This is a genomic window from Dactylosporangium sp. NPDC000521, from assembly GCF_042898305.1.
Classification (GTDB): Bacteria; Actinomycetota; Actinomycetes; order Mycobacteriales; family Micromonosporaceae; genus Dactylosporangium.
On the sequence record NZ_JBIAYW010000006.1, the window covers coordinates 1 to 43,435 of the forward strand.

Sequence of the window (43,435 nt, forward strand, 5' to 3'; positions counted from 1 at the left end):
CTTGTTGGGGGGGGGGGGGGCCGCGCCGCCCCCCCGTTTTTGTACCCTTGTTTCTCCGCCCCCCCGGAGTGTTAAAAAAGGGGGGGGGGGGGTGGGGGCCCGCCCCCCCCCCCCCCACGGCCGGTTCCTGTGTGAGGGAAAGCTACGCGGTGCCGTTGGCGCCGCACTTGACTTTCAGGCGGATGCAGTACGCGACCCGGCGCTCCATCTCGGCCTGCGGCCAGGCGTTGAAGAAGTCGCCGTGCATGGTGAACCCGGCACCCGAGCTGAGCCGGATCCTCGACGGGTCACCGTTCACCGGGTACCGCAGGACCTGCCGCAGCTTGGGCACCGGCACCGGGTGGGTGGACGGGCAGGCGCCGTTGACCGGGTAGGCCATGTGGCTCTTGTGGTCGGCCGAGTCGAGGTCGCGGCCGTTCCAGCACTGCGGGAAGTCGAGGTACGACTCCAGCATCGAGTCGGCCGGGCAGTTGATGAAGTCCTTCCCCGCGCCGGCCTCGTTGTGGTGCAGGCAGGACCAGCGGGAGATGGTGGTCGCGTCGGGTGCCGTCGCTTTGGCGTTGCCGGCGACGATCCGCAGCCCGAAGGGCAGCGGCTGGGTCTGCTCCCGCACGGCGTCGCTGACGCCTTCACCGAGGTAGTAGAACGTGGTGATCACCGGCTCCTTCGCGACCCCGTCCTGGTACAGGGTGGGCACCCAGTACGAGGACTTGTCGACGGCCGGGTTGCAGTTGCTCGGGCCGTTGACCAGGTCGTTCACCGTCGTGTTGCCGTTGGTGACGGTGCTGCCGAAGAAGCTGTGCATGTGCGACGCGCCGGGCAGGCCGGGGAAGACGATCGGGTCGTCCGGCAGCCGGTGGCTGAACGGGCAGTCGGCGAGGAACTCCGCCACCCGGACCGCGCCCGGCGGGATGGTGGTCGGGTTGCCGGTGGGCGTGCTCCCACCGGTCCCGAACACCTGGAACTCCCACAGCGACACGCCGTACTGCGTGGCCCGGCGGGTGGTGTTCAGCTTCACGTACCGGCCGGAGCCGGACACGTTCAGCGTCTGCACGCCGCCGGTGCCGTTGACGGTGGTGTTGATCGTCGTCCATGAGGCGCCGTTGGCCGACGTCTGGACGGTGAAGTCGCGGGCGTACGCGGCCTCCCAGTTCAGCACCACCTTGGTGATCGTGGCGGGTGCGCCCAGGTCGACCTGCAGCCACTGCGGGTCGCTGAACGCGCTCGCCCACCGGGTGCCCCCGTTGCCGTCCACCGCGTTCGCGGCAGCGGCTCCCCCGTTCTCCACGGACGACGCCGTGACCGGCTTCCCCTGCGAGATGGGGATCTCAGCGGCATCTGCGGAGAAGGTGCGGACCGCGGCGTACGTGCCGATCAGTGCGGTGAGCGCCAGCCCGATCGTCAGACGACGGACCGAGCTCCTCCCCAGGACCCGGGCGCTCATGCCATCGCCTCCGCTACGCTCCGGCGCCGGCCTGAGCCGATACTGCGCCCATGGTGAGCGGCTCCTCCGCTCCGCTCCGGCCCGCTCACTTGTAGACCCGCACGTAGTCGACGTACATCCGGGACGGGAACGGCGTGGTGGCGTCGATCGGGCCCGGGAAGTCACCGCCGACCGCGAGGTTGAGGATCAGGTAGAACTGGTGGTCGTACACCCACGGGCCGCGGGTCGTCTCGACCGTGTCCTTGTCGGCGACCAGGATGACCTGGTTGTCGACGCGGAAGGTCATGTGCTTGCTGTCCCACTCCGTCGAGTAGACGTGGTAGTCCAGCGACAGGTCGACCGTGGAGATCTTCTGGCCGTAGCCGCCACCGCCGTTGTAGGCCGGCGCGTGCAGCGTCGAGTAGATCTCGTTGGTGTTCTTGCCGAGGATCTCCATGATGTCGATCTCGCCGTTGTACGGCCAGGGGCGGCCGGTCAGGAAGTCGGTGCCCATCATCCAGAACGCGGGCCAGAGGCCGTTGCCCTTCGGGACCTTGATGCGGGCCTCGACCCGGCCGTACTGGGTGGAGAACTTGTTGCTGGTGTTGATCCGGCCCGAGGTGTAGTCGCGGCCGCCGAGGGTCTGCTTGCGGGCCTCGATGACCAGCGAGCCGCCCTGGATGCTGGTGTTCTCCAGGTTCGTGTAGTACTGGATCTCACCGTTCTGGCCGGTGCCGGGGTCGATCGTCCACTTGGAGGTGTCGACGTTGGTGCCGGTGTTGAACTCGTCGGACCACACCAGGTTCGTCGCCGGGAAGATCGGGTCGGCGGGGTTCGCCGGCGGCTGGACCGGCTGGCCGCCGGTGCCGTACACCTTGAACTCCCACAGCGAGTAGCCGTAGCCGTTGGAGCGCTGCGTGCCGTACATGCGGACGTAGCGGCCGGTGCCGGTGACGTTCAGGGTCTCCTTGAAGCCCTTGCCCGTCGTGGTGGTGTAGATCGGCGTCCAGTTGGCCGCGTCGCTGGAGGTCTGGATCTGGTACGACACGGCGTACGCCGGGTCCCACTGCAGCACGACCTGCTTGATCTGCGCGGTCGCGCCGAGGTCGACGTAGATCCAGCCCGGGTCGACCCAGCCGTTCGTCGGGCTCGTCGCCCAGCGGCTCGCCGGGTCGTTGTCGAACGCCTTGTCCGGCGTGCACGGGTTGCAGTTGGTGTCGTTCTGCGAGGTCGACGCGAAGGCCGGCTTCTTGTAGGACAGCAGCACGCTGGTGCCGGGCTGGCTCGGGCTCTGGCTCGGCTGGCTCGGGCTGCTGCTCGGGGTGTCGTTCGTGGTGGGCGGCGCGCCGGTCACGCGGACCTGGACCTCCCACAGCGAGTAGCCCCACTGGGTGGCGCGGGCGGTGCCGTTGATCCGCACGTACCGGCCGGAGCCGGTGACGGTCAGTTCCTGTACGCCGCCGGTGCCGGTGGTCGTGCCGTAGATCTGCGTCCAGGTGGTGCCGTTGGTGGACGTCTGGATCTGGAAGGCGGACGCGTACGCCGTCTCCCAGTTCAGGGTCACGCCGCAGATGGACTGGGTGCTGCCGAGGTCGACCTGCAGCCACTGGGGGTCGGACGCGGCGCTGGACCAGCGGGTGCCGTTGTTGCCGTCGAACGCGGACGAGGCGGGCGTGCCGGCGTTCTCGGTCGAGGAGGCGGTGGCCGTCTTGCCCTGCGCCACGTTGGTGGTGCCGCAGCCGGTGGGCGCGCTGCCGCCGTACACCTGGAACTCCCACAGCGAGACGCCGTACTGCGTCGCCCGGGCGGTCGTGTTGACCCGCACGTAGCGGCCGGAGCCCGTGACGGTCAGGCTCTGGTTGCCGCCGGTGGAGGTCGTCGTGGCGTAGATCTGCGTCCAGGTGGTGCCGTTGGTGGAGGTCTGGATCTGGTACGCCGTGGCGTACGCGGCCTCCCAGTTCAGGGCGACCCGGGTGATGGTCTGCGTGGATCCGAGGTCGACCTGGATCCACTGGGGGTCGCTGAACGCGCTGGACCAGCGGGTCCCGGTGTTGCCGTCGGTGGCGTTGGAGGCGGGGGAGCCGGCGTTCTCCGTCGACGAGGCGGTGGTGGGCTTGCCCTGCGACAGCAGGGTCTCCGCGGCGTCGGCGCGGGTCACGACCAGGACGATGTAGGTGCACAGCATCGCGGCCACCGCGGTGGCGATGGCACCGGTGCGCATGGCGCGCCGGCCGGTCGTAAATCGTGAGAGACGTCGATGGCCGGGGGCGGGTGCCGACCAGGGCATAGGGAGCTCCATTCGTGTCGCTCGGGTGACCAGTGTGTTACGGGGTGATGAGAGAGCGCTCTCTCATCCGGTCACTGTGAACCCTTGGTCGAGTCGTGTCAATGCTTAGGCAAGAATGGGAGAGCGCTCTCCAAACATCGACTACCAGCAGCTCACAGGCGCTCGACGCTGCGTCGAGCAGTGACAGACCCTGATGCGCCGGGCGCGGGGAGCGCTCTCCCCAGGTCAGCCAGCCGGGCGGCGCATGATCCAGACCGGCAGCCGCCCGTCGACGGTCAGGTGCTCGACGACGTCGAAGCCGGACCGCCGGTACACCTCGACGTTGACGGGATTGGAGGTCTCCAGCAGCGCGGGCAGCCCGTCCTCCGCGGCCTTCCGCAGGGCGGGCGCCATGGCGGCCCGGGCGAGGCGCCGGCCGCGGTGCTCCGGATGGCAGGCGAGGACCCCCAGGTACCAGCGCCGGTGCTTCGGCATCACGGCGGCCACGGCCCGCTCGTACACGGCGAACCGCCCGGCCGGCACGTGACCTGACGGCGGCGCGTCCGGCCCGTCCCACATCGCGACGGCCGCTCCCCCGTCGGCGACCCAGACGGTGCCGTGGCCGACCCGCGAGTCGAAGAGCCCGCCCGCGAGCGCCTCCGCCTCGCTGGGGTAGGTGGCGTCGTCGGGGCAGAAGAAGCGGAACGCGGGGTCGGCGGCGAACGCGGCGACGACGGTGGCGACCACCGCGTCGCGATGGGCCGGGGTCGCTACTTCGACAGCAGGGGTCACGACCAGGTCATACCACGCACCAGCGGCTGGGCGGTCCCTGCGGTCAACGACGCCGTCCCGGCGAAAGGTTGCCCTCCACCTTCTTGAGGTACGCGGCGATCGCGTCGCGGTTGCGCGCCAGGCACGCGATCCGCGCGTCCATCCTGTCGCGTTCGGCCGTCAGCAGCGCGATCAGCTCGTCGCTGGCGTCCGAGACCGTGATCGTGCACGGGTTGTCGGTGCACGGCAGCACCTCCCGGATGACCCGGGTCGGCAGGCCGGCGTCGAGCAGCCCACGGATCTGCTGCACCCGGTCGACGAGGTGTTCGGCGTAGTCGCGGTACCCGTTGTCCTTCCGCTCCGGCGTCAGCAGGCCCTGCTCCTCGTAGTAGCGCAGCAGGCGGGCCGGGATACCCGTCCGGCGGGACAACTCACCTATGCGCATGCTCACTCGCCCTCCGGATCGCTTGACCTTCACATCAGTGTGAACCTCCGATGATCCGGGCATGCCGCTGCTCCTGCTGTCGCTCGCCCAGTTCCTCCTGGCGCTGGACTACTCGATCGTCTACGTGGCGCTGCCCGCGATCGCCGCGGACCTCGACCTGTCGCTGACGGCCGCGCAGTGGGTGGTGAGCGCGTACGCGGTGCCGTTCGCCGGCTTCCTCCTCTTCGGCGGCCGCCTCGCCGACCGGGTCGGCGCTGGCCGGCTCTTCGTCGCGGCGACGGTCGTGTTCGGCGCCGCCTCGATCGCCGGCGGTCTCGCCGGCGACGGCGAGGTGCTGCTGGCCGCCCGCTTCGCCCAGGGTGTCGCCGCCGCGCTGCTGCAGCCGGCGATCCTGGGCCTGCTCGGCACCCTGTTCACCGCTCGGGCCCGGGCCCTGTCCGTCTGGGGTGCCGTCGGTGCCTCGGGTCTCGCCGCGGGTGTCGTACTGGGCGGCGCCCTCACCCGCGTGTCCTGGCGCTGGACCTTCTTCGTCAACGTCCCGGTCACCCTGCTGTGCGCCCTCGGCGGCCTCGTGTGGCTGCTGCGCCCCTCCTCGCGCGGCGGCATGCGGATCCCGCTGCCGGGCGCGCTGCTCGGCACCGGCGCGGCCCTCGCCGCGGTCCTGGCGCTCACCTCCTCGCTGGTGTCCTTCGCCGCCCTGGCGGTGCTGCTCGGCGCCGGCTTCGCCGCGCACGAGCGCCTGTCCCGCACGCCCCTCGTCCCGCGCCCGCTGCGCCGGATCCGCAGCCTGCGGGTGGGCGTGGCGGCGACCGCGCTGTACATGGCGAGCGTCGGATCGGAGTTCTACGTCGTGACCCTGCTCCTGCAGACGTCCCGCGGCTACGCTCCCCTGCGCGCCGGCCTGGCGTTCCTGCCCCTGGCCGCCCTGGTCACGGTGGGCAGCGCCGTGACCGGCCGCGCGGTGCGCCGCTTCGGCTCCCCCGCCGTGCTCTCCGCCGGTTTCGCCCTTGCCGCCCTCGGCCTGGCCTGGCTGGCGCTCTTCGCCGGCGGCCCGTATGCCGGTGGTCTCCTCCCCGGCCTGCTGGTCACCGGCTTCGCCCACGGCGTCGTCTACACCGCGATGTTCGTCCTCGGCGCCCGCGACGTCCCAGCGGCACACCAGTCCTCGGCGGGCGCCGTCCTGACCACGTCGCAGTACCTGGCCGGTGCGGTGACGATCGCCGTGCTCACCCTGGTCCTCACCGGCGGCTCGTTCGCCTGGGCCTTCGCCCTGACCGCCGCGGCCGCGGCGGCGGGAGCCCTGATCGCCGCCGCCGGCGCACCGCGCACCCTCGGCGACGCCGTGCCTGGATGACGCCGCCGTGGTGCCTCCGCGGGCCGCGCTGAGCGACACTGATGTGGTGATCGACCTCGATGCGCCCGGACCGGTGCGGCCGGCGACGGCCCGCCGCCCCCGGTGGTTGCCGGGGTTGCTCCTCGTGCTGCTGCTGTTCCTGCCCGGCAACGGGCCGATGACGGCGGGCTCCTCGGGCGGGCCGCCTCCCCCGACGGTCGTGCTGGAGGGCGACGGGATCGGCGACCTGCGCGCCGACGGCGACACCCTCGTCCTGCTGATGCGCACGGCCGTCGCGGCGTACCGGATGCCGGGCGGTGCCCGCCGCTGGAGCGTCCCGGTCGAGCCCGGCACGCGTCTGCTGGCTGCGTCGCACGGCCGCGTGGTGCTGTCCGTCGAGGCACCGTCGGCCGCCCTCGTCGGCCTCGACGCCGCCACGGGCGCCGAGGTCTGGCGGCGCGACGGGTCCGTGGCGTCGCCGCCGTCCGGTGAGGGCCCGCCGGGGCTGCTCCTCGCCCGCGCCGACGGTGTGATCGACGGGCGCCTGCTCGCCCTCGACATCGGCACCGGCGCGGTCCGCTGGCAGCTCGGCACGCCCTCGTTCCGCCGCGTGCTGGCACCGTCCGGTGGCCGGCGGGAGATCGCCGACCTCGACCCCGGCGGCACCCTGCTCATCCGCGACGCCGGCTCGGCCGCGGTGGTGCGGACGGTCGAGCTGCCCGGCCTCGGCCCGGTCGACGGCTTCGACATCGCCGGCGACCGCCTGCTCGTCTACCGCTTCGAACGCAGCACGTTGCTGGACAGCGCCGTGTACGACCTGGCGACGGGCCGCCGCCTGTGGCAGCACACCGGTATGACGGCGGCCGGTGGCCTGTGGTGGTGCGGCGCCCTGCTGTGCACCGGCAGCGTCGGCCGGACCACGGTGGTGGACCCCGACACCGGCGACCCACGGTGGAGCATCACGGGCTGGACCGACCTCGGCCCGTTCGGCGACGGCCTCATGTGGGCGACCGAACCCACCCCGGACACCGCCGACCCGTCCCTCGGCGCCGTAGTGCTGGACGCCACCACCGGCCGGGTCGTGCGCCGCTTCGGCCCGTGGGACGTCGTCGCCGCGCTGCCGGGCCACGCCGCCCTGGTGACCGGCCGCAACCCCGGCGGCTCGCTCGTCGCCCGCCTCGACCTCACCACCGGCACGGTGACGGTCCTGGGCCGCACGGAGCACTGGCCCGCCCCGCCGAAGTGCCTCGCCACCGCCACGCTGCTGGCCTGCCACCGCGAGCGGGTGTCGGTCTGGCAGCTGTGACGCCGCCCCCGCCGGCCACCAGCGCCGCAGACCGCTCCCGTAGATGGAACTTCTCCGGTTCACCAGCAAGATGCGCGCGGCCGATCAGCGGCTCTCTTCGTGGCTGCGGATGTACGCCTCGATCTCTTCGTCGGTCAGTGGCCGGAAGTAGTCGTACGGCGCGACGGAGACGCCCTCGCAGACCAGGCGGGGATCGTCTTCCGTGGCCGCAGGGTCCAGGTCCCGCGCGCTCATCGACGCCATCGAGAAGATCGCGAAGCCCGGCTCGAAGCGAAAGCCGATGTCGATCGGCTCGTAACGGTGACCCTTGGCCGCCAGGTGGGACACCGCGGCGTCGAGGAAGCGGAAGGTCAGCTGCACCCCGTCGAAGAAGGCCTCCTCACCGCCGCTGTCGGAGTACACGATCTCGACCACCTCGACGAGACATGGGCTCCTTGCGTACACCTCGCTGCCGGAACGACCGAGGGTGAACGGGACTACCGATGCGGCGCTCCACATCCACGCGGCGCTCGCCGATCTTCGCCAGCGCCACACCCTCGCCGGGCGAGATCTCCATCCCGGCAAATTGTGTCAGCCGTTCCGCACGCCCATCGGCTCCGGCGGACGGCGGACCGCCACGCCGGTGGGGCAAGGCGTGGCGGTCCGGAAAGAGCGGTCAGGCGGTGTATTCCTTCTTGTCGCCGGCCCACTGGGTGTGGAAGGAGCCGTCGCGGTCGGTGCGGCGGTACGTGTGGGCGCCGAAGTTGTCGCGCAGGCCCTGGATCAGGGCGGCGGGCAGGCGCTCGGCGCGCAGGCCGTCGAAGTAGGCCAGCGAGGACGAGAACGCGGGGGTGGGGATGCCGGCCTGGGCGGCGGCGACCACGACGCGGCGCCAGGAGGGGACGCCGGAGTTCACGGCGTCGGCGAAGTACGGGGCGACCATGAGGCTCTTCAGCGACGGGTTCTCGTCGTAGGCCTCGCGGATGCGGTTGAGGAACCGGGCGCGGATGATGCAGCCGCCGCGCCAGATGGTGGACACGGCGCCGCGGTCGATGTCCCAGCCGAACTCGGCGCTGCCGGCCTCGATGTGGTCGAAGCCCTGCGCGTACGCCACGATCTTCGAGGCGTAGAGGGCGAGCCGCACGTCCTCGATGAACTGGTCGCGGTCCTCCACCACCAGGCCACCGGTGGAGGAGGGGAAGGCCGCCCGGGCCGCGGCGCGCTGGTCGGCGTGGCCGGACAGGGAGCGGGCGAAGGTGGCCTCGGCGATGCCGGTGATCGGCACGCCCAGGTCGAGGGCGCTCTGCACGGTCCAGCGGCCGGTGCCCTTCTGCTCGGCCTGGTCCAGGACGATGTCCACGAAGGCCTGGCCGGTCTCGGCGTCGACGTGGCCGAGGACGTCCGCGGTGATCTCGATGAGGAAGGACTCGAGGTCGCCGGTGTTCCAGGTGCGGAAGATGTCGGCGATCTCGGCCGGGGTGGCGCCGATGCCGGCGCGGAGCAGGTCGTAGGCCTCCGCGATGAGCTGCATGTCGGCGTACTCGATGCCGTTGTGGACCATCTTCACGAAGTGGCCGGCGCCGTCGGGGCCGATGTGCACGCAGCAGGGGGTGCCGTCGACGACCGCGGCGATCTTCTCGAACATGGGGCCGAGGGTCTGGTACGACTCGGGCGAGCCACCCGGCATGATCGACGGGCCGAGCAGGGCGCCCTCCTCGCCGCCGGAGACGCCGGTGCCGACGAAGTGCAGGTTGTGCTCGCGCAGCGCCTGCTCGCGGCGGCGGGTGTCGGCGAAGTGGGCGTTGCCCGCGTCGACGATCATGTCGCCGGGCTCCAGGAGCGGGATCAGCTCGTCGATGACGGCGTCGGTCGGGCCGCCGGCCTTGACCATGATGATGACGGCCCGCGGGCGGGCCAGGGACGCGACGAAGTCGGCCATCGACTCGCTCGGCACGAACGTGCCCTCGTGCCCGAACTCGTCCACGAGGCGGCGGGTCCGCTCGTAGGAGCGGTTGTGCACGGCGACGGTGTAACCGTTGCGGGCCAGGTTGCGGGCCAGGTTACGTCCCATCACCGCGAGACCGGTCACGCCGATTTGAGCAAGGTCGGACATCGGAACCTCTCCAGTCAAAGACGATCTCGCCCCGACCGGCGATCACTACCCCGTGATCACGGTTCGAAGCGCGCGTCGGACCAGGCTACCCGCCTGCTGTTGCGCCTCAGCACGGCACGGGCGGTGGTTTCCAGAATCCAGGGGCCGCGGACGGTGTCGCGCTCGTACCCCAGCAGCCGCCCCCAGACGCCGCGGACGACGATCAGGGCGACCACCTCGGTGCCCTCCACCTCGAGGTCAGCGACTTTTCCGGACTGGCCGTCCGGCAGCTGGACCCGGCGGCCGATGAGGTCACTCGCCCGCATCGGAGGCTCCCGGGATGCGTCCCACCACGTGGTCACGGAGCCACTGCTCCAGCAGCGGCTCGGACAGCAGCTCGCGCCGGACGGTGAGCTTCACGGCGCCGTCATGGGAGGCGACCAGATCCCACGGGATGCGCAGCGGGTCCGGGTTCTCGGCGGGGTGGACGCGACCGGCGACACCGCTGATCCAGTCGCCGAGCCTGCCGCCCATCCGGCGGCCGAGCGCCTGCGGCCCCGACAGCAGGGCGGCGACGTGCGGTACACCGTCCACCACCGTCAACTCGACGTCGTCGACCTTCCCGACGGCCTCTCCGGCCAGGTCCACGATCTGGCGGTCGAGGAGCTCGAACCCCACGAGGAGCATCGTCAGCCTCCCATTCCGGTCATGACCGTCAGCGGGATCGCGGCGACGGCGACCACGAGGATGATGATCAGATAGAGCACCCCGAGGAGGTTGCCGAACCTGCCGTTGGTGTGTTCGCCCATGTACTGACGGTCGTTGGCGACGACGAGGATCGGCAGGTAGGTCAGGGGCAGGACGACCGCGCTGAACACCAGGGTCGTCTCGGTGAGCAGGACGGGGTCGATCGTGGTGGCGAGCGCGGCCACGCCGAGCAGCACGCTGACGAGGACCACCACGTGGAAGCGGGCCGCCTCGCGGGGCTTGAGCCGCTTGCCCCACGACCAGCCGAAGTACTGCGCGACGGTGTAGCCGGCGGACAGCCCGGTCTCCATCGCGGCGCCGAACGTGGCGGCGAAAAAGCCGAGGATCGCCACGGCGAGGCCGAGCTTGCCCAGCGCGAGCGCGACCGGCAGCGCCGTCTGCCCGAGGTCCTCGATGCGCACGCCGACCGGGTGGAAGACCACGGTGGCGGTCGCCATCAACGCCAGCGACAGCAGGCCGCCGAGCGGGAACCCGATGAACACGTTCGCCCTGGTGACGGCCAGGTCCTTGGCGGTCCAGCGCTCCTCGACGCCGCCGGAGGAGAAGAAGAACACCTCGTACGGCGTCAGCCCGGCGGCGAACAGCGCGACGCCCGCGAACGCGTACGTCCCCCAGTTCTCCTGGCCGGACGGCGCCGGGGTCCGGGCCTGGTGCCAGAGCTCCGCCCAGTCGGTCGGCAGCTTCAGCAGCGCGATCACGAACACGACGAGGGTGAGTCCGAGCAGGCCGAAGACCCGCTCGATCGTCTCGAACCTCACCCGCCACAGCACGACCCAGGCCACGAACGCGGCGATCGGCACGATGAGCAGGTAGTGCACGCTGGTGGCGAGCTCGACGGCGAGCGCGACGCCGCCGATCTCGGCGCCGAGGGTGAGGACGGTGACCAGGTACGACCCGGCGAGGTTGAGCAGCCCGACGCGCGGCCCGAGCCGCTCGCGGACGAGGTCGAACACGGGCCGGCCGCTGACCGCGGCGACCCGGCCGGCCATCTCCGCGTACACGCAGATGCCGAGGACGCTGACGAACACGACCCAGGCGAGGGACATGCCGAAGCGGGAGCCGGCCTCGGAGTTGGCGACCAGGTCGCCGATGTCGACGAACCCGCCGATCGCGGTGAGGATGCCGAGGGTGATCGCGAAGAACTTCTTCACGCGTGCCGGTCCAGGAACGCTGTGAGGCGCTCGGTGAGCGCGGGCAGCGCCCCGACCTCGGTGGGTTCGGTGGCGGTGTCGCCGAGGCGCCGCATGCTCTCGGTGAGCATCGGGTCGAGCTCGTCGCGCAGCGCGCGCATGTCGTCGTCCGGCGGCGGCAGCTGGTCGAACTTGCTGATCAGCGTGGCGGTGCGCTTGGTGCCGCCGTCGAGCAGGACGGTCACGTAGAGCGTCGTCACCCGGCCCTCCCGCAGCGCGGTGCCGGCGAGATACGCGGTCTCGAGGGCGTCGTGCGCCGACTGGGCGGCCTCGACCGCCGTCGCCCGGAACTCGTGCCGGTCCGGCGGCTGGGTCGAGGCGTACGCACCCCAGCCGAGGACCAGGGTGAGGACCACGGCGACGATGACCAGCCCGCGTCGCATGAGGCGGTGGTACCCCTCACCCGCGGCGGGTCAAACACCCCGGCAAAACGGTCCAACCAGGTCGTAACCCGCGATGGCGGCGCAACGTTGGACGAAGGTGCACACCGACGAGCCGCCGACCACCCGCGTGCTGTACCTCGCCGGGTGGGGCCGCAGCGGCAGCACCCTCGCGGAGGGGATGCTGGACCAGGTCCCCGGCCTCGTCGGCGTCGGCGAGATCAAGTTCCTCTGGGAGCGCGGCCTGCTGCAGAACCGGCGGTGCAGCTGCGGCACGCCGCTGCGCTCGTGCGAGTTCTGGGTCGAGGTCCTGCGCGAGGCGTTCGGCCGCATCCCGGACGACAACGAGCTGCGCGAGCTCGACGGGGCGTCCCGCCGTTTCCGGACCCGGCACCTGCCGGGGCTGGTGCTGCGCCCGACGCGGCCGCCCGGCGCGGACGACCTGCGCTGGTACTACCAGGCCCTCGCGGACCTGTACCGGGCCGTGGCGAAAGTCAGCGGCGCCGACGTCGTCGTCGACTCCTCGAAGTTCCCGTCCTACCTGACGGCGCTGCTGCAGGCGCCCGGCCTGGACGTGCGGGTGGCGCACATCGTCCGCGACCCGCGGGCCGTCGCCTACTCGTGGCAGCGGCACAAGAAGGACCCGGACGCGCCGAACGGCGAGCTGATGCCCCGCATGCACCCGGCGTCCACGGCGCTGTACTGGTCGGCGTGGAACCTCGCGACGGAGCGGATCGCCCGCCGGGCGGGCCTGCCGTACCTGCGGTTCCGGTACGAGGATCTGGTCGCCGCGCCGGACGCGACGCTGCGGGCCGTCACCCGGCTCAGCGGCGTCCCGGCCGCGACGGTGCCGGTCGGCGACCGCGGCGAGCTGTTCGTGCGCCCCACCCACCAGGTCTCCGGCAACCCCGTCCGGTTCCGGTCCGGGCCGGTCCGCCTGCGGCTCGACGACGAGTGGACGACGGGGATGGCGACGCGGCACCGGCGGCTGACCGGGGCCTTCACCGTGCCGTTGCGGCGCCGGTACGGGTACCGCGACTCCTAACATCCGCGCCCTGCCCGCCGATGCTTCCGTTGTGTGGCGCGGGTTGATCGTCACCGCCGTCACGCTGGTCTCGCTGGTCGGCGGGGGCACCGTGGCGTGGCGGCACTACGAGGGCACCGTCGACCAGGTCGACCTGCTCGGCGAGGCGGCGCGGGACCGCCCGCCCCCTCGGCGGATCACCATCGAGACGGCGCCCCGGTTGACCGCGCCGCCGGCGTCGGAGCAGCCGGGCCGCAACATCCTGCTCGTCGGGATCGACGCCCGGCCCGGTGAGGACCAGGCCGGTGCCCGCGCCGACTCGATCATCGTGGTGCACGTGTCGGCGCGCGGCGACCGGGCCTGGCTGGTGTCGCTGCCGCGGGACACGCGCGTCGAGATCCCCGGGCACGGCACCGACAAGCTCAACGCCGCGTTCGCCGCCGGGTCGCAGGGCGGCGGCGGGCGGGCCGGCGGGTTCGAGCTGCTCGCCACCACCGTGCGGCGCCTCACCGGCCTCGCCTTCGACGCCGGCGCGATCATCGACTTCGCCGGGCTGCGGCGGGTCGTGGACGCGGTCGGCGGTGTCGACCTGTGCGTCGACGTGAGGACCGTGTCCGTGCACATCGGGTGGGACGCGCAGGGCCGGCAGACCGCGCCGTTCCGCCTGATCCCGCCGACGTTCCGCCCCGAGCGGATTCCCGGCGTCAGGCCGCAGGTGTACGAGGTGGGCTGCCGCCACTTCGCCGGCTGGGAGGCCCTCGACTACGTGCGGCAGCGGGAGCTGCTGCCGGACGGCGACTACGGCCGGCAGCGCCACCAGCAGCAGCTGCTCACCGCGCTCGCGCACCGGGTCACCTCCGCCGGCGTGCTGGGCAACCCCCTGGCGATCGACCGGACGCTGACGGCGGTCGGCGAGTCGCTGACCTTCGACGGCAACGGGCGGTCGGTCACCGACTGGGTGCTCCAGCTGCGCGGGCTGCGCCCCGCAGCGGTGACGATGCTGCGGACCAACGGCGGGAAGTTCAACGCCGCGACCCGCAACGGCACGGCGTTCGAGCAGCTCGACCCCGTGACGCTCGACCTGTTCGCCGCGGCCTGCTCGGACACTCTGGATGCCTTCGCGCTCCAGCACCCGGACTGGGTGATCCCCTCCTGACTGCAACTTTCCTGCAAACGCAGAGCATTGACGCCGCTCCGCGGCGGGTGGCACGTTGACGTGAGGAATGCGCTTTCCTCGCCTCTTTTGGAGTCCGTATGCGCAAGACCACCGTCGTCGTCGCCGCTGTCGCCGGCGCGGCACTGCTCGCGGGAGCGGCCGTCACCGCGTCCGCGGCGGCCGGCACACCCTCCGCCGCCCTCGCCCTGGCCCGCCAGGCCCTGCCCGCCGGCGACGGCTGGGCCTCGGACACCACCGGCACCACCGGGGGCTCCGCCGCCGACGCCGAGCACGTCTTCACCGTCCGCACCCGCGACGAGCTGGCCGCCGCCGTCGCCGGCGACACCCCGAAGATCGTCTTCGTGTCCGGCGGGATCGACGCCAACGCCGGCCACACCTGCGCCGACTACGCCGACCCGGCGTACACCCTGGACGCGTTCCTCGCCGCGTACGACCCGGCCGTCTGGGGCCGCACCACGAAGCCCACCGGCCCGCTCGAGGACGCCCGGGCACGGTCGGCGAAGAACCAGGGCGCGCGGGTCAACATCAAGGTCGGCGGCAACACCACCATCATCGGCCTCGGCGGGTCGAAGATCACCGGTGCCAACCTCCTCGTCGAGAAGGTCGACAACGTCATCCTGCGCAACCTGCGCCTCGAGGACGCCCACGACTGCTTCCCCTCGTGGGACCCGACCGACGGCGCCCTGGGCAACTGGAACTCCCTGTACGACACGGTGACCGTCACCGGCTCCACCCACGTCTGGGCCGACCACAACAACTTCAGCGACGGCAACAACACCGACGAGACGCAGCCGCTGTACTTCGGCCGCCCGTACCAGGTCCACGACGGCGCCCTCGACGTGATCCGCGCCTCCGACCTCGTCACCATCTCGTGGAACAACTTCTTCGACCACGACAAGACGATGCTCATCGGCTCCTCGAACACCGTCGGCGCCGACGTCGGCAAGCTCCGCGTCACCATCCACCACAACCGCTTCGCCAACGTCGGCCAGCGCGTGCCGCGGGTCCGCTTCGGCCAGGTCGACGTCTACTCCAACTACTTCTACGCCACCGACGAGGACAGCTACAGCTACTCCTGGGGCGTCGGCGTCTACGCCTCGCTCTACGCGGAGAACAACTTCCTGCTCCGCAGCGCCGACATCCCGCTGTCGTCCGTCGTGTACGACTGGCGCGGCACCGCCCCCGGCACCGTCACCGAGGTCGGCTCCGCCACCCGGGTCGGCACGGGCCCGGTCTCGGCGGTCAGCTTCGTCGGGGAGTACAACGCCACCCACGACCCCGACCTGACGGCCGGCACCTGGGTGCCGACCCTGCGCGCCGCGGCGCCGGACCCCGCGACGGCGGTCCCGGCACTGGTCACCGCGAAGGCGGGCGCCGGCAAGCTCGGCGTGTAGTTTTCACGTCCGGCCGCCTCCATGAGCAGGGCTTCCTGCCCGTGGAGGCGGCTGCGGGCGGCGTACGGGGGCGGCGGCGGCCTAGCGTCGGGGCACCCCCGCCGCCGAGGAGGACCACCCGGATGCGCCGCTCCGCCATCACCTTCGCCGCCACCTGCGTGCTGGTCGCCGCGACCCTGACGGTCGCCCGCCCGGCGCTGGCCGCCGTGCCCTACGAGGATCCGTCGCTGCCGGTCGCCACCCGGGTCGAGGACCTGCTGTCCCGCATGACGCTCGACGAGAAGATCGGGCAGATGACCCAGACCGAGCGCGGGTCGATCACGCCGGCCGAGGTCACCCAGTACAGGATCGGCTCGATCCTCTCCGGCGGTGGCTCGGCGCCCTCGCCGAACACGGCCATCGGCTGGGCCGACATGGTCGACCGCTTCCAGAACGGCGCCCTGGCCACCCCGCTGCGCATCCCGATGATCTACGGCTCCGACGCGGTGCACGGGCACAACAACCTCGCCGGCGCCACGATCTTCCCGCACAACATCGGCCTGGGCGCGACCCGCGACCCGGCGCTGGTGCGGCAGGTCGGCGCGGCCACCGCCGAGGAGGTGCAGGGCAGCGGCGTGGACTGGACGTTTTCGCCGTGCCTGTGCGTGGCCCGCAACGACCGGTGGGGCCGCACCTACGAGTCGTTCGGGGAGAAGCCCGACCTGCCGGTGCAGCTGGCCACGATCATCGACGGCTACCAGGGCAAGGGCGTCATGGCCACCGCCAAGCACTACGTCGGCGACGGCGGCACGACCGGCGGCGTCGACCAGGGCGACACCCAGCTGTCCGAGGCGGAGCTGCGCGCGGTGCACCTGCCGCCGTTCACCGAGGCCGTCCGGCGCGACGTCGCGTCGGTGATGGTGTCGTACTCCTCCTGGAACGGCCAGAAGCTGCACGGCAACGACTACCTCATCAACGGCGTCCTCAAGGGCGAGCTGGGCTTCAAGGGCTTCGTCGTCTCCGACTGGAACGGCATCGACCAGATCGAGGGCGGCACCGGGTTCACCGCCTCGGAGGTCCGCCGCGCCGTCAACGCCGGCATCGACATGGTCATGGTGCCGACCGAGTGGAAGTCGTTCATCGCCACGCTGCGCGCCGAGGTGCAGGCCGGCCGGGTGACGACGGCCCGCATCGACGACGCCAACCGGCGCATCCTGACGAAGAAGTTCGAGTACGGGCTGTTCGAGAAGCCCCTCGCCGACCGGACGTTCACCCCGACGGTCGGCAGCGCCGCGCACCGGGCCGTGGCCCGCCAGGCCGTGCGCGAGTCGCAGGTGCTGCTGAAGAACACCGGCAACGTCCTGCCCCTCGCGAAGAGCGGCGGCCGCTACTTCGTGGCCGGCAAGAGCGCCGACAACATCGGCAACCAGAGCGGCGGCTGGACGATCAGCTGGCAGGGCGCGAGCGGCCAGACCACCACGGGCACCACGATCCTGCAGGGCATCCGCGCCGCCGCGCCCGGCTCGACGGTGCAGTACAACGCGACCGGCGCCGGCATCGACGGCTCCTACACGGCGGCGATCGCGGTCGTCGGCGAGACCCCGTACGCCGAGGGCCAGGGCGACCGGCCCGGCTCCCTCGGCCTGGACGCGACCGACTTGCAGACGCTCAGCACGCTCAAGGCGTCGGGCGTGCCCGTGGTGGTCGTCCTCGTCTCCGGCCGCCCGCTCGACATCGCCGCGCAGCTGCCCGACTGGCGCGCCCTGCTCGCCGCGTGGCTGCCCGGCACCGAGGGCGCCGGCGTCGCCGACGTGCTCTTCGGCGACCACAACCCGACCGGCAAGCTGCCGGTGACCTGGATGCAGAGCGCGTCCCAGGAGCCGATCAACGACGGCGACGGCAAGACACCGCTCTTCCCGTTCGGCTTCGGCCTCACCTACACCGGCACCACCGAGTCGCCCGGCCAGCCCGGCACGCCGGTCGCGTCGGCGGTCACCTCGACCTCGGCGACGCTGACCTGGACCGCGCCGGCCACCGGCAGCACCCCGACCGGTTACCGCGTGTACCGCGACAGCACCCTGCTCGGCACGGTCACCGGCCTGTCCTACCAGCTGACCGGTCTCACGCCCGGCACCACCACCCGGTACACGGTCGTCGCCGTCGACGCCGCCGGCCGCACCGGCCCCGCCTCGGCCGCCGCGACGGTCACCACCCCTGGCGGCACCGACCCGACCACGACCTGCGCGGTCACGTACTCGGCGAGCGAGTGGGGCGGCGGCGGCTTCGGCGGCGCGGTGACGATCCGCAACACCGGCGCCACCCCGCTCTCCGCGTGGACCCTGGCCTTCACGTTCCCCGGCAACCAGCGCGTCACCCAGGGCTGGTCGGCCGTCTGGTCCCAGACCGGCGCCGCCGTCACCGCCCGCAACGAGTCCTGGAACGGCGCCCTCCCCGCCGGCGGCACCGTGTCGATCGGCTTCAACGGCTCGTACACCGGCTCGAACCCCCGCCCGACGGCCTTCACCCTGAACGGATCCCCCTGCACGGTCAGCTGAGCGAAGCCGCACCCGCCGCGACACCCAGCGGGCCGGAGACAAGAAGGAACACACCACCCGACGTGCCTCTGCCTGTCGGCCGCCACGCTGCGCACCCGGCCCAGCGTGGCGGCCCTCGACGGCAGCGCTGGTGTCCTGATGCCACGGCACACCGGCGCTGGTCGTGAAGAGCGGGCGGCTGACCGAACCGGACGGGATTCCCGCCCGGTTCGGTCCGTTGATGCGCGTCGCCGCCCGCTCGCGGCGCCGCGTCAGGTGCTCGGGATGTCGGTGGTGCTGAGGACCTCGGACAGTTCGTAGACGCGGTCCGCGGGCCGCGGGAGGGCCGGCCAGGCCACGTGGATCACGTCGCCGGACCAGGCCAGGCCGAGGATGCCGGCCCCGACGATCATGCTTCCGACCGCGGTGACCTGCGAGATGTCGGCGGTGCGCACGGTGCCGTGGGCCAGGTCGACGATCGCGAGCCTCGTCACGGCCCGGTCCCGGTCGGGGTAGGACACGATCGGGAACGCGAGCCGGCGGCCGTCGGGTGAGACGGCGGCCTCGTCCGCGTAGGCACACCGGTCGCCGGTCGCGGGCTGGCCGGGGCGCGTCCAGAGTGCCCGGCCCCGCAGGTCCCATGCCCGGAGCTGGCAGGTCCCGCTCGATGCGGAGAGCAGGACACCGTGCTGTACCGAATAGGTGTTCGCGGGGTCGGCGACGGCCGCGTCCAGGGCGGTCAGACGGGTCTCGGCGCCGGTGGCGAGGTTGTGCGCGACCATGCCGCCGTGGGTGCGGGCGAGGTACGCGACGGCAGCCCCGCCGATCTCGCCGACCCCGGCGAGGGCGACGTCCTTGCCCTGAATGCGCACGTTGCGCGACATGGTCACGTGGCCGTCGGCGGCCAGCGTGACGAGGCGGACCTCCAGGTCGGTGACGTTCACGCCATCGGTGCGCTGCGTGCCGGGGGCGAGGTCCTTACTGCCGAGCAGGATGTATCCGCCGCCGGGGAGCGGCAGCCACTGGCGCACGCCGTCGACCGCGGACGGCTTGTCGACGGCGCTGATCCGGGTGCCGCTCAGCGTGACGAGGCCGTGGGGCAGCCGGAAACCGAGCTCCTTGCCGGCCTCATCGGTGAAGACCGAGTCGCCGTGGCGGTGGATCTGGACGGGGGGCGCGGCGGCGTCCGTCGACGTCGGCGACGGCGCCCCGGAAGGCGCCGAGGCGGCGGGCGCCGGCGCGGTGGAGGGGGTCAGCCGTGCGGCCACCGCGCTCGCGCCGGCCAGCAGCGCCAGCACGGCGGCGCCGGTGGCCACCGCGTGCCGCGACCGGCGGCGGCGATGCCGGCGCTGGACGGAGCCGAGATCCGGCGCGCTCGCGGGGACCGCGCCGGCGGCCCGGCGCACCGTCGCGATCAGGTCATCGTCGTTCATCGCTACTCCTCACTGAGCTCGCGGCGCAGCTCGGCGAGGCCGCGCGCCAGCCGACTCTTGACGGTGCCCTCGGCGATGCCGAGCGCGGCAGCCGTCTCCACGGTGGACAGGTCCAGCAGGATGCGGCAGACGATGACCGCGCGCTGGGGCAGGGCGAGGCGGTGCAGGGCGGCGAGCGCGTGCCGGCCCGCGGGATCGTCGAGCGGGGCGGGGTCGTCCTCTGCCGACAAGGGCAGCGGGCGCTCCCGGCGGATCTTGCGCCACCACGAGGTGGCCCAGTTCAGTCCGACCCGGAACGCCCATCCGCCCGGATTTTCCCGCTCGCGCACCCGGTCCCAGTGGGCGTAGGCGCGCGCCATCGCCTCGTCCGCGGCCTCGCGGGCGAGCTGCGGGTCGCCGAGGGTCACCGCGAGCGCCCGGTAGAGCCGGTCGGCCTCCGCGCGGTAGAAACCCTCGAAATCTTTGACGAGCACGGTCACTGCCACGATTGGTACACGCGCGAGGCACCCCGCCCGTTCCCTGTCGGTCTACAGCTTCTACAGAAACGCTTCCAGCGTCGCCGCCGGGCATGGCGGTGATTGCGGGCACGAGGAGCTGTCTCGTCGGTTCGGTAGATCGTCTCGCCGCCGGTCCGGCGACCGTACGGTACTGCGCCTGCTCGCCGGGCGTGGGGCAGCTGTCATCGTGCTACCCGAGGCGATATTCGCCGTCGGCGAAGTCCGGATGGTTGACCAGCTCCAGCCTCCGACACGGGCGGCGGTCGACCTCGGCCTGGCGGGGTGCAGACGCTGCTCGCTCCGGCGTGGGACTTCGTCCGTGACGGTTGGTTGCCCAGCCGTATGGCGACACTGCGAGGTGTGGAGTCGGGCGTCGCGGTGGCGCGGGTCGCCCGCAGTGGCCGGGCCACGGTCAGCGACGCGTTCGGCCGGATGGTCATCGAGGCCGACACCACGGAGGGCGTCGCAGTCGACGCCAGAGTTTCACTGGCCGCGGCCACGACCGTCTACAGTCGACTCGGAGACTGGTTCGACCGGTGCCGCGTGGCACTCACCGCCCTGATCGCGGCGGCGTCGATCTGGAGGAGCGGGACTGACGACCCGGCCGTGGGTCCACCATGCCACTGGTCGGGCCCGCCGGGGAACCTCCGCGCGGGAGTGGATCACGCGACTCACGACACATGTGTTCTGCCACGTTCGACGTAGAACTCGGGCGCGGAGCGGGCGGATGATGGCGGCTCCATCAATGTCGATGCGGCGGGACGGTCCCATCCTCCAAGACCGAACCGTCCCGCTGCTCCCCGTGAGGAGCCCCTCCATCATGTCCTATGACACGCTGAGCCGGTCCGTCGTTTTCGTCGTGACGCTCGTGGTCCTGCTCGTCGGGCACTCGCTCGGTGATCATGTGGCGCAGACCGATCGGCAGGCGACCCGCAAGGCGACCCGCGGCGCGGCCGGCTGGCGGGCCCTCGCCGCGCATCTGCTGACGTACCACGTGACGATCACCGCGGCGCTGCTGCTGACCTGCGCGGCGCTGCACCTGCCGCTGTCACCGGCCGGTGTCACCGCCGGCGTGGCGTTCTCCGCCCTGACCCACGGCCTGCTGGACCGGCGCTGGCCGGTGCGGGCGGTGCTGCGGGCGACGGGCTCGCCGCAGTTCGCCGACACGACCAGTCCGGTCTGCGGCATGTACGTCGCCGACCAGGCCCTGCACCAGGCGTCGCTGCTGGTCTCGGCGCTGCTCGTCGCCGGCCTGTAGAACGGTGCAACACCCGGGCGGGGTCGAGCGTGTTACCGGCATGCCAGCCCCACCCGATGATTTCGCGGAGCTGTACCGCAGCCAGTTCGCCAAGGTCGCGGTGCAGCTCTACGCGTACCTCGGCGACCACGCGGAGGCGCAGGACCTGACCCAGGAGGCGTTCTGCCGTGCCCTGGAGCGCTGGCCGGCGGTGTCCGGCTACGCCGACCCGGCCGCGTGGGTGCGGCACGTCGCGTGGAACCTGGCGACGAGCCGGCTCCGGCGGCTGCAGCACGCGGTGCGCTTCCTGCAGCGCCAGCGCGTCCCCGACCCGGTGCAGGGTCCGTCGCCGGACCGGGTCGTCCTGCTGGCGGCGTTGGCGACGTTGCCGCCTGTACAGCGGCGCGCCCTGGTCCTGCGGCATCTGGGCCAGCTGACCACGGCGGAGATCGCCGAACAGGAGGGCGTCGCCGACGGCACGGTGCGGTCCTGGCTGAGCCGCGGCCACGCGGCCCTCGCAGCACGACTGGACGACCGGGAGGCATGGCATGCGTGACACGGTGCAGGACGAGTTCGCCCGGTTCGCGGAGGAGGCCGCCGGGACCTTCCGGCCGCTGCCGCTCGACGCCCTGCCGCGGCGGCGCCGGCATCGCCGGCTGCGGGTGTGGCTGGCCGCGATCGTCGTGGGGGCGCTCACGGCCGGCGGCGGGGTGGCGCTGCGCACCGCCTGGAGCGACCGGCCCCCACCGCCGACCGGGTTCCGCCTGGTCGAGCGCCCGGTGGTGCTGGCCGGCGGCGCCGGGCCGCACCAGGTGGTCTTCCGGGACCGGCGGCACGGCTGGGTGCTCTTCCGCAACTGCGACAGTGCCGGGAAGTGCGACCCGAGGCTGGGCAGCACCGACGACGGCGGCCTCACCTGGCGGCCCCGGACGCTGCCGGACGATGCCGGCCGGGTGATGGCCATCGCCCGGACGCGCGAGGGCGGCATCGTGGCCGACGGCGGGCGGATCTACTGGGTGTCCGGCGACGGCGGCGACACCTGGACCATGGGGCCACGGTTCCCGCCGATGGGTTCCCTGGACTCGCCGGACCCGATCAGGGCCTGTGTGGAATCGACGCGCGAAGACTGTGTCACCGGCCGGTTGCTGATGGAGGGTGTCGGAGACATCGGCGCGGTGCCCGTCCGGGCCGGCTGGAGGCTGGACATGGTCGTGCGCGCCGCCGGCGGCGCCCTCTGGGCCACGATGATCCAGCAGTTCGGGGGTCCGACGCTGCTGGTCCACTCGGCCGACGGCACGACGTGGAAGGACGTGCGGGAGTCGGCGGAGCCCGCGCGGCTGCTGGCCGCTCCGGACCGCACCGAGGTCTGGTACGCGGGCGCCCGGACCGGCGCCCTGGCGCTGCTGGCGGACGGCGTGGCGGTCGAGCAGCCGCCCGTGCCGCCGCTGGACGACACCAGCGTGGTCGCGATCGGCGGGGGTCGCCTGCTGCTGCTGTCCGGCCGGGACGGTCTGCGGCTCTGGACCGCCGCGAACGCCCCGGAGGTGATCCCTGTGCCGATCAGGTCGGTGGGCGACGAGCCGCTGCAGGTGCTCGACGACGGTGCTGTGGCCGTCGTGGAGGGCGACCGGACGACGGTGGGCACGATCGGCGGCACCTGGATCCGCTACACATGAGACCGGACCCACAATTGAACGCGTTCAAGAACAGGGCTACCGTGAGTTGAACACGTTCAAGAAGGGGCCCGGTCATGGATCTCAAGCTCGGCACGTACTTCGTCTACCTGGCGGTGAGCGTCGTCCTCACCGTCTGGGTGGCGCGGACGCTGCTCAAGAACGGTCAGGTGTTCCTCGACGACGCGCTCACCGACGAGCGGCTCGCCAAGTCGGTCAACCATCTGCTGGTCGTCGGCTTCTACCTGCTCAACCTCGGCTACGTGGCGGTGGCGCTGAAGATCGGGCAGCAGCTGCCGGACGGCAGCTCGGCGATGGAGGCCCTGGCGTCGAAGCTGGGCCTGGTGCTGCTCGTCCTGGGCGGGCTGCACTTCTTCAACCTGTTCGTGCTGAGCCGGTTCCGCCGCCGGCGGATGCTGGACCAGCTGCCGCCGCCCGTCCCGCCGGCCAGGATGATGCCCGCTCCGTATCCGCCGCCGACCCCGTACGGGATGTCGCCGCGTCCGGCCGCCCCGCACGGCTATCCGAAGCCCACCGTGCAGCCCGTGCCGCAGCAGGCCGTACCGCGGCAGGAAACGCAGCACGACGAGCCGCTGCCGCCGCAATGATCACGAAGCTCACCGTGCTCTACGACGCGGGTTGCGGACTGTGCCGGACGGCACGGGCGTGGCTCGCGTCGCGGGCGCAGCTGGTGCCGCTGGAGTTCGTGCCGGCGGGTTCGGAAGAGGCGCGCCGCCGGTATCCGGCGCTCGATCCGGCCGAGACCCTGGCCGACATCACGGTGGTCGCCGACGACGGCGGCGTCTACACCGGTGACGGGGCCTGGATCATCTGCCTGTGGGCGCTGGACGGCTATCGGGGGCTGGCGGCGCGCCTCGCCCGGCCAGACCTGCGCCCGGCGGCGCGGCGGATGGTGGCCGCGGCGGCCGCCGTACGCCGGGGAACGACGCCACAAGGATATGGTGCGGACTGTGGTGGAACCTGCGACGTCTGACAGCGAGCCGACCGCGAAGGGCGAGCAGACCCGGCGGCTGATCGTGGACACCGCGGTCCGGCTCTTCGGCGAGCAGGGCTACGACAAGACCACGATGCGCGCGATCGCGACGGCCGCGGGTGTCTCGGTCGGCAACGCGTACTACTACTTCCCGTCCAAGGATCACCTGGTCCAGGCGTTCTACACGACGGTCCAGGACGCCCACGCCGAGGCGTGCGAGCAGATCCTGGCCGCGCCGGGGACGTTCGTCGACCGGCTGCGCGCCGCGATGCTCACCGGCGTGGAGACGATGGCGCCCTATCACGGGTTCGCCGGCACGTTCTTCAAGACGGCCGCCGAGCCGGGCTCGCCGCTGAGCCCGTTCAGCGCCGAGTCCGCGCCGGCACGGGAGCGGTCGGTGCGGATGTTCCGGTCCGTCGTGGAGGGCGCCACCACGAAGATCGACCCCGAGCTGCGGGCCGAGCTGCCGGAGCTGCTGTGGCTCGCGCAGATGGGTGTCACGCTGTACTGGGTGCACGACACCTCCCCCGGGCAGGAGAAGACCCGGCTGCTGGTCGAGCGGTCCGCGCCGCTGATCGACCGGCTGGTCGGGATGTCCCGGTTCCGGATGTTCAAGCCCGTCCTGCGGGAGATGCTCAGCCTGTACCGGCTGCTGCGCTGAGGTGTCGGCGTTCACTCGGGCGGGTACATCTACGGTCCATGACCAGCAGGCCTTCGCCCAGTTCGAACGCGTGTACGTAATGGATCGGTAACCACTTGTTCAACATGAACATTCGCCGACGGCCGGATCCTCGGGTAGCGTCGGCTCGCATGGCGACCTTGCGCATCGACCGCACGGCCGCCGACTCCGATGCGGTGATCTGTGCCATTGAGCAGGCCGAGGGCTACATTGCATCGATCTGCTTCAAGACGGGACCACCGGAGACGGTCGGCGTCGAGCTCGAGTACACCGTCCATGCCAGCGCCGATCCGACGGCATATGTCGATCCCGATCGGATGCGTCAGGCGCTCGGCGACCACGCACCCCCCGCCCTGCGCGCCGGCACGGCACACCTGCCGCTGCGGCGCGGGTCGGCCGTCACCCTCGAGCCGGGTGGCCAGGTGGAGCTCTCCACCGTCCCGCAACGCTCCCTGACGGACCTCCATGAGGCCGTCGGCGCCGATCTCGCGGAGCTCACCGAGCGGCTCGCCCGCGCCGGGCTGGAGCTCGGCGGCACCGGCATCGACCCGCACCGCCCACCGCGGCGGATGCTCTCCACTCCCCGGTACGACGCGATGGCGTCGGCATTCGCGCGCCGCAACGGCGCCGGGCGGACCATGATGTGCAGCACCGCGGGCCTGCAGGTCTGCCTCGACGCGGGCCCGCCGTCGCGCTGGGCCGCGGTGCACGACCTCGGGCCGCCGCTCATCGCCCTGTTCGCCAACTCGCGGCGCCACGCCGGGCACGACACCGGCTGGGCGTCGGCGCGGATGCGCACGTGGCTGGCGATCGACCCGTCCAGGACCCGTCCGGTCCCCCTCGGCTCCGACGCGGCGCTCGACTGGGCCCGCTACGCGCTGGACGCGCAGCTGCTCTGCGTCCGGCGCGCCGAAGGGCCGTGGACCGCGCCGGCGGGGGTCACGTTCGCGGACTGGATCGACGGTGCCCTCGGCCCGCCGCCGACCTGGGCGGACCTCGACTACCACCTGAGCACGCTCTTCCCGCCGGTACGGCCGCGCGGCTACCTCGAGGTGCGCTACCTCGACACGCTGCGGGGCCCCGACTGGTTCGCGCCGGCCGCGATCCTCACCGCGCTGCTCGCCGACGAGCCGACCATCGACCGGGTGCGGGAGCTGTGCGAGCCCGTCGCCGGCGAGTGGGCCCTCGCGGCCCGCCTGGGCATGGCCGATCCGGCCCTGGCCCGGGCCGCGACCGCGGTCCGCGACCTGGCCCTGGCACGGCTCGACCTGCCCGGCGACCTGCTGCTGGACGTCATCGAAGGGAGCACCCGCCATGAGCGGTTCGAAGCGTAACGCCCGGCCCGGCCAGCGCCGGAGCCCGGCGGAGACCGGCCGTCGCCCGGGCGGGGTGGAGGCCGGCCGTCGCCCGGACGGGACGGAGGCCGGCCGTCGCCGGGGCGCGGCGGAGGTGACGGCATGAGCCTGCGCGAGCGTGTGGCCGCCGAGCTGGAACGCACCCGCCGGCGGTCCGAGATCCTCACCGACGCCGTCGACGACTCCGACCTCGTCCGGCAGCACTCGCCGCTGATGTCGCCGCTCGTGTGGGACCTGGCGCACATCGGCAACCAGGAGGAGCTGTGGCTCGTCCGCGACGTCGGCGGCCGCGAGCCCGTCCGGCAGGACATCGACCACCTCTACGACGCGTTCAAGCACGCCCGGCGGGACCGGCCGCAGCTGCCGCTGCTCGGCCCGGCGGAGGCCCGCGCGTACGTCTCGACCGTCCGCGACAAGGTGCTCGACGTCGTCGACCGCCTGCCCTCCGACCCGGCGCGGCCGCTGCTGCGGGACGGGTTCGCGTTCGGGATGATCGTGCAGCACGAGCAGCAGCACGACGAGACGATGCTCGCCACCCACCAGCTGCGGGTGGGTTCGCCGGTGCTGTCCGCCGACCCGCCGCCGTCGCCGGTGGTCGCCGTCGGCGGCGAGGTCCTCGTGCCGGCGGGCGCGTTCGACATGGGCACCTCGACCGAGCCGTGGGCCCTGGACAACGAACGCCCCGCGCACCGCGTCGACCTGCCCGCGTTCTGGATCGACGCCGCCCCCGTCACGAACGCCCAGTACGCGGCGTTCATCGACGCCGGCGGCTACGACGACGCGCGCTTCTGGACCACGGTGGGCTGGCAGCACCGCGTCTCGGCCGATCTGCGGGCTCCGCTGCACTGGAGGCGGGACGGCGGCGACTGGTACGCCACCACCTTCGGCCGGACAGCTCCGATCGTGCCGGACGCGCCGGTGGTCCACGTCTGCTTCCACGAGGCCGCGGCGTACGCCGCCTGGGCGGGCCGGCGCCTGCCCACCGAGGCGGAGTGGGAGAAGGCGGCCAGGTTCGACCCCGCGACGGGCCGTTCCCGCCGGTACCCCTGGGGCGACGACGACCCGTCGCCGCGCCACGCCAACCTGGGGCAGCGGCACCTGCAGCCGGCACCCGTCGGCGCATACCCGGACGGCGCGTCGCCGCTCGGCGTCCACCAGCTCATCGGCGACGTGTGGGAGTGGGTCGACAGCGGCTTCCACCCCTACCCGGGCTTCAGCGCCTTCCCGTACCGCGAGTACTCCGAGGTGTTCTTCGGCGGCGACTACAAGATGCTGCGCGGCGGGTCGTTCGGCACCGACCGGGCCGCCTGCCGGGGCACGTTCCGCAACTGGGACCACCCGATCCGCCGCCAGATCTTCAGCGGCTTCCGCACGGCCCGGTCCTCTTCGTCGTCGTCTTCGTCGTCTTCTTCGCCGTCGGGGTCCGCCTAGTGTGCCGTCACCTGGCGTACGTGGGGCCGCCGATCGCGCTGTCGCGCCTGCTCTTCGACGCGCCGCACGGCCTGTCGCACCAGTCGTGGGCGCCCCGCGACATGCGTGGCGGCGGCACCATCAACGCCGACGGCTTCGGGCTGGGCTGGTTTCCCGGACCGGTGGTGTACCGGTCCGCCCGTCCGCTGTGGACCGACCCGTCGCTGCCCGCGCTGACTGCGGCGACGTCGTCGGGCGCGGTGCTGGCCGCGGTGCGCTCCGCCACGGTCGGCATGCCGGTCACCGAGTCCGCGGCGGCGCCGTTCTCCTCCGGCTCGTGGCTGTTCAGCCACAACGGGCGCGTCGCCGGATGGCCCGACAGCGTCGTCACGCTCGCGTCCGAGCTGCCGGTCCGCGACCTGATCACCCTGGACGCTCCGACCGACAGCGCGCTGCTGTGGGCCCTCGTACGGGCGCGCCTGCGGGCCGGCTCCCCGCTCGGTGACGCGGTGTCCTCGGTCGTCACCTCGGTGGCGGCCGCGGCACCCGGCTCCCGGCTCAACCTGCTGCTCACCGACGGCCGCTCCATCGCCGCGTCCGCGTACGGCCATGCGCTGTCGGTCCGCGCCGACCCCTCCGGCGGGGTGCTGGTCGCGTCCGAACCCCTGGACGACGACCCCGGCTGGCGCTCCGTCCCCGACTTCTCCCTGCTCGTCGCGGACTCGTCCGCGGTACACATATCGGAAGGTGCGTTCTCGTGACACTGCCGGATCCCGACCTCGACGTGTACCTGCTCGACACCGACCTCACCGCCGCCCTGCGCGCCGACGCCCGGGCCGGCCTCACCGCAACCCCGAAGACCCTCCCGCCGAAGTACTTCTACGACGCCCGCGGCAGCGAGCTGTTCGAGCAGATCACCCGCCTGCCCGAGTACTACCCGACCCGCGCCGAACGCTCGATCCTCGCCGACCGGGCCTCGTCGATCGCCCGCATCACCGGCGCGAAGACCCTCGTCGAGCTCGGCTCGGGCTCCTCGGAGAAGACCCGCCTGCTGCTCGACGCGCTGCGCGACGCCGGGACACTGGGCTCCTTCGCCCCGCTCGACGTGTCGGCCGCCGCCCTCCGCGACGCCGTGGGCGTGCTCCGGACCGCATACCCCGACCTGCACATCCACGGCATCGTCGCCGACTTCGTCCACCACCTGGAGACCCTGCCTGACACCGGCGACCGCCTGGTCGCCTTCCTCGGCGGCACGATCGGCAACTTCACCCCCGCCGAACGCGCCCCCTTCCTCGCCGCGCTCCGCGCCCGCCTCAACCCCGGCGAGTGGTTCCTGCTCGGCGCCGACCTCGTGAAGTCCCCCTCCATCCTCGTCCCCGCCTACGACGACGCTGCCGGCGTCACCGCCGAGTTCAACCGCAACGTCCTGCACGTCCTCAACCGCACCCTCGACGCTGATTTCGATGTCGCCGCCTTCGAGCACGTCGCCCTCTGGGACCCCGTCAACGAGTGGATCGAGATGCGCCTGCGCTCCACCACCGCGCAGCAGGTCCACGTCGCCGCCCTCGACCTGACGGTCACCTTCACCGCCGGCGAGGAACTCCGCACCGAGGTCTCCGCCAAGTTCCGCCAGGCCGGCCTGACCGCCGAACTCGCCGAGGCCGGCTTCACCGTCCGCCACTGGTGGACCGACCGCGCGGAACGGTTCGCCCTGACCCTGGCCACCGCCACGTAGCCCTCCTCCCCCACGGCCGCCTCGGCGCAACTCTCCTACCCCACGGCCACGGCGGCGTTGGTCCTTCTGCCCCCGCGGCCGCGCCGGCATGGCTCTCCTACCCACGGCCGCGGCGGCATCGGCCTTCTGGCCGCGCGGCCGCGGCGGCGTAGCTCTCCTACCCCGCGGCCGCGGCGGCGCTGGTCTTCTACCCGCGGCCGCTTCGGCGTTTGTCTCCTGCCCCACGACCGCGGCGCAGCCCTCCTGCCCGCGGCCACTTCGGCGTTGTCTCCTGTCCCACGGCCGCGGCGCAGCCCTCCCGTGTCGCGGTCGCCGCCCTGGCCACCGCAGCCACGCCCCCACTCCCCCGAACCGCCCCGCCACTACTCCTCCCCCATGACCCCAAGACCACTTCCAACCAGCCGCCAACCGCCGAACCCAGCGGCCCCGACACCACTACGACCAGCCGCCAGCCATCCAACCCAGCGGTCCCGCCACCACGCTCGGCGCGGCGTTGTCTCGCCGATGTGCCGAGGCTGCTCTGCCCGTCGTCATCCCGCCCGCGTCGCCCGCCTGTCCATCCTCAGGTGCGCTGCTCAGCTCCGGCTGCTCAGCTCCGGCTGCTCAGGCCCGGGCGCTCGGGTCCGGCTGCTCGGGTCCGGCTGCTCGGGTCCGGCTGCTCGGGTCCGGCTGCTCGGGTCCGGCTGCTCGGGTCCGGCTGCTCAGCGCGACTTCAGCGCCGTTTCAGCGGGCCGCCCCATGCTTCCGGGCATGACCGCATCGCCCCCCACACGGACCGTCTTCGTCGGCACGCCGGCGTTGCTCGGCCCGATCGACGGTGTGACCCGCTGCGCCTTCTGGACCGGCGAACCCGTCGAGCACGGCGTCGACTCCGCCCGCCTGATCGGCGTAGACCTGGCTCGTGCCCCATACTCGGCCGCCAAGGAGTTCGCCCGGGCTGACGTCGAGGTCGACGACTGCTTCAGCGCTCCCGACCGCGACACCGACGGGTCGGCCCTCGGCCCCGCGTGGCCCGAACTCCGCCGCACCGGCACCGCCTACCTGGCAACCGCCTTCATCGACCGCATCCCTCCTTCACTGCGCCCCACCCCGGTCTCCACCGGCTTCACGGGTGCCGCATACGAGTGCCAATCCGTCGTGTCCTGGCCCGGCACCCCGACCCGCAGGCCGGCAACCGCGACGCCGGCCATGCGCCGAGCTCCTCGAACAACGAGGCGCCCCCGCCCAACTCGCCGTCTTCCCGCCGGTCCGCTCCACCGACCCGGCGACGTCCCCGGTCACGACGTGGCTCGACCTCGCTTCCCCGGCACACTGCGACGCCAGACAAGCGAGCCTCACCACCATCGGTGGCCCCGTAACCCGGGCGCCTGGTTCCTGATCGCCGGCCGTGTCCCTTCCCCTGCAACTGCCAACGGGAGCACCGCATGATGAACCATCACCTGCCGCACACCACCGTCCTCACGAGCGCGATCGCCCCGAGGTTCCCACCGTGGGCAGGCCCCAGCCGCCTCGCACCGTCGGCCTGATCGGCCGGCCCGCGCCTGACCTCGACCATCAGCCGTTCACCGACCCCGGCGGCCGAAGCCACGCGCGTTGCCTCACCTTCTGGCAGCCCGGCGACGGCAACACTCCGCCGCAGGTCGGTGGCGATCTCGGCGCGGACCGGACCACCGCAGGCCATCCATTGGCGGTCCGGCCCCTCGGCTGCCAGACCGCGGTGACCGAACCGGCCCGCCGCACACTGCGACTGCTGTCACGGGTGCTGGGCCTTCCCACGTACGGCACGCTCGTCCCCTCCTCAACAGCCACTCCGACGCGTCGGAGCGGTCGCCCCGGTTCGCGCACGTACTCGCCGCCGGCTGCCCCCGCCACCATCGACAGGAGCACCACATGCGCCAGCTTCACTCAACGCATTCGCCGTCGTGCCACCCTCAGCGGCGCGGCACACACCGCCGGACCTGGTGCCGCCGCGAGCGGCTTCGCCGCACCTGGCACCCACGGACCTGGCAACGCAGGCAGTGACCCGCCGCCCGCAGCCGCCGAGGGCAATGACCCAGCAGACACCCCGCCCGCGGCCTCGGCCGCGGCCTTACAGGCACCCCACCCGCGGCCGAGGCCCTGCAGACAACCCAGGCGAGGCGCAGCCCACAGACGCCACCAGGCGCAGCCGACAGACCTCGGCCGGGCGCAGCCCCCAGAAACCCCCTGCCTGGCGCAACCCGCAGACACTCCCTGCCTGGCGGAACCCGCAGACACGTGGCCAGGCGCACCTCGGCAGGGCGCAGCCCACAGACCACCCGGGACAGGCGCAGCCCACAAGGTGCCGGCAGGCACCGTCCGCAGACACTCGGCCGGTGCGACCCACAGACGCTCGGCGCGCACCACCGGACGGGCGTCGACCAGCACCGGCCCGCGACTGCAGTCCGCGCGACGTCAGTCCGCAGGCGGCCTGCGGTCAAGCAGCGTCACCGCGCCGGTGGGCCGTCGGTCTCACCGGCCGAAGGCGGTAAGCTGGACGCCTCGCCCGCCACTGGCGCTGAATACACGATCCTGATCTCGGTGGTGCGATACCCGGCCCGGACGAACGCGGCCGCCATCGGCGTGTTGGCCGCGTCGGTGGTCGCGGTGATGACCTGCGCGCCGTCGGCGGCATGGAGGCGCGTGATCTCGCCGAGGATGTCATCGACATAGCCGCGGCCTCGCATCTCGGGCACAACGCCGAGATACCCCACATTGCGGTGATACGGCGTCGCCGACGGCACCGCCAGCCCCACCAGCACCCCGTCGGCGGTCGTGGCGATCCGCCACCACGAACGGTCCCCAGGGCACCCGAGACAGAAGTTCATCTCGGCGCGTGCGGCGGCATCGACGCCATCGGCGGCGACGGTGCGCCGCGTCTGCGCGTCGAGGCTGCCTGACGCGACCCGGCGGAACGCGTGCAGGAACTCCTCGTCGCTCGCCTCCTTGAACACCAGACGGTCACCCTTCCCGACGGTCACCGTCCCGACGTCACCCCCCTCCGAGGCGGAGGGACCGACCGGCCCGGGTGTCCACTCGAACCGCAGCCGCTCCACCTCGTCGGTCAGCCCGGCGGCGACTGCCGCGTCCCGCCGCCAGCCGACGGCCGCCGTCGTCGCGGGGTCGTCCCGCCAGCCCGCGGCCACCGACACGGTGAACTGCGGCGCCACCGGCGCGCCCAGCGCCGACATCCCCGCGCCGAGCAGCTCCGCCGCAAGCGCTGCGCGGTCTGGCACCGACGGATCGACGCTGAGACAGTCGAGCGCGACCGGATGGGTGTCATTGGCCAGTCCCCACCACAATGCCCTGGCGATGATCTGGCCGTCGCGCTCGGCGATCCAGGTCCACTCCGGCCGGTACATGTGCGCGGCGAGATCGGCCCGGAAGCGCTCGGCGCTGATCCAGCCGACCGGCTCGTCGACGACGACAGCGGCGACCCGGTCGATGTCGCCGGGTGTCGCGGCTCGGATCATGGCGTCACCCGCTCGTACGTCATGAACGCGACACCGGTGTCGAACGTGCGCGTGCCGGCCAGCCGGAACGGCATGGGCTTGAACGGCGCGGCGAACAGCGGCACGCCGGAGCCGATCGCGACCGGATTGACCTTGAGGATCAGCTCGTCGATCTCGCCGACCAGCTGCGAGGCCAGCGCGCCGCCGCCGCACAGCCAGATGTCGAGCCCTTCGCGCCGCTTCAGGTCACGGACGAACTCGGCGGGATCGGTGTCTCCGCCCAGGAACGTGACCGTCGGGTCGACGTCGGTGAGCGTCCTGGAGAAGACGAACTGCTCCAGATGTCGATAGGGGCTGGTGATGCCGATCGCGAGGCCGGGCTCATAGGTGCCACGGCCCATCACGACCGTGCCGAACCGCTTGTTGGGCACGCCTTCCAAGCCGAGCGGCACCCGGGCGTGCGTGGGCATGGTCTCGGGCCACGCGGCGAGGATCGCCGCCGCCGAGTCGTCCTCGAACCCGAAGAAGTCGAACTGTCCGTCGGGGCCTGCGATGAAGCCGTCGAGCGTGACGGCAACCAGGTAGGTCAGCTTTCGCATGTCCACCACTCACTTCGTTTGATGTACTGTGGATGAAGTGGTTTGAATGTAGTACTGTACTTGCAGTGGTGTCAACCAGACCGCATGGAAGGACTCAGCGATGCGTCAGAACCCCGCCAGACGGACCGCCCTGCTCGACGCCGCGATCGAGGTCCTTGCCGACGAGGGGTCGCGCGGGCTGACGCTGCGCGCGGTGGACCAGCGGGCAGAGGTGCCGACCGGCACGACGTCCAACTACTTCAGCAACCGCGCCGACCTGCTGGAGCAGCTCATGGTCCGGGTGCGTGAGCGACTCACGCCCGACCCGGTGGAGCTTGCCGAGACGATGCGCGCGACACCGTCCCGCGATCTCGTGAAGAAGCTCATGCACCAGCTGCTCGACAGGACCCGCCGGGAGCGCAGCAGCCACCTCGCCCTGCTGGAGTTACGGCTGGAGGCGACCCGCCGGCCCGAGCTCGACACGATGCTGACCAGGTTCTTCACGGCGGATCTGGAGGCGAATGTCGCGTTCCACGTCGACGCGGGCCTGCCCGGTGACAGCGGTTCGGTGCTGCTGCTCTATCTGGGCATGCTCGGCCTGATCGTCGACGACCTCACCGTGCCCGAGGTGCTGCGGCCGCACGGAGTGGAGGCGCTCGTCGACAGCCTGGTCGACCGCATGTTCCCGCCGCCTGCCGAGGCGGAGGTGGTCGACCAGGGTTGAGGCAGCAGCCGGGGCGCGCGGAGCAGTGCGGCGGCCGTCAGGTGCGGCAACGGCCAGGCGAAAGGTCGTGACGCCAACGTCGCGCCGGTCGATGAGCAGCGACTACCAGTCGTTGCCCTCGTCGGAGGTCGGGCGGGGTCGGGCGGACGTTCCGGCCGCGCGGTGACGCGCACGGGTCGAGGAGGGCCGCGGCAGCGACGGATCGGTCACGGGGGCGAGCGCCATCCGCACCGGGGGCTCGGCCGTGGGCGCGGATGTCGTCGTGTCCAGGTTTTGCGACTGTACGACACCCCGCAGCCGCCGGGGCGAATGCCGTGACGGCGACGAGTCGGTCCAGGCATGCGCAACGGGCTGATCGACCGTCCAGGAGTGCGCGACGGGCCGGTCGCCCGTCCGGTCATGCGCGACGGGCTGGTCGCTCGCCCAGGAGTGCGCGACGGGCCGGTCGCTCGTCCGGTCATGCGCGACAGTCCGGTCACCCGCCCAGGAGTGCGCGACAGGCTGGTCGCCCGTCCAGGAGTGCGCGACGGGCTGGTCGCCCGTCCGGTCATGCGCAAAGAGCCGGTCGCCCGTCGAGGAGTGTGCGACGGGCCGGTCGCCCGTCCGATCGTTCGCGATGGGCTGATCGCCTGTCCAGGCGTGGGCGCGGGCCCATTCCGGCGTGCTTGACGGCTGCTGCGAAGCGAAAGGCTCCGCCCGGGACGGTGAGGGCGCGGGAACCGAGTGAGAGGAGTGTGACGGCGACGGTTGGAGGTGGTTCGCGGAGGTCCGGGAGCGGGCGGTGATGCGGTCGTCCAGGGCGGGACGCGGGGCGGGGACGTTGTGCAGCGGCTGCGGCGCGAACCGGGGCGGTGTCGGGAACGCGGGCGGTGGAGCGATCGCGTTCCCGTGGAATCGCGGCTGGGCGGTGGGCGTCGAGCGACGGCGCCGGCGCGCCGAGGCGGGCACGGACGGAGCGCCGTGTGCGCCGGGTGAGGACAGGTCAGGGTCGGCCGGGAAAAGGTGAGTGGAAGGCCAAGGTGCGTGAACGGGGACAGGGGCCATGGTCGGGAACGGGGAATTGAGCTCGGTGTACGTCCTGGCGGCTGCCGGGTGCGGCCCGGAGAGGCGGGTCGGGGTGCGGCGACGGCTGTACGCGCGGCACGCGCCGATGATCGCGGTCACCGTCAGCGACAGCGGGGCGAGCAGGACGGCCAGGCCGATGAGCATCGGGCCGCCGGTGAAGAGGACCTTGGCCGACCAACCGGCGAGCGCGAGGCCGAAAGTGACGCACACGAGGCGGAGCCGGGACGCGTTGCCGGGCAGGAAACCGGCTGCGGCGGTGATGAGACCGGCGATCACGTAGCAGACGAGGAACAGGGTCCCCGCCGTGCTGCCGAGGTGCGAAACGTTCTGGTGCACAAATCCCTCCGAGCCGTACAAACCGTTCCGTCAATAACGGTAGGTGATCGGTTGCGGGCCGGTTGTCAGCAGTTCGGGCGGGGTTGGGCGCGACGGGGGCGACGGGTTGCCGCGGCGACGGCGGCGGGTTGCACGCGGGTGAGAGTGGTGATCCTCGCGACGGTCCGGGTGCCGCGCGGTGTGCCGATTGCGTGCTTGGGTGAGCGATCGGGTACACCTTTGTGCATGACCGCCGCGCCCTCCCTCGTCGCCGACCGATATCGCCTTTTTGAACCACTTGGGGCGGGCGGAATGGGCAGGGTGTGGCGGGCCCGGGATGAGACGCTCGGGCGGGACGTCGCCGTGAAGCAGATCATCCTGCCGCCGGAGCTGCTCGACAACGCGCGGGACGTCGCGATGGAGCGGACGTTGCGCGAGGCGCGGGCGGCCGCGAGGCTCACCCATCCGAATGTGGTCCGCGTGTACGACGTGCTCGCGTTCGACGGGCAGCCGTGGCTCGTCATGGAGTACGTGCCGTCGCGGTCGCTCGACCAGACGCTGCGTGCCGACGGGCCGCTCCCCCCGCGGCGGGTCGCCGAGATCGGCCTCGCCGTGCTCGCCGCGCTGCAGGCGGCGCACCGCGTCGGCGTACACCACCGGGACATCAAGCCGGGCAACGTCCTGCTCGGCGACGACGGCCGGGTCGTGCTCACCGACTTCGGCATCGCGCGGATCGAGGGCGACGGCCACGTCACGCGCACCGGGCTGGTGCTCGGTTCGCCGGAGTACATCGCCCCCGAGCGCGCCCGGGACGGCACAGCGGGCGCCGCGGGAGACCTGTGGTCGCTGGGGGCGACGCTGTACGCGGCGGTGGAGGGGCGTTCGCCGTACGGGCGCGGGTCCGCCATGGAGACGCTGATGGCGCTCGCGTCGGACGAGCTCGACCCACCGCAGCGGGCCGGGGCGCTCGCGCCGGCGCTGCGTGGGTTGCTGCGCAAGGACCCGCGGGCACGGGCCGGGTTCGCCGAGACCGAGGAGCGCCTCCGCGCCGTCCTCGCCGCGCCCACCGAGCGCCGCCGCCGGTCCTGGCTGAGCGGCTGGGGCCGTTCAACGCCGGCGCCCGCTCCGACCGCAGCACCGCCCGTCACGCCGGTCCCCGCACAGCGCCCCGCCCTGGAGCCGCCGACGGTCGTGCAGCCCCGCACCCGGCTGGACCCGCCGACGGTGGTGCAGCCGCCGATTCCAGTGCCGGCACCCGCTCCAGCGGCGGAGTTCGCGTCGGTACCGCCAGCGCCCGCCGACCTCGATCCCGTGCTGGACGAGCCGGCGGCTTCCGTGCCTGCCCCACGACAGGAAGCGGCAACGGACGGTTCGCGGGCTGCCGCGGACGACCTCTTGGCGGCGCCGGCCATCGACCCGGCCACGGAGACTGAGGCTGCAGCGGACCCGGAACTCGAGCCGCACGCCGAGGTCGAGCCGGAGACTGTGCTCGCGCCTGCGGAAGAGTCCGAGGCCGAGCCGGAGGCTGCGCCCGCGGAGGAGGCCGAGCCGGAGGCTGTGCTCGCGGAGGAGGCTGTGCTCGCGCCCGCGGAGGAGACCGAGGCCGAGCCGGAGGCAGACCAGGCGACCGAGGCGGAGGCGGAGGCGGAGTCTGAGCTTCAGCCGGAGCCTGCGACTGCCGGGGCATCGGCGGCTGCGACCGAGTCCGCGACCGAGCCGGAAGGTGAGCCTCTGCCGGAACCGGTGAGCGCGGCCGGCCTGCGCGACGGGGGCGCAGAAGAGGCCGGCCTTGAGCCCGTCTCAGCGTCGCAGGCGGCACCGGAGGCTGCGGTCGCGGCGGAGGAACCTGAGCCGGAAGCTGAGGTTCAGCCGGAGCCGGAGTCTGCGATCGCACCGGCGGCGGAGGCTGAGCTCGACCCCGCGACAGAGCCGGAACCCGAGCATGTGGCTGGGCTGCACGCCGGGTCGTCGCCGGAGCCCGAAGATGCGGCTGCACCGCGTGCCGAGCCGGAGGCTGCGTTCGCGGCCGTGGCGGAGCCCGAGGCTGAGCGCGTGGAGGCGGAGCCCACAACCGAGCGCGTCGAGGCGGAGCCGGAAGTCGCGGCGGAACCCGAGGCGAACCACGTCGTGGTGGCGCCCGAGCCTGAGCGCGTAGAGGCCGAGCCGGAGGTCGTGCCGGAACCCACGACCGAGCACGTCGTGGCGGAGCCGGAAGTCGTGGCGGAGCCGGACATCGTGGCGGAGCCCGAGGTCGTGGCGGACCTGCGGACCGAGCGAGTCCACGCGGAGCCGCAGACCGAGCGAACTCACGCAGAGCCGGAGACCGCGCGAGTCCACGCGGAGCCGGAAGTCGCGGCGGAGTCCGAGACCAAGCGGCTCCGCGACGAGCCCGAGGTCCAGGGGCTCGCCGGCAAGGCGGCGCGGCGCGAGGCCGGAGCGGCGGGCGGCGGGAAGATCGCGCGGGCCGACGCACCGGCCGGCACGTCCAACGCGGAAGGCAAGCGGCCGCCGGTTGTGGTGGCTACGGCTGTGCCATCAGTTGGGGGCGGTGCCCGTACCGACGCGAAACCGCGAACCAAGGTCCTTGCGGCGGTCGCGGGAGGGCTCGTGATCGTCGTGCTGGCGGCGTGGCTGGTGCTGCGGTCGGGTGGGGACGACAGCAACCGGACCGCGGCGCCGGCGAGTTCGGCGGATGCGGGGGCGACCGTGACGGCGACGGGCGGGGGGACGAGCGCGCCGGCCGGGTCGCCGAGTGCGGTGCCGTCGAGCGAGCCCGCGGGGGGTGCGCCGTCGCCGGCCGCGCCCTCTTCGCCCGCCGGTGGAGGGAACGGGGCGGGGCAGTTGCCGCCGCTGCCCGCCGGGTGGGTCGACTACCACGATCCGTCGGGGTTCTCGGTGTACGTGCCGGCGGGCTGGCGGCAGAGCAAGGAAGGCACGATGGTGTACTTCCGCGGCAACGGGCGGGTGCTGGGCATCGACCAGACCGACAAGCCGAAGTCGGACCCGGTGCGGGACTGGCAGACGCAGCGGGACTCGCGGGTGGCGGGCGGCGACTTCCCCGGATACGTTGAGATCCACATCCAGCCGGTGCAGTACTTCGTGACGGCGGCGGACTGGGAGTTCACGTTCGCGAAGAACGGCACGCGCCAGCACGTCAACAACCGTGGTGTGGTGACGTCGCCGAAGCAGGCGTACGGCTTCTACTGGCAGACCACCGACGCCGACTGGGCCGCGGCCCGGCCGGATCTCGACCTGGTGTTCGCCAGCTTCCGCCCGAAGGTCTGAGGCGCCGGCCGCCGCGGCTGCGTTGCGAATGGGGGGACATGAGCGACTTGTGGCCGGCGGACACGCCGGGCTTGCTGCGGCTGCCGTCGGGGTTGACCGTCCGGGGGCGGCCGCTGTCCAAGCCGGTCCCGGACGGGCCTGTGCCGACGCTCGGCGTGTACGCGCTCGGCCGCGAGCCGGCGGCGACGAGCTGGCCGGCCCGCTGGGTGCGCTGGCCCGACTTCGGCCTGCCGAAGGACCGCGACGAGCTGCGGGCAGCCCTCGCCGAGGCGCTGGTGGAGGCCCGCACGGGCAGGGTCGAGTTCGGCTGCGGGGGCGGTCGCGGCAGGACCGGGACCGCCCTCGCGTGCCTGGCGGTGCTGGACGGCGTGCCGGCGGGCGAGGCCGTCGCGTACGTCCGCCGGCACTACTCCCGTCACGCCGTCGAGACGCCGTGGCAGCGCGGGTTCGTGAAGCGGTTCAATTGACCGACGCGGACAGCTTCTCGATGGCCGCGGGGCTGAACGCCTCTCCGGCGAACACCGACAGGCGCGCCAGCGGCAGGCTCCCCATCAGCGTCAGCATCTCCGGGTCGGCGGCGGTGTTCGCCATCACGCCCGCCTCGCCGCTGCCGGCCAGGGCCGCGAACACCTCGCCGAGCGCCTGGGCGCCCCGCGGGTCGCTGAGCCATTCGGCGATCGTCGACTCGCCGGTCAGCGGCACCCGGGCGTCGTCGCCGGTGACGGTGGCCGTGGCGGAGACGCGCAGGTCGCGCGACGAGGCGCCGATCTCCACCTGGTACGTGCCGCCCTCGACCACCCAGCGGGACAGCCGGACGTCCCAGTAGGCGAGGTCGTCGCGGGCGATCGGCAGGTCCACCTCGACGGTCTCGCCGGCGGCGATCGCCACGCTGGCGAACGCCTTGAGCTCCCTCGGTGCGCGGCGGACCCGTGAATCGGCGAGGGAGACGTACGCCTGCACGACCTCGCGGCCGTCGCGGTCGCCGGTGTTCGTGACGCTGAGCCGCACGTTCAGCCCGCCGTCGGTGGCGGTGACGGTCGCCGGGCCGTAGGCGAACGTGGTGTAGGACAGGCCGTGGCCGAACGGGTACGCGACCTGCTGCCCCCGGGCGTCGAAGCCGCGGTACCCGATGTGGATGCCCTCGCCGTAGCGGACGTGTCCGGCCTCGCCGGGGAAGTCCAGGTGGGACGGGTGGTCGGCGAGGTGCAGCGGGATCGTCTCGGTGAGCCGGCCCGACGGGTTGACCCGGCCGAACAGCACGTCGGCGATCGCTCCGCCACCGGCCTGGCCGAGCAGCCAGCCCTCGACGATGGCGGGCACCGCCGCGTCCCACGGGCCGGTGCGCAGGACGGCGCCGTTGGAGAGCACGACGACGGTGCGCGGGTTGGCGGCGGCGACCCGTTCGATCAGCTCGACGTGCGCGGCCGGCAGGTCGATCGACTCGCGGTCGGCGCCTTCGGTCTCGCGTTCGGTGCCGGCGAAGACGAGCGCGACGGCCGCGTCCCGGGCCAGGGCGACCGCGGCGTCGACGTCGTCGTAGCCGGGTGCGAACGTGACGGGCCCCTCGGCCAGGGCGGTGATCTCGTCGAGAGCGTTGTCGAGCCTGGTGGGGTTGATCTGTGAGCTGCCGCCGCCCTGGAAGCGGGGCGTCCGCGCGAACTCGCCCAGCACCGCGATCGTGCCCTCGCGCCGTCCGAGCGGCAGCACGCCGCCGTCGTTCTTGAGCAGGACGATGCCGCGCCCGGCCACCTCACGGGCGAGCGCGTGGTGCTCGTCCTTGTCATAGGCGGCGGCGGTACGGGCGGCTTCGGCCCTGTCCGTACCGGCGGCTTCGGCCTTGTCGGCACCGGCGGCTTCGGGCTTGCCGGCACGGGCGGCGAGCGCTGCTCGTACCAATGCGGAGACCCGCGACACGGCGGTGTCCAGCGTCGACTCGGGCAGGTGGCCACTGCGGACCGCCTCCACGAGCCGGCGGTCGCCCTCGGGGTCGGGGCCGGGCATGGTGAGGTCGAGGCCGGCGCGGACCGCCTCGACCCGGTCGGCGACGGCGCCCCAGTCGGACACGACGAGCCCTTCGTAGCCCCACTCGCCGCGCAGCACCTCGGTGAGCAGCCAGTGGTGCTGGGAGGCGAGGACACCGTTGACGCGGTTGTAGGCGCACATGACCGTCCACGGCTTGGCCTGCGTGACCACCCGCTGGAACGCGCGCAGGTAGATCTCGCGCAGCGTGCGCTCGTCGACGTCGGCGGAGACACGCATGCGGTCGGTCTCCTGGCTGTTGACCGCGAAGTGCTTCAGCGAGGCGCCGACGCCGCGGCTCTGCAGACCCTTGACCCATTCGGTGGCGAGGATGCCGGTCAGCAGCGGGTCCTCGGCGAAGTACTCGAAGTTGCGGCCGCCGAGCGGGCTGCGCTTCAGGTTGATGCCCGGGCCGAGCAGGACCTGGACGTCCATCGCGCGAGCCTCGTCGCCGAGCGCCTCGCCGACCCTTCTGGCCAGCTGCGCGTCCCAGGTCGAGCCGAGCGCGACGGCGGGCGGGAAGCACGTGGCCGGCTCGCTGTCGAGGATGCCGCCTCCCGGCGCCGCCTTCCTGACCCCGTGCGGGCCGTCGGTCAGCATGATGTCCGGCACGCCGGTGACGGCGGTGCTGCGCCAGAAGCTGCTGCCGCTGGTGACGGCGGCCTTCTCCTCGAGGTCCATGGCGTCTCGTCTCCCACGTCTCGCACTACTGAGTACTTGTAAAGTAATAGGTACCCGGTAAGGTAGCGCTACGGGGCTCGATGCGACAAGAGGAAGCGACTGGGATGGCACGGCACGACCGGACCCGCCTGCCCGCGGCCGAACGACGCCGGCAGATCCTCACCGCCGCCACGCGTCTGGTGGCGGAGCGCGGCTTCTGGGGCCTGTCGATGCAGGACGTCGCGACCGCCTGCGGCCTGACGGTGCCGGGCCTGCTGCACCACGTCGGCTCGAAGGACGGTCTGCTCATCGCGATCCTCGAACACCGCGACGCCGAGGACGCCCGAGCCCTGGACTCCCTGCTCACCGGCGCTTCGGGTGCCACCGACGTCTCGGGTTCCGAAGGCGCAACGTCTTCGACCGGCGCTACGCCTTCGGCGGGTGCTACGCCTTCGGTGGGCGCTGCGTGCTCCGCCGGCGCATCGGGTCTCACCGGCGCTTCGGGGGCGACGCTGCGGGAGGTGTGCGCGGCCGTGGTGCGGCGCAACGCTTCGCAGCCGGAGATCGTGCGGTTGTTCGCGGTGCTCCAGGCGGAGTCGCTCACCCCTGACCACCCCGCGCACGACTACTTCGTCGCGCGGCAGCAGCGCATCCTGGACGAGATCACCGCCCTGGCGAAGACCGCCGACGCCACCGTCCCGCCCGAGACGACGGCACGGCGGATCATCGCACTGATGGACGGGGTGCAGCTGCAGTGGCTGCGCTCCCCCGGCTCCGACCTGGTCCAGCTCTGGGCCGCGACGGCCGACGGCCTACTACCCGCCTGACGAGCTCCTGGGCTCGGGGTGTTCCGGCTTCTCGGGATGCTCCGGCGTCTCGGGGCGCTCCGGCGTTTCGGGATGCTCCGGCGTTTCGGGGCGTTCCGGCGATTCGGGGGTGAGGGCGTGGACGAGGGCCGCGATCGCGTAGCGGGGCAGGTCCAGCAGCCGGGCCTCGAGCCACGCCTGAGGGACGAGCTCCGCGACCTTCGCCCTGGCTTCGTTCTTCGTCAGGCCGTGCTCCCGGACGAGCCCTTCCCGAAGCACATTGCCCAGCTTTCCGTGCGCGTGCCCGAGCAACCATCCCACCGCCGTGCGCGACCCGTCACGCACAGCTGTCGCCTCGACGATCGCGAGCCGCGGAGACGGCGTGCTACGACGGTATCGCAGCGTGTACTTGGCGGCGACGACTGCGCGTAGCGAGGCCTGACTCTTCGCATCGATGAGGTCTGGTGATTTGTTGGGGACCTGTAAGCTCAGGGAAGAGACATTGAGCGCCAGCAGCACCCGCAAGAGCCATGGGCCTGGATCGCCTGTGAGGTCGACCTGGTCCGGCACCGACCGCACCGGCGCCGCCAGCAGCTCCGCAGGCCCGCGCCCGACTGTCTCGCCCTCCAGTGAGTGCTCACCGTGGGTGTACATGTTGACGGCCGCCCCGCTCAGCCGCTTCTCCAGCACCTGCCAGGTCCGCGCCGTCGGCCTGCACACGTAGAGGTCGCTCGCGGACCCGACGGCCTGCGCGCCGTGGTACCGGTTGAACGCCGGTAGGATCGCTTCGACGGCCAGGTCCAGGTCGAGCACCGCCCGCTGCACCTTCACCCCGAGCGCCGGCGTGAGCGGGCTGAAGCCGTAGGCCATGACCAGCCGCCCGTTGGCCCGGTCCCGCAGCGCCTGCGCGCCGCGCCCGAGGAACAGCTGCACACCCTCCGGCGTGTACGGCGGGTCGGTGAAGACGAGATCCGCGGACTCGGCGACGACCGGGGGCAGGCCGAACCGCAGATCCGCGTGCCAGCACTCGACGGCGTACCCCCGCTCGGCCGCCCGCCCCGCGATGAATTCCAGCAGCCGCTCGTCGACGTCCACCACCGTGACGCGCACGTCGGACCTGACCGCGAGGACCGCGAGCGAGGTGAGGTCATGATCGCCGACGCAGACGAGGTGGGCGCCGGCCAGGTCGAACGTCTCGTCCAGCCACCGCGCCCGTTTCGCCGCGGTTTCTGCCGTTGCGGACACGTGGTCGAGAGCGCGGTCGGTGGGGACCTCGGCGATGAGCCGGGCCATGTCGGCGAGCAGGTCCGCGTCCGAGATGCCCGATGCGCCAGGCTCGACCTGCCCGACCTGCTCGACCCGCCCGGACGGCTCGACCTGCCGGGACGGCTCGGACGGCTCGGACGGCTCGACCCGGCCGGGCACCTGCCCAGATCGCT

The 43,435-nt window shown here is 72.6% G+C and carries 36 protein-coding genes; 20 read left to right on the plus strand and 16 right to left on the minus strand.

All coding sequences use genetic code 11. The features are described from left to right. Nucleotides 1-142 precede the first annotated feature (142 nt). From ACFY3L_RS20695 to ACFY3L_RS20710, 4 genes are all read right to left on the minus strand, one after another. Complete coding sequence (locus ACFY3L_RS20695; protein ID WP_389326124.1) at nt 143-1,444, minus strand: DUF1996 domain-containing protein; 1,302 nt, start codon at nt 1,442-1,444, stop codon at nt 143-145. A gap of 85 nt (nt 1,445-1,529) precedes the next feature. Then, complete coding sequence (locus tag ACFY3L_RS20700) at nt 1,530-3,644, minus strand: discoidin domain-containing protein (RefSeq protein WP_389326127.1); 2,115 nt, start codon at nt 3,642-3,644, stop codon at nt 1,530-1,532. A 291-nt stretch (nt 3,645-3,935) separates the two neighbouring features. Continuing rightward, entirely contained in the window at nt 3,936-4,481 is a 546-nt protein-coding gene (locus ACFY3L_RS20705; protein WP_389326130.1) for a GNAT family N-acetyltransferase, read from the minus strand. 43 nt (nt 4,482-4,524) lie between these two features. Beyond that, nucleotides 4,525-4,905, minus strand: coding sequence for a MerR family transcriptional regulator (locus ACFY3L_RS20710; RefSeq protein ID WP_389327336.1), 381 nt, complete (start codon nt 4,903-4,905; stop codon nt 4,525-4,527). Nucleotides 4,906-4,966: 61 nt separating this feature from the next. Between ACFY3L_RS20710 and ACFY3L_RS20715 the strand changes: the two genes are divergently transcribed. Both ACFY3L_RS20715 and ACFY3L_RS20720 read left to right on the plus strand, forming a co-directional pair. After that, on the plus strand, nt 4,967-6,259 hold the full coding sequence (locus ACFY3L_RS20715) for an MFS transporter (protein ID WP_389326133.1): 1,293 nt from the start codon (nt 4,967-4,969) through the stop codon (nt 6,257-6,259). 46 nt (nt 6,260-6,305) lie between these two features. Further along, nucleotides 6,306-7,544 (plus strand): PQQ-binding-like beta-propeller repeat protein, encoded by a 1,239-nt coding sequence (locus ACFY3L_RS20720; RefSeq protein WP_389326136.1) that lies wholly within the window; start codon nt 6,306-6,308, stop codon nt 7,542-7,544. Nucleotides 7,545-7,628: 84 nt separating this feature from the next. On the opposite strand, the gene ACFY3L_RS20725 is transcribed toward ACFY3L_RS20720, so the two are convergent. The 6 genes from ACFY3L_RS20725 to ACFY3L_RS20750 form a co-directional block, all read right to left on the minus strand. After that, nucleotides 7,629-7,958: a hypothetical protein gene (locus ACFY3L_RS20725; RefSeq protein ID WP_389326139.1), complete on the minus strand. Its 330-nt coding sequence runs from the start codon at nt 7,956-7,958 to the stop codon at nt 7,629-7,631. Between the two features lie 241 nt (nt 7,959-8,199). Then, nucleotides 8,200-9,636 (minus strand): NADP-dependent phosphogluconate dehydrogenase, encoded by a 1,437-nt coding sequence (gene gndA, locus ACFY3L_RS20730; RefSeq protein ID WP_389326142.1) that lies wholly within the window; start codon nt 9,634-9,636, stop codon nt 8,200-8,202. A gap of 56 nt (nt 9,637-9,692) precedes the next feature. Then, nucleotides 9,693-9,941: a PRC-barrel domain-containing protein gene (locus ACFY3L_RS20735; RefSeq protein ID WP_389326145.1), complete on the minus strand. Its 249-nt coding sequence runs from the start codon at nt 9,939-9,941 to the stop codon at nt 9,693-9,695. Next, on the minus strand, nt 9,928-10,302 hold the full coding sequence (locus tag ACFY3L_RS20740) for a hypothetical protein (protein ID WP_389326148.1): 375 nt from the start codon (nt 10,300-10,302) through the stop codon (nt 9,928-9,930). The genes ACFY3L_RS20735 and ACFY3L_RS20740 overlap by 14 nt, the downstream gene beginning before the upstream one ends. Nucleotides 10,303-10,304: 2 nt before the next feature. Further along, the gene (locus ACFY3L_RS20745) at nt 10,305-11,534 is read right to left on the minus strand and encodes an NRAMP family divalent metal transporter (protein ID WP_389326151.1); all 1,230 of its coding nucleotides are present in this window, start codon (nt 11,532-11,534) and stop codon (nt 10,305-10,307) included. Then, a complete protein-coding gene (locus tag ACFY3L_RS20750) occupies nt 11,531-11,956 on the minus strand; it encodes a hypothetical protein (RefSeq protein WP_389326154.1) in 426 nt (141 codons plus the stop codon). The genes ACFY3L_RS20745 and ACFY3L_RS20750 overlap by 4 nt, the downstream gene beginning before the upstream one ends. Before the next feature lie 73 nt (nt 11,957-12,029). On the opposite strand from ACFY3L_RS20750, the gene ACFY3L_RS20755 reads away from it, so the two are divergent. The 4 genes from ACFY3L_RS20755 to ACFY3L_RS20770 all read left to right on the plus strand — a co-directional run bounded on the left by ACFY3L_RS20755 (nt 12,030) and on the right by ACFY3L_RS20770 (nt 18,082). Beyond that, nucleotides 12,030-12,998, plus strand: coding sequence for a sulfotransferase (locus tag ACFY3L_RS20755; protein ID WP_389326157.1), 969 nt, complete (start codon nt 12,030-12,032; stop codon nt 12,996-12,998). Nucleotides 12,999-13,029: 31 nt separating this feature from the next. Then, on the plus strand, nt 13,030-14,133 hold the full coding sequence (locus ACFY3L_RS20760; protein ID WP_389326160.1) for an LCP family protein: 1,104 nt from the start codon (nt 13,030-13,032) through the stop codon (nt 14,131-14,133). Between the two features lie 98 nt (nt 14,134-14,231). Then, nucleotides 14,232-15,548 (plus strand): polysaccharide lyase family 1 protein, encoded by a 1,317-nt coding sequence (locus ACFY3L_RS20765; RefSeq protein WP_389326163.1) that lies wholly within the window; start codon nt 14,232-14,234, stop codon nt 15,546-15,548. A 122-nt stretch (nt 15,549-15,670) separates the two neighbouring features. After that, entirely contained in the window at nt 15,671-18,082 is a 2,412-nt protein-coding gene (locus tag ACFY3L_RS20770; RefSeq protein WP_389326166.1) for a glycoside hydrolase family 3 N-terminal domain-containing protein, read from the plus strand. Nucleotides 18,083-18,333: 251 nt separating this feature from the next. Here the strand turns inward: ACFY3L_RS20770 and ACFY3L_RS20775 are convergent, their stop codons facing one another. Together ACFY3L_RS20775 and ACFY3L_RS20780 are read right to left on the minus strand one after the other, a co-directional pair. After that, nucleotides 18,334-19,494 carry a hypothetical protein gene (locus tag ACFY3L_RS20775; protein WP_389326169.1) on the minus strand — a complete coding sequence of 387 codons (1,161 nt, stop codon included), beginning with the start codon at nt 19,492-19,494 and terminating at the stop codon, nt 18,334-18,336. Nucleotides 19,495-19,496: 2 nt separating this feature from the next. Then, a complete protein-coding gene (locus ACFY3L_RS20780) occupies nt 19,497-19,973 on the minus strand; it encodes a sigma factor-like helix-turn-helix DNA-binding protein (RefSeq protein WP_389326172.1) in 477 nt (158 codons plus the stop codon). A gap of 838 nt (nt 19,974-20,811) precedes the next feature. Between ACFY3L_RS20780 and ACFY3L_RS20785 the strand changes: the two genes are divergently transcribed. The 10 genes from ACFY3L_RS20785 (at nt 20,812) to egtD (ending at nt 29,074) form a co-directional block, all read left to right on the plus strand. Next, nucleotides 20,812-21,249: a DUF3307 domain-containing protein gene (locus ACFY3L_RS20785; RefSeq protein WP_389326175.1), complete on the plus strand. Its 438-nt coding sequence runs from the start codon at nt 20,812-20,814 to the stop codon at nt 21,247-21,249. Between the two features lie 40 nt (nt 21,250-21,289). Continuing rightward, nucleotides 21,290-21,784: an RNA polymerase sigma factor gene (locus ACFY3L_RS20790; protein ID WP_389326178.1), complete on the plus strand. Its 495-nt coding sequence runs from the start codon at nt 21,290-21,292 to the stop codon at nt 21,782-21,784. Continuing rightward, nucleotides 21,777-22,904: a hypothetical protein gene (locus tag ACFY3L_RS20795; RefSeq protein ID WP_389326181.1), complete on the plus strand. Its 1,128-nt coding sequence runs from the start codon at nt 21,777-21,779 to the stop codon at nt 22,902-22,904. The genes ACFY3L_RS20790 and ACFY3L_RS20795 overlap by 8 nt, the downstream gene beginning before the upstream one ends. A 74-nt stretch (nt 22,905-22,978) precedes the next feature. Then, nucleotides 22,979-23,509 carry a hypothetical protein gene (locus ACFY3L_RS20800; RefSeq protein WP_389326184.1) on the plus strand — a complete coding sequence of 177 codons (531 nt, stop codon included), beginning with the start codon at nt 22,979-22,981 and terminating at the stop codon, nt 23,507-23,509. Then, on the plus strand, nt 23,506-23,895 hold the full coding sequence (locus ACFY3L_RS20805) for a thiol-disulfide oxidoreductase DCC family protein (protein WP_389326188.1): 390 nt from the start codon (nt 23,506-23,508) through the stop codon (nt 23,893-23,895). The genes ACFY3L_RS20800 and ACFY3L_RS20805 overlap by 4 nt, the downstream gene beginning before the upstream one ends. Continuing rightward, on the plus strand, nt 23,873-24,556 hold the full coding sequence (locus tag ACFY3L_RS20810) for a TetR family transcriptional regulator (protein WP_389326191.1): 684 nt from the start codon (nt 23,873-23,875) through the stop codon (nt 24,554-24,556). The genes ACFY3L_RS20805 and ACFY3L_RS20810 overlap by 23 nt, the downstream gene beginning before the upstream one ends. Nucleotides 24,557-24,705: 149 nt before the next feature. Then, a complete protein-coding gene (locus tag ACFY3L_RS20815; RefSeq protein ID WP_389326194.1) occupies nt 24,706-25,908 on the plus strand; it encodes a glutamate-cysteine ligase family protein in 1,203 nt (400 codons plus the stop codon). A gap of 123 nt (nt 25,909-26,031) precedes the next feature. Next, nucleotides 26,032-27,360 (plus strand): ergothioneine biosynthesis protein EgtB, encoded by a 1,329-nt coding sequence (gene egtB, locus ACFY3L_RS20820; protein ID WP_389326197.1) that lies wholly within the window; start codon nt 26,032-26,034, stop codon nt 27,358-27,360. After that, nucleotides 27,360-28,100 carry an ergothioneine biosynthesis protein EgtC gene (gene egtC / locus ACFY3L_RS20825; RefSeq protein WP_389326200.1) on the plus strand — a complete coding sequence of 247 codons (741 nt, stop codon included), beginning with the start codon at nt 27,360-27,362 and terminating at the stop codon, nt 28,098-28,100. Before egtB ends, egtC begins: the two co-directional genes overlap by 1 nt. Before the next feature lie 2 nt (nt 28,101-28,102). Next, the gene (gene egtD, locus ACFY3L_RS20830) at nt 28,103-29,074 is read left to right on the plus strand and encodes an L-histidine N(alpha)-methyltransferase (RefSeq protein WP_389327339.1); all 972 of its coding nucleotides are present in this window, start codon (nt 28,103-28,105) and stop codon (nt 29,072-29,074) included. A gap of 2,465 nt (nt 29,075-31,539) precedes the next feature. Here the strand turns inward: egtD and ACFY3L_RS20835 are convergent. Both ACFY3L_RS20835 and ACFY3L_RS20840 read right to left on the minus strand, forming a co-directional pair. Then, nucleotides 31,540-32,565: a GNAT family N-acetyltransferase gene (locus ACFY3L_RS20835; protein ID WP_389326203.1), complete on the minus strand. Its 1,026-nt coding sequence runs from the start codon at nt 32,563-32,565 to the stop codon at nt 31,540-31,542. Then, nucleotides 32,562-33,143 (minus strand): dihydrofolate reductase family protein, encoded by a 582-nt coding sequence (locus ACFY3L_RS20840; RefSeq protein ID WP_389326206.1) that lies wholly within the window; start codon nt 33,141-33,143, stop codon nt 32,562-32,564. Before ACFY3L_RS20840 ends, ACFY3L_RS20835 begins: the two co-directional genes overlap by 4 nt. Before the next feature lie 100 nt (nt 33,144-33,243). On the opposite strand from ACFY3L_RS20840, the gene ACFY3L_RS20845 reads away from it, so the two are divergent. The 3 genes from ACFY3L_RS20845 (at nt 33,244) to ACFY3L_RS20855 (ending at nt 38,978) form a co-directional block, all read left to right on the plus strand. Then, on the plus strand, nt 33,244-33,846 hold the full coding sequence (locus ACFY3L_RS20845) for a TetR/AcrR family transcriptional regulator (protein WP_389326209.1): 603 nt from the start codon (nt 33,244-33,246) through the stop codon (nt 33,844-33,846). Nucleotides 33,847-34,938: 1,092 nt separating this feature from the next. Beyond that, nucleotides 34,939-38,511 carry a protein kinase gene (locus ACFY3L_RS20850; protein ID WP_389326212.1) on the plus strand — a complete coding sequence of 1,191 codons (3,573 nt, stop codon included), beginning with the start codon at nt 34,939-34,941 and terminating at the stop codon, nt 38,509-38,511. A 38-nt stretch (nt 38,512-38,549) separates the two neighbouring features. After that, the gene (locus ACFY3L_RS20855) at nt 38,550-38,978 is read left to right on the plus strand and encodes a protein phosphatase (RefSeq protein WP_389326215.1); all 429 of its coding nucleotides are present in this window, start codon (nt 38,550-38,552) and stop codon (nt 38,976-38,978) included. On the opposite strand, the gene ACFY3L_RS20860 is transcribed toward ACFY3L_RS20855, so the two are convergent. After that, nucleotides 38,971-41,211, minus strand: a complete 2,241-nt coding sequence (locus ACFY3L_RS20860; protein ID WP_389326218.1) for a glycoside hydrolase family 3 C-terminal domain-containing protein — start codon at nt 41,209-41,211, stop codon at nt 38,971-38,973. The two genes, ACFY3L_RS20855 and ACFY3L_RS20860, sit on opposite strands and share 8 nt — an antisense overlap. Before the next feature lie 104 nt (nt 41,212-41,315). Here ACFY3L_RS20860 and ACFY3L_RS20865 point away from each other — a divergent pair, with 104 nt between their 5' ends. Further along, nucleotides 41,316-42,017, plus strand: a complete 702-nt coding sequence (locus tag ACFY3L_RS20865; protein ID WP_389326221.1) for a TetR/AcrR family transcriptional regulator — start codon at nt 41,316-41,318, stop codon at nt 42,015-42,017. Here the strand turns inward: ACFY3L_RS20865 and ACFY3L_RS20870 are convergent. Then, the coding region (locus tag ACFY3L_RS20870) for a bis-aminopropyl spermidine synthase family protein (protein ID WP_389326224.1) at nt 42,006-43,435 on the minus strand (1,430 nt) is incomplete at its 5' end. The two genes, ACFY3L_RS20865 and ACFY3L_RS20870, sit on opposite strands and share 12 nt — an antisense overlap.

Excerpts from the sequence above, each read along its gene's own strand:
- ACFY3L_RS20785 (WP_389326175.1), top strand. The coding sequence starts at position 20,812 with ATGTCCTATGACACGCTGAGCCGGTCCGTCGTTTTCGTCGTGACGCTC.
- ACFY3L_RS20800 (WP_389326184.1), top strand. The coding sequence starts at position 22,979 with ATGGATCTCAAGCTCGGCACGTACTTCGTCTACCTGGCGGTGAGCGTC.
- ACFY3L_RS20805 (WP_389326188.1), top strand. The coding sequence starts at position 23,506 with ATGATCACGAAGCTCACCGTGCTCTACGACGCGGGTTGCGGACTGTGC.
- ACFY3L_RS20865 (WP_389326221.1), top strand. The coding sequence starts at position 41,316 with ATGGCACGGCACGACCGGACCCGCCTGCCCGCGGCCGAACGACGCCGG.
- ACFY3L_RS20695 (WP_389326124.1), bottom strand. The coding sequence starts at position 1,444 with ATGAGCGCCCGGGTCCTGGGGAGGAGCTCGGTCCGTCGTCTGACGATC.
- ACFY3L_RS20835 (WP_389326203.1), bottom strand. The coding sequence starts at position 32,565 with ATGATCCGAGCCGCGACACCCGGCGACATCGACCGGGTCGCCGCTGTC.
- ACFY3L_RS20790 (WP_389326178.1), top strand. The coding sequence starts at position 21,290 with ATGCCAGCCCCACCCGATGATTTCGCGGAGCTGTACCGCAGCCAGTTC.
- ACFY3L_RS20735 (WP_389326145.1), bottom strand. The coding sequence starts at position 9,941 with ATGCGGGCGAGTGACCTCATCGGCCGCCGGGTCCAGCTGCCGGACGGC.
- gndA (WP_389326142.1), bottom strand. The coding sequence starts at position 9,636 with ATGTCCGACCTTGCTCAAATCGGCGTGACCGGTCTCGCGGTGATGGGA.
- ACFY3L_RS20770 (WP_389326166.1), top strand. The coding sequence starts at position 15,671 with ATGCGCCGCTCCGCCATCACCTTCGCCGCCACCTGCGTGCTGGTCGCC.
- ACFY3L_RS20710 (WP_389327336.1), bottom strand. The coding sequence starts at position 4,905 with ATGCGCATAGGTGAGTTGTCCCGCCGGACGGGTATCCCGGCCCGCCTG.
- ACFY3L_RS20750 (WP_389326154.1), bottom strand. The coding sequence starts at position 11,956 with ATGCGACGCGGGCTGGTCATCGTCGCCGTGGTCCTCACCCTGGTCCTC.
- ACFY3L_RS20855 (WP_389326215.1), top strand. The coding sequence starts at position 38,550 with ATGAGCGACTTGTGGCCGGCGGACACGCCGGGCTTGCTGCGGCTGCCG.
- ACFY3L_RS20860 (WP_389326218.1), bottom strand. The coding sequence starts at position 41,211 with ATGGACCTCGAGGAGAAGGCCGCCGTCACCAGCGGCAGCAGCTTCTGG.
- ACFY3L_RS20715 (WP_389326133.1), top strand. The coding sequence starts at position 4,967 with ATGCCGCTGCTCCTGCTGTCGCTCGCCCAGTTCCTCCTGGCGCTGGAC.
- ACFY3L_RS20775 (WP_389326169.1), bottom strand. The coding sequence starts at position 19,494 with ATGAACGACGATGACCTGATCGCGACGGTGCGCCGGGCCGCCGGCGCG.
- ACFY3L_RS20765 (WP_389326163.1), top strand. The coding sequence starts at position 14,232 with ATGCGCAAGACCACCGTCGTCGTCGCCGCTGTCGCCGGCGCGGCACTG.
- ACFY3L_RS20840 (WP_389326206.1), bottom strand. The coding sequence starts at position 33,143 with ATGCGAAAGCTGACCTACCTGGTTGCCGTCACGCTCGACGGCTTCATC.
- ACFY3L_RS20700 (WP_389326127.1), bottom strand. The coding sequence starts at position 3,644 with ATGCGCACCGGTGCCATCGCCACCGCGGTGGCCGCGATGCTGTGCACC.
- ACFY3L_RS20815 (WP_389326194.1), top strand. The coding sequence starts at position 24,706 with ATGGCGACCTTGCGCATCGACCGCACGGCCGCCGACTCCGATGCGGTG.
- ACFY3L_RS20795 (WP_389326181.1), top strand. The coding sequence starts at position 21,777 with ATGCGTGACACGGTGCAGGACGAGTTCGCCCGGTTCGCGGAGGAGGCC.
- ACFY3L_RS20755 (WP_389326157.1), top strand. The coding sequence starts at position 12,030 with ATGGCGGCGCAACGTTGGACGAAGGTGCACACCGACGAGCCGCCGACC.
- ACFY3L_RS20845 (WP_389326209.1), top strand. The coding sequence starts at position 33,244 with ATGCGTCAGAACCCCGCCAGACGGACCGCCCTGCTCGACGCCGCGATC.
- egtB (WP_389326197.1), top strand. The coding sequence starts at position 26,032 with ATGAGCCTGCGCGAGCGTGTGGCCGCCGAGCTGGAACGCACCCGCCGG.
- ACFY3L_RS20740 (WP_389326148.1), bottom strand. The coding sequence starts at position 10,302 with ATGCTCCTCGTGGGGTTCGAGCTCCTCGACCGCCAGATCGTGGACCTG.